Origin of the sequence: Paenibacillus naphthalenovorans (assembly GCF_900099895.1) — a bacterium.
GTDB classification, from domain to species: domain Bacteria; phylum Bacillota; class Bacilli; order Paenibacillales; family NBRC-103111; genus Paenibacillus_G; species Paenibacillus_G naphthalenovorans.
Genome location: NZ_FNDY01000030.1, coordinates 1 through 56,076 on the forward strand (window position 1 = coordinate 1; position 56,076 = coordinate 56,076).

The window sequence follows — 56,076 nt, forward strand, 5'->3', positions numbered from 1 at the left end:
AATACGTTTGGTGATGATGGCGGAAGGGAACCACGCGTACCCATACCGAACACGACCGTTAAGCCTTCCAGCGTCGATGGTACTTGGACCGCAGGGTCCTGGGAGAGTAGAACGTCGCCAAGCGAATATTCCCTGATAGCTCAGTTGGTAGAGCACTCGACTGTTAATCGAGTTGTCACAGGTTCGAGTCCTGTTCGGGGAGCCAAACTTGCTTCCATAGCTCAGTAGGTAGAGTGCATCCATGGTAAGGATGAGGTCACCGGTTCGATCCCGGTTGGAAGCTCCATACATAGGGCCCGTTGGTCAAGGGGTTAAGACACCTCCCTTTCACGGAGGTAACAGGGGTTCGAATCCCCTACGGGTCATCCCGTGGAGGCTTAGCTCAGCTGGGAGAGCATCTGCCTTACAAGCAGAGGGTCGGCGGTTCGATCCCGTCAGCCTCCACCATTTTATGCCGCTGTAGCTCAATTGGTAGAGCAACTGACTTGTAATCAGTAGGTTGGGGGTTCAAGTCCTCTCGGCGGCACCAGAGATGAATGATCTACATATTGGGGATTAGCCAAGCGGTAAGGCAACGGACTTTGACTCCGTCATGCCTAGGTTCGAATCCTAGATCCCCAGCCATTTATGAGCCATTAGCTCAGTTGGTAGAGCACCTGACTTTTAATCAGGGTGTCGTAGGTTCGAGTCCTACATGGCTCACGTTGTAAAACGCGCGTATGGCGGAATTGGCAGACGCACCAGACTTAGGATCTGGCGGGAGACCGTGGGGGTTCAAGTCCCTCTACGCGCATCCGATACATAAAGACCCTTGGAACAAAACTTCCAAGGGTCTTTATGTATTGTTCTCAAGAACGCCGCCGCTGCCCCTTGACAATCTCCTTGCTATATCCGTATCCACAGACTTTCTGCACTATGCCCAGAAGGGAATGAGGACTTGACGTGGCTCATACGGTATAAGGTATCAAAAAGAAATTGACAGATGGCATAAGTATGTTATAATGTGAAATATAGAAACAAACTAATATATTAGATATTAGTTGAAGACAGTAAACCTCTTTGGTAGAAATTTGACGGGGATCTTGGAGTAGTGCTGCCAAATCAAAGCCTCTGATAAGGAATACTAAGGGAAACGAATAATCAAATACAACAGGATGGGAGTGTAAACATGGGCTCAAATCAAGTGGCCATCGTAACTGGCGGTTCGTCAGGACTTGGATTATCCGTTGTTCAGCGATTTGCCGAAAAAGGCTTGACCGTGGCGATCGTCGATATTGCAGTGGAAAGCGGAGAAGCGCAGAAAAACAGATTAAGAGCTGAAGGCTATGATGTTCATTTCTTCCCGGCCGACGTATCTGATCAAGAGGGTGCCAGAGTAGTCGCAGAGAAAGTCGTTAAAGCATTGGGCAGTATTCATATTCTGATCAATGCGGCGGGAATCATCAGACGCTCACCCAATGTAAAGGTAACAGACCAGGAGCTTAAAGGTGTCCTCAATGTTAACTTAAATGGAACCGTTTACATGTGCCAAGCGGTTCAACCTTATATGGCTCAAGGCGGAGGCGGTGCCATTGTTAATTTTGCTTCGATGCTTGCACATTACGGAAGCAAGAATTTGCTGTCGTACGCTGCCTCGAAAGGAGGAATCGTTCAAATTACGAAATGCTTGGCGGTGGATTGGGCTGAATATAATATTCGCGTCAACGCTGTAAGTCCTGGTTATATCGAGACACAATTGTCATCCGGCGCAACGAGGGATCCCGTATTTAAGGACAGAATTCTTTCGAGAACCCCGCAAAGACGTTTTGGGTTACCGCAAGAGGTTGCTGCTGCAATCGATTTTTTGAGCTCCAAGGACGCAAGCTTTATTACGGGTGCCGTTCTTCCTGTAGACGGCGGACTCCTCGCCGGAGATCCATCTTTATTCCCGCCTGCCTAATATTTTTATAAATAATAAACAAATGGAGGAAAGAAAAATGACACAAACACAAACTTTAAACGACTTTACAAAAATGGTTGGATTACCGGATCAGGCCATTGATATTAACGAGATCCCTTGGGTTCCCCAAACCGATCGTGTATGGTTTAAACCGGTTCGTTTTGATTTGTCTACCGGACGTTGGATTAATTTATTGAGAGTATTGCCAGGCGGAATAGTAAACCGTCATCGTCATACCGGCGGGCAGGTCATGGCCTATACCATCCAGGGCCAATGGAGGTATTTGGAAAGAACGTGGGTCGCTAAGCCAGGTACGTTCGTTTATGAGCCGCCGGGCGACATTCATACGCTTGTCGTTGATGGAGAGGAAGAAATGATCACGCTCTTCATATTGGAAGGAACGATTCAATATTTGGATGATGAAGATCAAGTATATTATCAAGACGATGTGTTTACGAAATTGAAGCTTTACAAAGAATACTGTCAAAAACACAATATTCCGGAAATCAACTTGCTGTACTAAATCGACCCGAGCCTCGAATGCTTGAATTGTCGGAAAAGCCGTGATCAGCGGCATGCAAGTTAAAAGCAAAAGTATCTATCGGCTCGTTGCGATGGGTACTTTTGTTTTTCAAGCCATATACACGCTTTAGATCGGGTTCTTGTACAACAATTGTAAAATGAAGGATGGGGAACTCCTAATGAAGAAAATAATTAATCCAAGGCCGCAAATTGATGAAGCAAAAATTAAACCTTTTCGTGATATGGCCGATGTGTTATCGTTATCCTGTGTGGTCGGAGATGCGATGCAGCGCAATCAGGTCATGAGGCATGATATGAAACCGAAAGCGGCAAATAAGAAAATCATTGGACCTGCCATTACGGTCAAATTAACCGCCGGCGATATTGTCGATTGCCTGGAAGTATTTGAGGTTGTAAAACCGGGCGATGTGATCGTCATTGATGCTTTTGGGGAAACTGAAACCTCCATATGGGGAGGATTGATGTCCGGCCTGGCACGAAACGCGGGTGTGGCAGGTGCGGTCATTGACGGCAGCTGCCGAGATACGGATGAATCCAGAATGCTCGATTTTCCCATTACCGCGAAGGTTTCCGGTCCAAGAGCCGCACACACGGCGTATTCCGGTAGAAAAGAGCCGATCGAAATTAATGTTCCCATAAGCTGCGGCGGTGTCATTGTTCACCCTGGCGATTTGATTGTAGCCGACGAGATCGGCGTTGCTGTCGTCCCTTATGACCGGTTGGAAGAGGTATATGCTTTGGCGCGTGAGCAGGCCGACAAGGAAATAGCGACCAGAGAAGAGATACTGAAAGGAGCGACTGTGGAAGAGTTACTTCGAAAATTCGGGAGAATTTAACGTAAAGGTTGGTTGCTGATGTTTAGAATAACGATTGATACGGGAACAACCAATACCCGTGTAGTTTTATGGAAGGCGTATGATGCCGTGGACTCGGCAACGGCTGAAACGGGAGTGAGAAATACCGTACTTAACGGCAGTAACGAAGCATTGAAAACAACGATCGGTGAATTGATTAACAAGCTGTTACAAGCCAACAATCTGGATGTAAGCGATGTAGATATCATTGCCGCGTCGGGGATGATCACATCCAATGTGGGGCTGGTGGAAGTGCCGCATATTCCCGCACCTGCAGGGATGGATCTGCTTTCAAAACATATGGTTTGCAAACGGTTTCCTGAAATCGTGGATAAGGATATCTGGTTTGTCCCCGGAGTTAAAAGCATTTCGAATTCATCTGACACAACAGAGGATCGTGTTACTGATATTATGCGGGGAGAGGAGGTTGAAACCTTTGCATTGGTGGAAAAACTAAATGTAACCGGACCGGCGCTTTTTATTTTACCTGGATCGCATACGAAATTTGTTTTCTTGGATGCTCAAAAACGGATAACGGAAAGTCTTACGACGCTTACGGGTGAACTGCTTATGGCTATATCGAATCATACGATCATAGCCAATGCGGTTAATAAATCTTATGCAGATGCTCTGCTTCCGGATCGGGTGATTGAAGGATATCAGCGGGCTAAACAAGCGGGCCTTGGTCGGGCAGCATTTTCCATACGTGTATTGGACCAATTCTCAGAACTTAGTGTGAACGAGAAAGCCAATATGCTGATGGGGGTAGTTTTTGCCGAAGATCTTCGGGCCATTCTTAATCATCAGGCGATCTTTGCTTCGCAGAAAATACCAGTTTATATAGCTGGAAAAGAGATCGTAAGGGATACTCTCGCGCTGCTTTTCAGCGTGGAGAAATACGAGGGAGAGGTCATTCCTGTAGATTCTCAAACGATGCATCATTTGGCAGGATACGGTGTACTTCGTGTTGCGGAATATGGCGGGTTAATTACTTGATCAGGTCAATGAACATTTTGCACAGGAGCAGAATTTACAATTTACGTTGCTAGATGTAAAATGGCACTTAGAAATCATAAAGACAACGGGTGTATGTTTCGATAAACGGAACATGCACCTTGACTAGAGGGTGATAACTTGATCATATTTGATAACAGCAACCTGCATGAGCGTGTATATGTTTACTTAAGGGATAAGATACTAAATAATGAATTGAAGCCGGGTTCCAAAATCATTTATGAAGATATTATCAAGGAGCTTGGGGTAAGTCGAACACCGCTGCGGGATGCCATCAATAGACTAAAGCAGGACGGGCTTATTGATGTCAAACCGCGTTCGGGATCTTATGTCAATCTGCCTAATGTAAAGGATATTGAAGATTTGTATGATGTAAGAAAAGCTTTGGAACTCAAAGCCCTTACCATTGCGGCACGCACCATGTCAAAAGCTCAAATTCAATTACTGATCGATGAAGCGGACAGAGCTGAGGAATCCATCCGGAAAGGGGATATGAAACCCTTTTTTGAAGCCGACAGGAATCTTCATCGCACGATTATTCAACATTCCAATAACCAATTGCTGGTCTCGATTATGAGCACATTGGAATTAAAGATTAAATGGTATGGGGTCATTATTACCAAAAATTCGGACAGACCTCGGCAGGCGAACGAAATGCACAAGAAGATTTTGCAGGCTTTGTTCGATTCAAACATCGAAGAAGCCATACATCTAATGGATGTGCATATCGACGAGATTAAGCATCATACCATTGAGGATTATTCGTGATGGAGCAAGGAGGACGAATTTCAAGCAGGGATCGTACGATCACGTTTCCTTATCCAGTATGATCATGATTCATCCTCCGGTTCGCGGGGGGCGTGCTTGGAGCATGTTCCGATTTGCCTCATATAAAACCGGTTCTTTTTTCTCAAAATTGAAGTTAAAAATGGAACAAAAAAAGTTTGACAGATTTGTGATATGTGTTATAATTTGAAATATCGACAGAATCTAATATATTAGATATTAGATTCCTGATTGCCCAAAATGGAATCGTTTACAATAAAACGGTTTCGCGGCATGCAAACAACAGGAGGTTGAGACGTATGGAAGCGTCTGCGACGAAGAAAGCTTCTAAGTTCAATCACGGGATTATCGATTGCGATGTGCATCAGTGTGTCAAAAGCTATGACGATTTGAAGCCTTATATGCCGCGGGTATGGTGGGATCGATTGAAGGCCCACAATGCGACATTGCCTTTTCTCTTGTACCGTCCGATCCCATTGGAACGCAGCGATGCAGCACCCGGCAACGGACTTCCTCCGGGCTCCGACCCCGAATTCGCGAAGGCCGATTTACTGGATCGCTACAATATAGAAAGAGCGATTCTGACAGGCAACCTGTTGTCCATCTCGGCGCACAACAATCCGGATTACGCCGCGGCGCTGGCCTCCGCATTCAACGACTACACGATGGATACGTGGCTTCCAAGCGATGAGCGCTGGTTGGGGTCGATTGTCATCGCAACGCAAGACCCGCTGCTCGCCGCCAAAGAAATCGATCGTCTGGGGTCGCATCCGAGAGTAGTTCAAGTGCTTATGACATCCGGATCACGCGAGCCTTACGGACAGCGACGCTACTATCCGATCTACGAAGCGGCGGTACGCAACAACCTGGTGATCGGGATTCACGGCGGCGGGGAAGGAGACGGCATCAACCCGCCGACAACGGCAGCAGGGTACCCGACGACGAACTTTGAGCGCCACAACATCCTGGCGATCCACCACATGTCGCAGTTGAACAGCCTTGTTTGTGAAGGCGTTTTCGAAACGTTCCCGACGTTGAAGGTGGCTTTCATCGAGGGCGGCTTGGGATGGCTGCCGCATCTGATGTGGCGGATGGACAAAAACTTCCGTGCGATGCGCAGCGAAGTGCCGTGGTTGAAGTACAAGCCGAGCGAATATATTTTGAAGCATGTCCGCTTGACGACCCAGCCGATCGAAGAGCCGGACAACAGGGAACTGGTTCAAATGCTCCAATTGATGCGAGCCGAAAAAACGGTAATGTTCTCGACGGACTATCCGCACTGGGACAACGACGCTCCATTATTCGTGCTGAACAAGCTGCCTGAAGAGATGCGCCGGCGGGTAGCGTATGAGAACGCCGCCGAGATGTATCAGCTGCAGGAAAGAGGCTTGCTGGCAGGAGGTGTAGCGAAATGACGAAGTATGATGCCGTCGGAGTAGAAGAGCTTGAAGCCGGAGCATGCAAGATTGTAACGATTGCGGGAAAAAGCATCGGCGTATACTATAACGGCAAAGAATATTATGCGATCCGCAATGTGTGTCCTCACCAGCAGGTCGAGCTGTGTAAAGGGAAGTTCACGGGAACGACGCTGGAATCCAGGCCGCATGAATACATTTACGGAAGAGAAGGCGAGATTCTGACCTGTCCCTGGCATGCATGGGAGTTTGACGTGAAGACGGGGAAGGCACTGGTCGACCCGGACCGGTACAGAGTGAAAGTGTACGAGGTATCGGTTGAAAATAACAGAGTATGGGTGCATGTGGATTAAATGGTGTTTTTAGCTGATCATCATTCTCGTTAATTCTCTCGATAACTATAAATTTATGGGTCATATAGTATGGGATTCTGGGAGCTGAAACATGATAACGCTTAAATTGGATCCGGAAGGGGATTCACTCAGTGAACGCGTTTATCTGTCTTTAAGACAAGCGCTCTTAAAGGGAGAACTTTATCCCGGTTTCCGGTTGGTCGTTTTAGATATCGCCAATTCTCTAGGGATAAGTCAAGCTCCGGTCAGAGAGGCCATGGAACGGCTGAAACAAGAAGGCTTGCTCATCAGCAAGCATAACAAAGGTTCATTCGTATCCGATATTACGCAGAAGAAAATCGAGGACATCTATGAAATGCGGGAGCTGATTGAAGGCTTTGCCGTAAAGAGAGCGCTGCCAACATTGAAATCAAGCGACATCGATTATTTGAACCGATTGTATTCGGAAATGAAAAGGTGTGCCCAAGAGGATGATGTATTCCGATTGATCGAATATGACATGCGCTTTCATGGTTTGTTCTACGAACGCTGCGGCAATGAAGTCCTGTCTCAGCAATGGAATCAGATCCATGTTCAAATCAAGAGATTCATAGCGGTTGCGACGCAAATCTATTTCCCTAACTTGGAAGCGGTTGCAGACAGCCATATTCCGCTTCTCCGTTCTCTGGAAAACGGCGACGTTCATGAAGCGGAAGCCATCTTTAGCGATCATATCAAAGTATGGTGGCGGACGAAAAAATGAGTTGTCCAATAAAATCGGATAAAGGAGTGAGAAGGATTGCCAGAATCCCAGCAGTATTATGATACGCTGCAAGAAAAGCTGTACTCCGCCGTTATTTCTGATATCCTGGATGCTCACGGCTACAGAAATCAGACCATGCATCCGGATATTCGGCCGCTGACTCCGGATATGGTTATCGTGGGACGAGCCAAAACGGTGCAGGTGGCTGATGTGCACCGGATTCCGGAAAAGCCTTATGAGAAACAGATTCAGGTTCTGGATGCGATTCAACCGGGCGAGATTTTTGTAGGAGCGGTCAACGGCTCTAAACGCTCAGCCTTTTTTGGAGAACTGATGTCAACAGCGACACAGGTTGCCGGCGGCAGAGGAGCCATCATCGACGGGATGGTCAGAGACGCCAAAAAAATTCTGGAATTAGGATTCCCCGTATTTTCTATAGGATTTCGGCCTACCGATTCCCTGGGGCGAAATGAAGTGATCGAGTACGACGTTACGATCGAATGCGGCGGAGTTACCGTTCAGCCGGGAGATCTCATTTTTGGCGATATGGATGGCGTTGTCGTGATTCCAAAGGCAATAGAAAAGCTGGTCATAGAGCAGGCGCTGGATAAAGTCAGCGGAGAAAATCTGGTTCGCGACAAAATTCGTGAAGGCATGAAAGTTTCAGAAGTGTTTCAAACCTATGGTATTTTATAAAACAAATGAAAACTAGGGGGATATACGATGAACAAAACAATGAAACTTGGAACGGTTGGATTACTTCTTGGAGCGACAATACTGGCTTCAGCCTGTGGCAATCAAGCATCTACGCCAGCAGGGGGATCCGATGCAGCGGAAACACCTAAAAAAGAAGCTGTGAAGTTCCCTACAAAGCCGATCGAGCTTATCGTACCTTTCGCTGCCGGCGGAGGAACGGATCTGGTGGGCCGTGCTATAGCCGAAGCACTGAAGCCTTTGCTTGGACAAGATGTCGTGGTTGTCAATAAGACCGGCGGATCCGGTTCAGTCGGAATGAATGAAGTCGCTCAAGCCAAGGCCGACGGGTACAAAATGGTCATGGCGACACGGGAGATTGTCTCGAATCCGCTGCTCGGTCTTGCGCCATTTAAAACGACCGATTTCAAGTTTGTAGGGAACATTAACAGAGACCCCGCCATGATTGTCGTCTCCTCCAAATCGAAATACAAAACGTTTGAGGACCTGATTAACGATATCAAAGCCAACCCTGGAAAATTAAATTTCGCTTCATCCTCTACACCTAGCTTATATGGTATTCCATTTGCCGAAGCTGCCAATTTGGATTTTATTACGATTCCTTTCCAAGGTTCGGCCCAGGCGATTGTCGAGGTATTGGGCGGCAGAGCTGAATTCGGAATTTACAACCCGGGCGAAGTCAAATCCCAAATCGAAAGTGGAGATTTACGCCCGCTCGCAGTAATGAACGACAAGCGGCTTGAAGGATTCTTCAAGGATGTGCCGACTGTAAAGGAAAAAGGAATTAATGTCGATTGGGCCGGAACTTACCGCGGGATTGCCGTACCTAAAGATACGCCGGATGAAGTTGTAAAAGTGTTGGAAGAAGCGCTTGGCAAAGCAGTGAAGGATCAAAAGTTTGTTGAATTCATGAATAAACAAAATCTGTTTATTGATTATTTAAATTCAGCAGAATTCCAGGAAATGATTAAGAAGGATACGGTAGCATTGGATGCCATTGTACAGGTAGTGAACAAGCAAAAGAAATAATCATGAGGAATGGGGGCGGAGCATGATCTGGTCAATTCTCCCGCCCCTTTCGAATGCTTTGACCCTGTACTTTTGAGAAAGGGTGTGTAAGATTGAAAAACGCGGGTATGTGGGCGGCTTTACTTCTGCTCGGATTTTCAGGATTTATGTTTTGGCAGTCTTTATCTTATCCTTATTATACTCCTGCGGGCCCTGGGCCTGGTTTTCTTCCAAGATGGATATGCATCGCTTTAATCGTGCTCTCTATTTTGTATCTGTGGGAATCGATTAAGAAAAGCGTGATTTATTTTTCGGAAATTTTACCAAAAGGAAGGCCTTTAGCCAGTGTGCTTGTTGCATTAGGTTCCTTGCTCGTATTTATTGTCATTGTAGATTTTACGGGGTTTGTCATTTCTGCTGTCGTGTTATTGTTTATCTCTTTGGTTCGGGAATATAAGTGGTATTCGGCACTAGGCATTTCGATTGTCACTTCACTATTTGTTTTTTATGTGTTTTATACGCTGTTGGGTGTTCCACTGCCTGTGAACGCACTCGGATGGTAAGGAGGAAATAATTTGGAGTCGTTTGCACAACTAATCATGGGATTTGAGACAGCTCTGAGTTGGTGGAATCTGCTGTACTGTTTAATTGGAGTTACCATCGGAATGCTGGTTGGCGTCCTGCCTGGTTTAGGGCCGACAACCGCTACGGCACTTTTGCTGCCGATCACTTTCTCGATGGAGCCCGTATCGGCCATCATCATGCTGGCGGGGATTTATTACGGTTCCCTGTATGGCGGCACCATCACTTCAGTCCTGATTAATACACCAGGTGAAGCGGCCTCGGTAATCACCTGTCTCGACGGTCATCCGCTTGCCAAACAAGGTAGGGCTGGAACCGCGTTGGGCGTTGCCGGTATCGGTTCCTTTATTGGAGGGATTTTCACGACGCTGGGGCTCGTATTTGTTGCGCCTCCACTCGCCGCAATGGCATTGGAATTCGGTCCTCCGGAATTTTTCGCGCTTATTTTGGTTGGCCTGGTCATGGTCATTGGTTTAATGGGAAAATCATTGGTTCGCGGATTGATATCCGCCCTTCTGGGTTTAATCCTATCCTTGGTTGGTATGGATACGATTTCAGGGGCCGTGCGTTTTGATTTGGGGCAGCCCTTTTTAATGAGCGGTTTGGATTTTGTGACCATCACCATGGGTTTATTCGGAATTTCCGAGGTCCTTTCCGGGATGGAAAACATGTCAAAAGCGGAGAAGCCCGCCAAGGTAAAGGGACTTCTTCCCAAACGGGAAGAATGGCCGGCTACGTTAAAGGCGATTGGCCGTGGTACAGGAATTGGATTTTTAACAGGTCTCATTCCAGGCTCCAACTCCGTTATACCTGCAATCCTGTCTTATTCTTTAGAAAAAAAGCTTGCCAAGGACCCTTCAAGGTTCGGTAAAGGCGCCATTGAAGGCGTTGCAGGGCCGGAGACAGCGAACAATGCTTACTGCGGCTCGGCCATGATTCCATTGTTCACACTGGGAATTCCGAGTTCACCAACGATTGCAATTCTTTTTGGAGCTTTTATCATGCACGGCCTTACGCCAGGGCCTACTTTATTCCAAACCAACCCGGACATCGTTTGGGCGATTATTGCCAGTATGTTCATCGGGAATACGATTCTTCTGATCATGAACCTGCCGATGGCGGGGATGTGGGCGAAGATTGCCATGGTTCCCGGGAAATTGCTTTATCCTATGATTATTGTCGTTTCCGTAATCGGAGCCTATAGCGTAAACAACAGCCTTTGGGACGTAGGGATCATGTTTGTGTTCGGTGTTGTCGGATACTTTATGAAAAAACTGGAAATTCCTTTGGCGCCTCTCGTATTGACTTTTGTTCTGGGTAAAATGCTGGAGACTTCTTTGCTGCAGTCGTTAATCTTCTTCAAGGGTGACTTTATGGGTTTCTTCCAACGCCCTATCGCAGGCACGTTACTGGTAATTTCAGCGGTGATTTTGATCTTTAGCATTTATTCCAGCGTTAGAAACAAAAGAGGCTTCCTTGCGGATGACGTTGAAGCGTAATCCATTCATTCCTTCATATGATGAATATTTTAGTTAATATGATGAAATAGATGAGTATATCGACGAGCCCAGACCTTTATCAGGTACTGGGTTCGTTTCGTTAGGCGGCCGGATTAATTGTCCTTAAGCAGAGAGGTGATCCGGTTTGTCGCTTCTTGGATGGCTGCGATCATCTCCGGTTCCCTTTTCTCCTGAGCCGTGACGAACGGGATACAGATGCTCATACTGGCAATCATTTGGCCGGTGGAATCATAGATAGGAGCGGCAAAACATTTGCAGGCTTCATAGGATTCGGCATCATCAATGCTGTAGCCTCTCTTTCTTATTCGTTCCAGTTCGGCAATGAGCTCATCCACGCTGGTGATCGTATTAGCGGTTAATTTTTCAAATGGGTACCCTTCATACAGCAATCTGATCTGCTCATTGGAGTGGGCGGACAAAAGCATTTTGCCAACGGCTGTAATATAGGCGCTTTGGGCCCGGCCGACCTCCATATGATAGCGCAGGGGATTGGTCGATTCCTCAAAAGCAATGTAGACGATATCCAAGCCGTCCAGAACAGCCAGGTGGACATTTTCGTTAAATTTGCTTTTGATTTGCTTCATAATGGGCTTGGCTATCGGAACTAAAGGAGTAGCAGACATCATATTGGAAAATTGATAAAATTTGGAGCCCAAAAAAAGCTTGCGGGATTCGTCCATTTTTAAGTACCTGCGCTGCAGCATCGTATGTACCAGCGCATGGATGCTGCTGTCGGCGATATTAAGCTTTTTGCCTAACTCCCGAATATGAAGCCCGTCACTGTGCTTTACCAACGCCTCTAGTATATCAAACACCCGATCTGCAGATTTGACCGGTGTGAAAGGCTTGTTTTTCATCGGACAACCCCCAAAAGTACATGATGTTACCCTGATTATAGCATAGCCGGCCCGGTCTAAGTATATGTTCATCTCATGATATGTCGTTTAATAGGGTATATTTTTTATCATATACGAAAAGAGGTTCCCTGTATATGAAATTTAAGGAATTTTTTTGTTTGACAAGAAAACGGATACAAAGTAACATATTACATATATAGAAAAACAAATATCTCATATGTGAAATCTTTCGACTTCAACCATCGATAATGAGGGGAAAGTGATGCCGGCAGACGTGAGTTCCACTGATTTGAAAACGATTCCAAAAGATGCGGGTGGTAAAGCTTACATGGTTAATGATTAATCTATTGAGGGAGTGATCATGAATGGCACAAGTTGAAGTCAAAGCACCGGAAAAAAAGGTTCGAATGAAACGCTCGATGATTGACTGCGATGTCCATCATCTTGCCCCGGTATCTGCGGTAAAAGACCATTTGCCGAGGTTTTACCGTGATCAGATTGATTTGTGGGGATGGAGGCTTCCGGGTCCGATCTATTTAAACGGCGGGGTTCAGGGGTTAACCGTTGACTCGACTCCTCCGGACGGCACCAACCCTCTTGGCGGTCGCGGTGACCTGGAATATTTGAGGTCGCAGCACCTGGATCCGTTCAACGTCGAATACGGCATATTAACCGGAAGCGATTACTCATTCCAAGCTTCACCCGATCCCGATTATGCGGCAGCGATCTGTTCCGCGCTTAATGATTATACGATAGAGCATTGGACTTCAAAGGACAAAAGGCTGAAGGCCTCTTTGTTTATTGCAAAGCAGGATCCGCTGCTGGCAGCCAAAGAGATCGACCGGATCGGTTCGCATCCGGACATGGTTCAGGTTATCGTGGCGAACGGTGCTGAGAAGCCCTATGGAAACCGTTTTTACCATCCGATTTATGAGGCTTGTGTGCGGCATAATTTGCCGTTCAACATCCATGTGCTTACCGAAGGGCTAGGCATCAACACAGGACCGACAGGTGCCGGTTATGTGACCTACTACCCCGAGTATAGGGCTGCAAGACCGCAGGTCATGATGGCGCACCTGGCCAGCTTTATCTTTGAAGGGGTGTTCGAGAAATTCCCGACATTGAAGGTTGTGCTTCAAGAGGCCGGTGCGTTCTGGATTGCACCGTTCTTATGGAAGCTGGATTCCGATTGGAAAAGTCTCCGTTTCCAAACGCCATGGGTGAAAAAAGCGCCCAGCGAATATTTTCGCAGCAACGTCAGAGTGACCTCCCAGCCGATCGAGATGCCGCCGAGCACAGAGCTGTTCCAGCAAATGATGAAGGCAATTTATGCCGATGAATGCTTAATGTTCTGCAGCGATTTTCCGCATTGGGATTTTGATTCTCCGCTGTTGACATTCCCTAAATTGGATGATGCGCTATGGGAAAGAATCTTCTATCAGAATGCAGCGGACTTATATGAACTTCCCGCACGAAGAAGCGATCAAGGAGGAGCAGAGGGATGAAACGGTTTCTGGCAGGAAAGGTATCCGAAATTCCTGAGGGTTCAAAGAAAATAATTCAGGCCGAAGGACGCAGCGTCGGCGTTTATAATATAGCGGGGCAATATTATGCGCTGCGCAACACCTGCCCGCATCAGGGAGCTGAGCTTTGTTCCGGTATTACGGCATCGTATATTACTTCTTCCGGTCCGGGAGATTTTGTTTACGAACGCGAAGGCGAGATCGTCCGCTGCCCTTGGCACCAATGGGAATTCGATATTAAGACGGGCTGTATGATCACGGATCCGAAGATGAGGACGAAAACATATGATGTCACCGTGGAACGGTACGATGTCTCCGTTGAGGAGAATCAGGTGTATGTCCATCTGTAGGAGACTGTACTTGTACATAAAGCCGGGCTTGGAGCCTGGCTTTCTATGTAAGCGAGAAGATTATCCATATGGGATGGAGGTAATATTTTTATGAAGAAGAGAGGAATGACTCTGGGGTTAGCAGCTGTAATGGCATTGAGCACGCTATTGGCCGGATGCGGAACCGGCAGCACCCAAGCCACCGGCACGCAAGGAGCAGGCGGCACGGCCAAAACCGTTGAGCTGAAATTTGGTCATGTACTATCCCAGGATAGCCACTTTCAGGTAATGGCCGACAAGATGGCGGAGCTGGCTGCAGCAAAGTCCAATGGTACCATTAAAATTACGGTGTTCCCTCAATCTCAGTTAGGCGGGGACTCGAAGATGATTCAGTCCATGCGTACAGGAGTTCAAGCATTGTCGATTACGAATCAGGCCTCGCTGGTAAATACGGTTCCGGAATTGACGATTTTCGATCTGCCTTACTTGTTTGACAGCATAGATCAAGCGAATAAAGTGCTTAACGGCCCCGTAGGTCAAAAATATCTGGATTTGCTCCCGCAGCATGGACTTATCGGGTTGGGGTATATGAGTGTAGTGGAACGCAACGTATTTGCCAACAAAGCGATCCATAAGCCCGGGGACATGAAATCATTAAAGCTCAGAACGATGCAGGCCCCGGGGCACATCAAAGCTTATGAGCTGCTGGGGACACAACCGACGCCGATGGCTTATTCCGAAGTGTATTTGTCCCTGCAGCAAGGGGTGGTAGACGGAGGAGATACGCCTCCCGACCAATTTATTATGGATAAATTTATTGAAGTAGCCAAGTTCTATAACATGACCAAGATTCATTACTTGCCTCTGATTTTGACGATGTCCAAAATGCAATGGGATAAGATGAGTCCGGAACAACAAAAGACCGTTCAAGAAGCGGCCAAAGAAGCATTGGCCTTCCAAACCGAATACTACAAAAAAGAATACCATGATTCGCTCGAAAAGATGAAGGCGGCCGGGGTTAAGGTCATCGAAACCGATGTCAACGCTTTGAAGGAACAAACCAGTAAGGCTTACGATGTGATTTTGAAGGATATTCCGAACGGAAAACAGCTTTTGGAAGAAATTGAAGCTGCAAAGAAACAATAATTGGTTATGGGGGCTGAAATGGCCCCCATCTGTACCCTTCAAGCCGACAATAGAAAGGGGTTGATTTTGTGCTGCTCATCAAATTCGTTGATAAGTTAAATAAAGTGATGGAATGCCTTGCCGGATTCGCATTGGCACTGATGACTGCCGTTGTATTTGTGCAGGTATTCGTTCGATTTGTACTTGGCGAATTGGGCATTCAGGCATCGGTGCCATGGACGGAGGAATTGGCAAGATATCTCATGATTTGGGCCATTTTTATCGGTGCAGCCGTTGCTGCGCGTAGAGTCGATTCGCTAGCTGTGGAAATCTTGATTCAGGTCGTTCCGCCGTCAGCGGGAAAAATATTGAAACTCACTGCCTATCTATTCGTTCTTGTTTTTTATGTGTGCATTTTCTTTGTTGGCTTAGAAATGGCACAATTCGGATTCTCAGAAAAGGCTCCCGTCTTGAAAGTGCCGATGGTTTACGTATACTCGGCGATGTCCATAGGCGCAGCTTTGACGATTTTGAATACGGTTACATCTTTAATCGATATTTACGTTAACAAAAAGGATATTCTGGATACATCAGATGAAGAAATAAACGCAGAAGTCGAGGCGGCAATAGAAGATTACAAGAAGAACAGAAAGGAGATCGCCGTATGATTTCGTTATTGTTCATTTCCTTTATTGTTTTTCTGTTCATCAGCCTTCCGATTGCTGTTTGTTTGGGCTTTGCTTCCTTAGTGGCTTTATATTTGAAAGGGATTCCTCTGATTACAGTGGCTCAATCCGTATTTGAAAGCTTGGACTCCTTTGCTCTGATGGCGGTTCCCTTCTTCATATTGGCGGGTAACCTGATGCAGACTGGCGGCATGTCCAGACGATTAATTAACCTGGCGAATGTTCTGGTCGGTTGGTTCAGGGGCGGTCTGGGATCGGTAGCTGTGTTAACCTCCATGTTTTTTGCGACCATTTCAGGCTCCTCGTCTGCAACAACGGCAGCAGTGGGTTCAACACTAATACCGGCGATGGAGAATAAGGGGTATCCGAAGAACTTCGCCACGGCTACATGTGCCGCTTCCGGTGAGCTTGGAGTCATCATTCCTCCGTCCATTCCCATGGTCGTTTATGGTTTAGTAGCGAACGTTTCGGTTGGCAGTTTATTTTTGGGCGGATTTATTCCAGGTATTATGATTGGTCTTTCCCTCATTCTGGTCATTATCATTGTTGCGAGAGTGAAAGGCTTTGACGTTGTCAATCGAACAAACAAACGTCAATGGTTGAAAGATTTGTGGAAAGCATTTCTGGATTCGGCGTTAGCCCTCCTCATGCCCTTCATTATTCTCGGGGGGATCTATAAAGGCTGGTTTACACCCACAGAGGCTTCTGTCATTGCGGTGGTTTACGGTTTTGTCATCGGGATGTTCGTTTATCGCGAGATTAAATGGAAAGATTTAATGCCCATTTTTTCCAGATCGATTCTTGCGACCGCAGTCATCATGATGATTGTAGGCTATGCATCGATTTTCGGTTACATCTTGACCGTTGAAGAGGTCCCGCAAAGGCTGGGTAAAGCGATAGCCGAATTCTCGGATAATCCTATTGTCTTTTTGTTGTTGGTCAATATCTTCTTATTTGTTGCGGGAACGATCATGGAAGCGTTAATCACCATTATTATTGTAGCCCCTATTCTGGCTCCGATTGCTATACAATTTGGAATCGACCCTGTTCACTTCGGGATTATTATGGTGGTTAACGTTGCGATCGGCATGTTAACTCCGCCGGTAGCCGTAAATCTGGTGGTGGCCTGTCAAATTGCCAAATTGAAAATGAGCCAATTGACTCGTCCTGTATTGTTATACCTGGGCATTTTAACTTTAGATGTTCTAATCATCAGCTACGTTCCCATACTATCTACCTGGCTTCCTTCATTTATGTAGTGTCGGGTAAACAGCGTAAGGGGAATGCGGCATCATGATCTGCTTAATCGGGTGAAACAAACAAATAAATAAATACGTGGGGAGAAAATGATGATGAAAGCTGCGTTTTATGAAGGAAACAGAACGATTCGGGTAGGAGAAGGCCTCAGTGTGCCGCCTCGCACAGGGGAAGTGCAAATTGAGGTTTCGCATGCCGGCATTTGCGGAACGGATCTGCATATTTTTCACGGCCATATGGACAAAAGAGTAAGCTTTCCTCATGTTATGGGTCATGAGATGTCGGGGGTGATTCATGCGTTAGGAGAGGGCGTTACCGGTTATGGCGTTGGAGACCGTGTGACGGTGATGCCTCTAAGCCCATGCGGTCAGTGTCCAGCCTGTTCAGCCGGACACAACCACATCTGCCAGAACTTGAAATTTCTCGGCATTGAAACGCCCGGAGCCTTTCAAAGCTTGTGGACGGTACCTGCCTTTACCCTGCACCGTCTTCCGGATAGCTTATCCTTAGAGCATGGGGCCATGATCGAACCGCTGGCTGTGGCATGTCACGATGTAAGAATCGGTGAAGTAACAAGCGGGGAATATATTGTCGTGCTTGGCGGAGGGCCGATCGGCATGCTGATTGCTCTGGTAGCCAGAGAAGCGGGAGCCAAAGTATTAATATCGGAAATCAATCCGTTTCGTCTGGAATTAGCCAAAGCGCTCGGTTTGGATACGATCAATCCAAAAGAAGCAGACATTGTCGAATATGTCAATAAACAAACGGGAATGGCAGGAGCCGACGTCGTGTTCGAAGTCACCTCATCGGCAGCCGGAGCGGAAGTCATGACCCGACTGCCCCGTACGCGTGGCCGCATTGTAGTGGTGGGGATTTTTACACAGCCGCCGAAAGTGGACCTCCACCGGTTTTTCTGGCGGGAGTTAAAAATGTCCGGAGCAAGAGTGTATGAGCATGAGGATTTTGAAAAAGCGATACAGCTGTCCGCATCCGGTCAATTGCCGCTGGATCGTTTGATTACTGAAATTTATCCTCTGGAGCGGTTGGAGGAAGGATTCAGGCAAATGGAAAGCGGAAGCAGCGTAATGAAAATTTTACTGAAGTGCTCCTGATTTTGATCTTATACGACTAGGGGGATAACCGGTATGAAAAAAACATCGGCCATCATTGCAACAGGCTCTCTTCTTCTGATGACTCTGTTCGCTTCAGGCTGCGGAAATCAATACGTGAATTCGAGTTCGGCGGAAACGAAGCCGGAAAAGAAAGAAGAAAAAAAGACCATTAATTATCCTGCGAAGCCGATTGAAATCATAGTTCCTTTTGCTGCAGGAGGCGGGACGGATATCATGTGGCGCGCTCTGGCTGAATCGATGAAGACGGTGCTTGGCCAGGATGTCGTTATTGTGAATAAAACCGGCGGATCCGGTGCGGTAGGCATGAATGAAGGGCTTCAAGCGAAGCCCGACGGATACAAATTAACGGCGGCAAACCGTGAAATTGCAGCCCTTCCTGTGCTCGGTCTGGCCCCGTTTAAAACATTCGATTTTAAGTTTATCGGTAAGGTCAATACGGATCCCGCCATGGTGGTTGTTTCTTCCAAATCAAAATATCAAACATTTGAAGAGTTGGTTGCCGATATCAAAGCCAATCCGGGAAAGCTGAATTTCGCCTCCTCCTCCACACCAAGCTATTACGGCATTCCATTTGCCGAAGCTGCCGATCTGGATTTTGTCACGATTCCTTTCCAAGGCACGGGGCAGGCCATTATAGAGGTTTTGGGCGGAAGAGCCGAATTCGGAATTTATGGGATCGGTGAAGTAAAAAATCACATCGAAAGCGGGGGATTGCGTCCGTTGGCCCTTATGGCGGATAAACGAGACGAAGGTTATTTTAAAGATGTGCCGACCATGAAGGAAAAAGGGATCAACGTGATTGCCCATGCCTATCGCGGTCTTGCCGCACCAGGCGGTACACCCGACGAAATCATAAAGATCCTGGAAGATGCTCTCGCCAAGGCAGTGAAGGATCCCAAATTTATTGCGTTCATGAATAAACAAAACCTGTTCATTGACTATCAGAATGGAGCAGACTTTAAAAAGATGCTTGAACAAGATCTGAAAGATTTGGAAGTGGTCGCAGAGGTCGTAAAAAGGCAGAAATAATATATAGAAAAAGTGAATTGACAGATGGGTTGATTGTGCTATAATGTGAAGTATAAGATTAACTGATATATTAGATATCAGTTAATCTCTGTTTACAACAGGATTTAGAATGTTGAAGAGATGGAAAGCGGGGATCAAAGATCTGTTGAAGGATGTGACCTACAGAAAAAACTATAACAAGTAGAGCTGGATGGCACAAAAATGGAACCGTTTACATCTTGCTGGAGTCTGTATTGTAAGGAATTTACATGCATTCATGTTGGCCTGATGGGGCCATTTCAAGCATGGATGTACGCGGTTTGTGGTCGAAGGCTGGATTCAAAAACAACAGGAGGTTGAGACGTATGGAAGCGTCTGCGACGAAGAAAGCTTCTAAGTTCAATCACGGGATTATCGATTGCGATGTGCATCAGTGTGTCAAAAGCTATGACGATTTGAAGCCTTATATGCCGCGGGTATGGTGGGATCGATTGAAGGCCCACAATGCGACATTGCCTTTTCTCTTGTACCGTCCGATCCCATTGGAACGCAGCGATGCAGCACCCGGCAACGGACTTCCTCCGGGCTCCGACCCCGAATTCGCGAAGGCCGATTTACTGGATCGCTACAATATAGAAAGAGCGATTCTGACAGGCAACCTGTTGTCCATCTCGGCGCACAACAATCCGGATTACGCCGCGGCGCTGGCCTCCGCATTCAACGACTACACGATGGATACGTGGCTTCCAAGCGATGAGCGCTGGTTGGGGTCGATTGTCATCGCAACGCAAGACCCGCTGCTCGCCGCCAAAGAAATCGATCGTCTGGGGTCGCATCCGAGAGTAGTTCAAGTGCTTATGACATCCGGATCACGCGAGCCTTACGGACAGCGACGCTACTATCCGATCTACGAAGCGGCGGTACGCAACAACCTGGTGATCGGGATTCACGGCGGCGGGGAAGGAGACGGCATCAACCCGCCGACAACGGCAGCAGGGTACCCGACGACGAACTTTGAGCGCCACAACATCCTGGCGATCCACCACATGTCGCAGTTGAACAGCCTTGTTTGTGAAGGCGTTTTCGAAACGTTCCCGACGTTGAAGGTGGCTTTCATCGAGGGCGGCTTGGGATGGCTGCCGCATCTGATGTGGCGGATGGACAAAAACTTCCGTGCGATGCGCAGCGAAGTGCCGTGGTTGAAGTACAAGCCGAGCGAATATATTTTGAAGCATGTCCGCTTGACGACCCAGCCGATCGAAGAGCCGGACAACAGGGAACTGGTTCAAATGCTCCAATTGATGCGAGCCGAAAAAACGGTAATGTTCTCGACGGACTATCCGCACTGGGACAACGACGCTCCATTATTCGTGCTGAACAAGCTGCCTGAAGAGATGCGCCGGCGGGTAGCGTACGAGAACGCCGCCGAGATGTATCAGCTGCAGGAAAGAGGCTTGCTGGCAGGAGGTGTAGCGAAATGACGAAGTATGATGCCGTCGGAGTAGAAGAGCTTGAAGCCGGAGCATGCAAGATTGTAACGATTGCGGGAAAAAGCATCGGCGTATACTATAACGGCAAAGAATATTATGCGATCCGCAATGTGTGTCCTCACCAGCAGGTCGAGCTGTGTAAAGGGAAGTTCACGGGAACGACGCTGGAATCCAGGCCGCATGAATACATTTACGGAAGAGAAGGCGAGATTCTGACCTGTCCCTGGCATGCATGGGAGTTTGACGTGAAGACGGGGAAGGCACTGGTCGACCCGGACCGGTACAGAGTGAAAGTGTACGAGGTATCGGTTGAAAATAACAGAGTATGGGTGCATGTGGATTAACCGTTATTATACAGTACGCCCTTAGACAGATCGTCTGTCTAAGGGTATTTTCCGTTTCCTCTCGTCCTGTAAACAGCAATCCATAAACGGCTTTTTCAGGCGTTCTTTTTCACCTGCGGGATTGAATAATCGCCGTTTTTTTCATATTCGGTTCTCTCCTTGTAAAGAATAATGGTATTCTATCCAAGGGCTGTTCGTTTATTGGATTGTCCGTCTCTACAGGTTTGTTCGCAGCGTTTAAAAAAAATCAAAAAAACATTTGCATTTCTCTTCAGAAAATGATATATTAATTCTTGTCGCTGTTGAGGGATGGCCAAGCAATCCCGCCAGTCAGTGCGGAAGTGGCTCAGGGGTAGAGCATCGCCTTGCCAAGGCGAGGGTCGCGGGTTCGAATCCCGTCTTCCGCTCCAATAATGAATATGTGCCCTTAGCTCAGCTGGATAGAGCGTTTGACTACGAATCAAAAGGTCGGGAGTTCGAATCTCTCAGGGCACGTAGTAAAACAAGGGCTGCAAGCAGCCTCATAGCTAACGGGACGTAGCTCAGCTTGGTAGAGCACCTGGTTTGGGACCAGGGGGTCGCATGTTCAAATCGTGTCGTCCCGACCATCAATCGATGCGGGTGTAGTTCAATGGTAGAACTCCAGCCTTCCAAGCTGGTAGCGTGGGTTCGATTCCCATCACCCGCTTACGTAATGCAAAAAGCTTCTGACACTTCAAGTGCCGGAAGCTTTTTGCATTTTTTAATATTTTCATCGACAATTGTGAGAAATATCGCTTTAATTTCAGAAAATTTGCAGGAAATTTCTCGAAAAAATATGTTGATAATTACTAAAATACAGAATATAATATCAGTAAAGATGAGAAGAAATATAAAAATTTTCACTGCTGGGGGAACCTATGAAAGTTACGCTAAAGGACATCGCTGAAAAGGTCAATGTTTCCATATCCACGGTTTCAAGGGTATTAAATGATGGCCCGCATGGGGTTGAGGATGCGATGCATTTGCGTATTCTCCAGGTTGCCGAAGATTTAGGTTACCGGCGGGTGAAAAAAACTGAGCAAATTCGCAAGAAAATTTCAGAAAAGCAAATCGGTCTCATTATTAACAAAATGAAAGATAAATACCATGACCCCTATTTTTCTGAGTTGATTTACGGAGTAGAACGGGAATTGCTGGATCAGGGGTATACCTTGGGCTTTACATACGACGCTCAGGATCTGAACAATATGAATGTGGTGGATGAAATTCAAGCAAACGATTACGGAATCATTTGCATTGCGACCACGACCGAGCTTTTAGAGTTGTTATCCAAAAAAGTGCAATACATCATCAGTGTCGGGGGTACCCCTGAATTGGATATCGATTATGTCACCGTTGATTTTGAGAAGGGAGCAAGACAGAGTGTAGATCATCTGCTCCGTTTGGGGCATAAGAAGATCGCTTATATCGGTTCAAGCTCATTCCAAAACAGCGTCTCGCTGGAAAAAGAACAGCGGTTTCTGGGGTACAAGAATGCCTTGGAGGAACAAGGGATTGCACTTCATAAAGAATGGATCGCAGATGGGCAATTTACGATTGGCGGCGGCTACGAGGCGATGAAACAAATTCTTATGGCCAAGGATCGTCCTACGGCTTTGTTTACGGCCAGTGATCAGATGGCTCTGGGAGCCTATCGGGCCATACAGGAAGCGGGATTAACGATCCCCGGAGATATAGCCGTCACCTCCTTTGATGATATCGAAATGTCTCAGTTTATGCATCCGCCGTTGACCACGGTTAAAGTGGATAAAGAAGAACTGGGCCGAATTGCCGTCAAGTTGTTCATTCAGCGGATCGAAGGCTCTTTGCCGCTGCCGATGGCGAGCTATCTTCCAACGAAGTTGATCGTTCGTGAAAGCTGCGGATTTTCATCTAAATAGCTGCATTTAGCTTGAAAGGGGTGATGAAACCGTTATTATCCGTTTGGCTGGACATAAGGGTTTGCTTTGCTCGCATTACGCTTTGGTGTAAAGTCTTAAGGGTTGACTAATGAAGTGAAAGGTGAGGGGACAGATGAAAACAACTTTTCGCAAATTGGTTTATGGCGGGTTAACTGCGGCCCTGTCTGCGGCTATGCTGGCTGGTTGTGCGGCCGAGAAAACACCCGCTTCACAGAGTGACGGGAATTCGAAAACCAACGGGCAGGCTTCAGGCAGTAAAGAAACGATTGAATTTGTTTATTGGGCAAGTGCAGGTGGTGAAGAGGAAGGCTTTAGAAGTTTAATTGCCGATTTCGAAGCCAAGCACCCTGATATCAAAGTCAATGCGCAGCAGGTTCCGTCTCCGAGTCAGGGGGATTATTACACGAAAATCCAAACGAGAATCGCCGGGAACAGCTCACCGGATGTGTTCCGGGTCCAATACCAGAAGATAGGGGAGTTTGCCGGCCAAGATGCCTTATTAGATGTAACGGATACGTTCGCCAAGGATAAGGAGAATTTTAATCAAAGTCTTTTGACAGCGGTTACATTCGGGGATAAGATCTACGGTCTTCCTCATCAAACGGATACATTAGCCGTTTTTTATAATAAAACCTATCTGGATAAGCTGGGCATCAAAGCCCCGGACAAAATAGAGGAAGCCTGGACCTGGGAACAGCTTTTGGATGTGGCCAAGAAGCTGCAGGATCAAAAGCTGGCTACCTATGGTATCGCTGTCAACTGGTCTGCCTCATCGGCTTATCGTACATTGCCGTATTTCTTCCAGAATGGAGCATCCCTTGTAACGGAAGATTTGAAGAAAGGAAATATAGACACGCCCGAAGCCATCGAGACGTTCAAGTTCCTGCAGACCATGTTCAAAAACTATATGTCTCAAGGCAACAGCATGAAGGGAACCGATGATTATAACCTTCTGTTTACAACGGGAAAAGCCGGTTTACTGATCAACGGGAACTGGATGATTCCGAGGTGGGAGAAGGAAATGAAAGATTACGAATGGGGAGTTACCTTTATGCCTCGCAAGAAGTCTATGGCTTCCGACTTGGGCGGCAATGCGTTAGCGATCCCGGTGAACAGCAAGCATCCTGAAGCGGCCAAGAAGTTCCTGGCCTTTATGGGTGAGAAAGAAAACATGAAGAAGTTCGTTGAGAAGGGCTTGTTCCTGCCCGGCCGAACGGATATCGAGGGTCCGTTTAACTACAGTGTTAAAGACCCGTCGATGATGAACAAGTTTATTGAACAATCCAAAACGGTACCTAAAGCGATGGCCAACACGGTGACTCTCAACAGCTTCGCGAAGCTCAATCAAGCGCTGGCAGACTCGTTGGAAGGTTTATTCGCACAGGGAGTATCTCCTGAGCAAACGGCTCAAACGTTGAATAAGAAGGTCAATGATATTTTAAGCGGTAAATAGTTTATGAAGTAAATATTCAATAGGGGGGCTAACGGTGCCTGGTCTGATGAGTTGGTATCAAAAACGTTCGATAAAAATAGCACCTTACCTATTTATTGCGCCGAACATACTCTTGTTCCTTGTGTTTATGATTTTTCCGATCTTATTCACCTTTTACATCAGTTTTCACAAGTGGACGATTTTGGGGAAGCCGGATTTTGTGGGCTTGGGCAACTACTATCAGTTATTGACGGACAACGTTTTTTGGATCTCGCTTTGGAATACGCTCTATTATACGCTAGGCACCGTTCCCTTTAGCATGGCTTTAGGTTTGGCCGGGGCGATTTTGCTCAACCGCAAGATTCCTCTGCGTGCTTTCTTTCGCGGCGTGTTTTTCGCTCCTGTCGTTGTTTCCTTGGTGGCTACCGGCTTGATCTGGTCATGGATGTATAATCCGAATTACGGCCTGTTTAATCATCTGCTGCAATTTGTTGGAATTGAGGGTGTCAACTGGCTTTCTTCTACTACCTGGGCTATGCCCGCTGTGATCATTACGACGCTTTGGGTACGAACAGGCTATTGTCTGGTGATTTACTTGGCAGGCTTGCAGGCCATTCCCGAATCCTTATATGAAGCAGCGGAAATCGACGGCGCGAACGCATGGCAGAAGTTTTGGTATGTAACCTTACCTTTGTTAAAACATACTACGACGTTCGTACTGGTCATTTCCGTGATTTACGGGTTTATGGTATTTGATCTGATCTATACGATGACCAATGGCGGCCCCGGTCATTCGACCACGGTGATTGTGCAATATATTTACCAGAAAGCATTCGTTGAAGGAGACATGGGATACGGGTCAGCGCTCGGTGCGGTTCTGTTCCTTATTATGATGGTTCTGGTTGCGATTCAATTAAGATTAGGGAGGGAGAAAGGATGAAAGCGCATGAAGTGACCGGCCTCAAGAAAAGGTCCATCCTGACTCAGTCGATTCCTAAGCTGAACCGGAATGCTGTGAAAACCAGTGCGATCTTTTTGATTCTTTGCGCGGCCTCCGTCTTATTTTTGCTTCCTTTTATCTGGATGCTTTCCACAGCATTAAAAACGCCGGCAGAAGCGGCTGGAAGCAGGATTCATATCATTCCCGAGAAGCTGATGTGGAGCAATTTCGGGGATGCGCTGAATGCCGCTCCGTTCATGGGCTACGTAGGGAACAGCTTGATTGTGGCGGTCTTCGCCGTCATCATGACGGTTTTCATTAACTGTCTTGCGGGGTATGCCTTTGCCAAATATCAATTTGTCGGCAAAACGATTCTTTTTATGATGGTCATAAGCACCTTGATGATTCCCACGCAAATTATTATGGTGCCCAATTTCTATATCTTGAAGCAATTGGATTGGATCAATACTTACGCAGGACTCATCGTTCCGCGGGGCGCGGAGGCGTTCGGCCTTTTCCTGGCCAGGCAGTACATCATGAACATCCCCGACTCCCTCGTCGAAGCGGCGCGAATTGACGGCGCGGGTGAGTTCAAAATTTTTAACCGGATCATCTTGCCCAACGTGAAGCCCTTGATCGCCGTACTGGTCATTTTCACCTTCATGTGGAGATGGAACGATCTGATTTGGCCGCTGATCGCAGTCTCCGAGAAGAGCATGTACACCGTCCAGCTGGGCCTGGCTATGGTCAAAGGGGAGCATTACATCGATTGGACGATGACCATGTGTCTGACACTGCTTTCCATTATCCCGATCATGATCGTATTCCTGCTGTTCCAGCGCTATTTTGTCCAGGGAATGGTCAGTTCGGGAACAAAAGAATAATTAAACATAGGAGAGAGAATATCATTTCATGGGAGGAACCAACATGCCTAAGATAACAATTATTGGAGCGGGAAGCGTAGTTTTTGCAAAACGGTTGATTTCTGATATTTTATCGTATCCAGAGCTTTCGAACAGTACCTTCAGTTTAACCGATATCCACCCGGTTCGCCTGCAGACTGCGGAGAAAATGGCCAAAAAATTGGGGGAACAGTTTGGCAATCAGGCGCGGGTGGAAGCTACGCTCGATCGCAGGGCAGCCTTAACGGGTGCGGATTATGTACTGAACCTTATCCAGGTGGGCATGCATGAGGCGACGTTAAAGGATTTTGAAATTCCTAAAAAATATGGTGTAAAACAGACCATTGCCGATACGCTGGGGATTGGCGGCGTGTTCAGAGCATTGCGTACAGCTCCGGTCATGCTTGATTTCTGCCGTGAAATGGAAGAGGTTTGTCCTGATGCCCTTTTGCTGAACTATACGAACCCCATGGCCATGCTTATGCTGGCTGTGGCGAAGGCGAGATCCGTCAAGGCGGTCGGGCTTTGCCACAGCGTCCAGAATACGGCGGATGATTTGGCTTCCTATCTTAACATTCCGGTAGAAGAGCTGGATTACAAGGTGGCCGGCATTAACCATATGGCCTGGTTCCTGGAGCTCAAGTGGAAGGGAGAGGATTTGTATCCGAAGCTCTTTCAAGCGATGGAAAACGAGGAGATATTCGCAAAAGACAAGGTTCGCTTTGAAATGATGCGGCGGCTGAACTATTTTGTGACCGAATCCAGTGAGCATATGTCCGAATATACGCCTTATTTCAATAAGCGGGATGATTTGATCCAGCGTTTTGATATTCCGATTGACGAGTATATCCGCCGTAGTGAGCGAAACCTGCAGCGGTTTGAGGAAACCAGGCGGAAGATTGAAAACGGCGAATCGTTCGAGACGGAAAAAAGCCATGAATACGGCGCTCCGATCATTCACTCGATTGAAACGGGAACCGACCGTGTCATTTGGGGGAATGTCCTGAACACCAACCTCATCACTAACCTGCCGCAAAATGCATGCGTGGAAGTGCCCTGCCTTGTGAATAAGGGAGGAGTTCAGCCTTGCCATGTGGGGGACCTTCCGCCGCAGCTGGCAGCCATCAACATGACCAATATTAACGTTCAGCAGCTGACGGTTGAGGCTGTGCTTACAGGCAATGTGGATTATGTGTATCAGGCGGCTATGCTGGATCCGCATACCTCGTCCGTATTGTCTTTAGATGAAATCTGGGATATGACCAAAGAATTGTTGGACGCCCACGCGGATTTGCTGCCTCAGTTTACAAAGGGGCGGAATGTTGTGTTGAATCCGTCCGTGTCCTAGGTAGGAAGCGTCTGATCATCAAAGCTGCAAAGGGCTGCTCCTTTAAAAGGAGCGGCTCTTTATTTTATCTCCGAAGCATCGGTTCTGCGCCGTCGATGTAAAGTTTGGCGGCTGAAACAAGGAAAGATTCCTGCCGGCCGGAAACAGCATCGGATCCGCAATCTGCTCCGGGAAGCCCGGGGTTATACAGCAGATGAATTTTTCCTTGTTTCCCATCTATTGCAAGGCATCCCGGCCATGAGGCGATGATTTGAGCTTGCCGCATTCGAATTACCGAATATTCGTACTACATGGTTGAGCCCGGATGTGATAAAATAGTGGCTATGACTTGCATTGGTAGGATGGAGGGTACTCATGTCGGAATCAGCTAGTTTAATCAACAAAAACACGTCCAACAATCTGCTGCGCAGAGACGTACGGTTTCTCGGGCATATTTTGGGCGAAATGCTTGTGCATCAGGGCGGCAATGAGCTGTTTACTATTGTAGAGAAAATCAGAGAGATGAGTAAATCGCTTCGCGCCCAATATTCACCGGAAATGTATGCCGAACTTAAAAACACGATGAACGGCCTGGCGCCGGAAATCCGGTATCAGGTGATCCGCGCATTTGCTATTTATTTCCAGTTGGTTAATATTGCCGAACAAAACCACCGTATTCGCCGTAAGCGTGACTATGAGCGTACGGCGGGAGAAAGCGTGCAGCCCGGATCGATAGAGGATTCGATTCGTGAGCTGAAAAATCTTGGCATCAGCTTTGCCGAAGTGCAGGAGATGATTCAGGGCATCTCGCTGGAGCTTGTCATGACCGCGCATCCGACGGAAGCGACCCGCCGCGCGGTACTCGATATTCATAAGCGCATTGCCAACGACGTTATGGAGCTGGACAACCCGAACCTGACGTTCCGCGAACGGGAGCAGCTGCGGGAGAAGCTTCTCGGTGAGGTCATCACCCTCTGGCAGACGGATGAGCTGCGGGACCGTAAACCTACGGTTATTGACGAAGTCAAGTACGGCCTTTATTATTTTGACGAAACCTTGTTCGACGTGCTTCCTCAAGTGTATCAGGAGCTGGAGCGCTGTCTGCACAAATATTATCCGGAAGAGTCGTGGTACGTGCCGACGTTCCTGAAATTCGGCTCCTGGATCGGCGGCGATCGCGACGGCAATCCGTCGGTTACCTCCAAGATTACGTGGCAGACGCTCACGATGCACCGGAATCTGGTCTTGAAGAAATATGAAGAGCAGCTGACCGGACTCATGCGGCACATGAGCTTCAGCAAGAATATCGTCGAGGTGACGAAAGAGCTGCTGGATTCCATTGAAAAGGACCGCAGCAACGTCATTCTTCCTCCAGATGTGGTATGGCGCAACGAGAAAGAGCCTTATCGCATTAAAGTAAAGTATATGATTCAGAAAATCCGAAATACGGCCGATCCGAACGTCGGAGAAGGGCAAAAATACAACAATCCGTCTGAGTTCATGGAAGATCTGCTGGTGATAGAACGCAGCCTGCGCAATCACTATGCCGATTTTATCGCCGATACGTATGTACGGACGATCATTCGTCAAGTCGAATTGTTCGGCTTCCACCTTGTTACGTTAGATATAAGGCAGCACAGCAAGGAGCATGAATCGGCCATGACGGAGATATTGGCCAAAATGAGCATTTGTCCGGATTACGGAGCTTTGACGGAAGAGCAAAAAATCGAGCTGCTGACAGGCATCCTGAACGATCCCAGACCGATTACATCACCGTACCTTCACTATACCGAATCGACACAGGAGTGCCTGGACGTGTATCGCGTGATCCGCAAAGCCCAGCAGGAATTCGGCCGGAGCTGCATCTCCAGTTACTTGATCAGTATGACCCAGGGGGCCAGCGATCTTCTGGAAGTGCTCGTCTTCGGTAAAGAAGCGGGGTTGTATCAGCATGAAGAGGACGGTTCGATTACCTGCACGCTGCAGTCCGTTCCCCTGTTCGAAACGATCGACGACCTGCATGCGGCCCCGGAAATTATGACGACGCTGTTCCAAATTCCTGCGTACCGCAACAGCTTGAACAGCACGAACCACCTGCAGGAAATCATGCTCGGTTATTCCGACAGCAACAAGGACGGCGGTGTGATTACCGCCAACTGGGAACTGCGCGTGGCGCTGCGCAGCATTACGGCCGCGGCCAAGCCGTTCGGCGTGAAGCTGAAGTTTTTCCATGGCCGCGGAGGTGCGCTCGGCCGCGGGGGAATGCCGCTTAACCGCAGTATCCTGGCGCAGCCTGCAGATACGGTCGGCGGCGGCATCAAGATTACGGAGCAGGGCGAGGTGCTTTCTTCGCGTTATTCGATGAAAGGCATCGCGTACCGCAGTCTGGAGCAAGCGACATCCGCGCTGATTACGAGCGCTTTGTGGGCAAAGAACCCGCAAATCAACGATGCCGAGCAAGGCTGGGAAGAAATTATGTCCAGGATTTCCGAGAAGGCGCAGCAGAAGTATCAGGATTTGATCTTCCGCGATCCGGATTTCCTGACGTTCTTCAAGGAAACGACGCCCCTTCCGGAGATTGGCGAGCTGAACATCGGTTCCCGTCCGTCCAAACGCAAGAACAGCGACCGTTTTGAGGATCTGAGGGCCATCCCGTGGGTTTTCGCGTGGACGCAGAGCCGGTATTTGCTTCCGGCCTGGTACGCTTCCGGTTACGGTTTGAACAGCTTCTATCAAGAAAATCCGGACAATCTGAAAATCATGCAGGATATGTATCAGCATTGGTCATTCTTCCGCTCGCTGATCGACAACCTTCAGATGGCGCTGGCCAAGGCGGACCTTGTGATTGCCAAAGAATACAGCAGCTTGATTCACGATCAGGGCATCGCTGAACGTATTTTCAATCTGATTCAAGACGAGTACCGTCAAACCTCGGAGCTCATTTTGAAAATTACCGGTCAACAGGAAATTCTCGACAACGTACCGGTGATTCAGGAGTCGATCCGCTTGCGCAACCCATACGTCGATCCGCTCAGCTATATGCAGGTAGGCCTCTTGTCGGAGCTTCGTTCGCTGCGGGAGCAGGGGGATGCCGATTCGCTGCTGCGTGAGGTGCTGTTGACGATCAACGGCATTGCCGCAGGCCTTCGCAATACGGGCTGATGACGTCGGCGCATACAAAATCCGGGACTTGGCATGGCCAAGCCTCCCGGATTTTTTAATCCCGCCGGAATGGATCGGATGATCCGGCACATCCGGCTACTTTTTGATACCCGAGCCTTTTTTGGATAGGATAAAAACGATTTTCATCATTATGGAACAAAGCCCGCCTGATTCTGCGGCCGTGTTCCATGGCTCATTTCCGTTTGACCGCCGCTCGATTCCGACCAAATCCTCCCGAATCTGCAGCATTCTTTCACTTTCTTTTGCAGGAGACTGTACAGCGGGGCGAAGGATTTGGTATGCTTTTTACAATAGCAAGGATCGTGATTTGGAGAGAATAGCATGGTCTTTGAAGAATCCGAATTTTGACGCAGGTGGAACAGGGTCCGATTCGGAGTTGGAGGTAGGTTGGTGAATCAATTGGACACCCGGCTCGCCAAGCTGGCCCGTCAGGGAGACCGGGCGGCTTTTGCCGAATTGGTGGAGCTATATAAAGAAAAAATTTATCATCTCGCTTACCGCATGCTGCAAAATCGGCATGAGGCGGAGGAGATTGTACAAGAGACGTTCCTGAGGGTATACACGAATCTGGACCGGTTTGACGAGGAGCAGAAATTTTCCACATGGATTTACCGGATTGGTACGAATCTTTGCATTGACCGGCTTCGCAAACGAAAGGTCAATTATTCTCTGGATGCGGAGATGGGCGAAGGGGAAGGAAACGATTGGTATTCTACCCTGCCCAGCCGCGAAGAGACGCCGGACCAGCAGGTGCTGTTGTCGGAGACTCGCTCCCAGATTCGCGACAGTATAGAGACGCTGCCTGAGAAATATAAGGCGGTCGTCATATTACGGTATTTGCAGGATCTGTCCCTGCAGGAGATCAGCGAAGTCCTTTCGATGCCGGTGACGACCATCAAAACACGCTTGCACCGGGGCAGGGAATTTTTAAGAAAAAAATTGGAGCAGGTATTATAAATTTTGAAACATATGCGTTGCTCGTGCGTAATGTATTGCACAAGCTGCGTAGGAAAGATGAAAGGAGTGGCTTATAATGGATTGCAAGGAAGCCCTCCCTTTGCTGCACGAGTATTTGGACGGGGGATTAGACCGGAGGGAGTCGGCCAAGCTGAAGGAGCATTTGCTGGTTTGCGAAGCATGCCGGCGGCGTCTTCAACAGTACGAGAAGGTAGAAGCGCTTGTCCACGCCTGGCCTCCACAGCCGGTGCCGGAAGGGCTTACGGAACGGGTGATGCAAGTCCTGCCTCCCGTTCGCGAACAACATCCTTGGTATCAATGGATACGCAGGCATCCGGCGGTATCGGTGGCGGCTGTGTTTTTTCTCGTAATGATGTCGGTCTTTGTTTCCACATGGAACGATGATAAAGAACTGCTTGTCAAAGGATCAGACCTGCAATCGGTCGTCATCCAAGGGAGCACGGTCTATGTCCCCTTAGGGAAGAAAGTGGCGGGGGATCTAACGGTCGAGAACGGAGAACTCAAGGTTGACGGCGATATTGAAGGCAATATCGTTGTCATCGACGGGTCAGTTAACCTGGCCTCAACGGCGCACATCTCCGGACAAATTAAAGAAATTGACGAAGCGTTTAGCTGGATACTTTATAAAATGAATCAATGGTTCACTCTCGTATCGGGATCGAAATAGTTCATCGGTCCCAATTGTTATAAATCCTTCCTTACCGATGGTCAAAAGGGAGGGTTTTTTGCTGTAAATATGGTATGATTTAAGGAAGGGGACAATAATAGAAAGAAATCACCGCGGCAGGTTGGGGGCACACGCGATGGAGTGGATTACAGACATAGGTATTACAGATATTATAGATATATTGATTGTCAGCTATGTGATTTACCAGTTAATTCTGTTGGTCAGAGGAACACGGGCGATTCAACTGCTCAAAGGGATTCTCGTCGTCGTGGTGACTTGGGCGCTCAGTTCCTGGTTCAAGCTGAATACGCTTCAGTGGATGATGAATCAGATATTCACATTCGGGCTCGTCGGCGTCATTATCATCTTCCAGCCGGAGCTTCGCCGGGCGCTTGAACAGCTCGGACGAGGCAAACTTTTCAGCCGTACGAACGTTGAGGAGCAGGATATCAACCGGCAGATCAACGAGGTGCTGAGAGCGGTACAATATATGGCGCAGCGGAAAATCGGGGCGCTGATTGTGTTCGAACGGGAAACCGGACTGAACGATTATGTGGAATCGGGCATTCAACTCGAATCGCAGATCAGCTCGGAGCTGCTTATTAATATTTTCATACCTAACACGCCGCTGCATGACGGGGCTGTCATTATCAGCAAATCCAGGCTGATGGCTGCCGGCTGCTATTTGCCGTTGTCGGAGAATCCATTTATCAGCAAAGAGCTCGGCACTCGTCACCGGGCGGCGATTGGCATGAGTGAAGTATCTGATGCGATGTGCGTGATAGTATCCGAAGAAACGGGTCAAGTATCGCTGGCCTTGAATGGCCATGTCCTGCGGGACATTAAAGAGGATGCGCTGCTGGCCAAGCTGTTCGAGGAATTAAAGCCGAAGATGAAAATCAAGGAAAAGAGCTCCATTTGGAAATGGAGGCGACGGTAAGATGGACCAATGGTTACGCAACACGAACGTCGTAAAGGTAGTGGCCCTCGTCATCGGTATTTTGCTGTGGGCGGTCGTACGAATGGACGGCAGCTCCATTCCCGGATCGACAGGGACGGGAACGGTGGAAGAAACGATTGGGAATGTAGCGGTCACGCCCAAGTATAATGAAGATCAATTTTTTATTGAGGATATCTCCCCGGCGCAAGTTACGGTGACGATAGCAGGGAGAAGCTCTACGTTGAAGCGTGTCTTGAATTCGGCCAATTATTCGGTGGAGCTGGATTTAACGAACACCGGCAAAGGGGAGCATATGGTTCCGCTAACTCCGGTAGGGTTCCCATCCAGTGTATCGGTCAAAATCACACCGGCATATGCTAAAGTGGTTGTCGATGAGAAGAAAAACAAATCGATGCCGGTGACGGTCCAGGTTACGGGGACGCCGGCGGTCGGTTTGAAGGCGGGACAGCCGGTGGTTAAACCGAAGCAGGTCACCGTAGGTGTGCCAAGCCGTATCTATGAGGCCGTGGAGTCGGTCCGGGCCGATGTGGATGTAGATAAGGCGGATTCACCGGTCACGGCCCAGGCGAAGCTGGTTGCTTATGACAAGGACGGTAAAGCGATCGAGGAGGCCATCATCAATCCTGCGGTAGTGGAAGTGGAAGTGCCTATTACAAGTCCGTTCAAGCTGGTGCCGCTGCAAGTGAAGCTGGTAGGTGAACCGCCGCCGGGCTTTGCGGTATCGGGTATTCGCCAAAGCATCGACAAGGTTACGGTGTACGGAGCTCAGGACATGCTGGATCGGCTGGAGTTCTACGAAGGGCCGCAGGTGGATCTTTCCGGGCTGAAAGAGGATAAAGAATTCACACTGCCGATTCCGCTTCGGGGCGATGTAAAGCAGATTGATCCCGGTGAGGTGACGGTGAGCGTCAGCATTGTGCCGTCCCAAACCAAAATATTGGAGTCGATTCCGCTGTCGATCATCGGTCAAAACGACGGCTTTCATACGAGTGTGCTGATTCCTCAATCAGGGCGATTGAATCTTACGGTCGAGGGAGCGCCGGACTGGATTGAAAAGCTGAAGCCCCAGGATGTGCAGGGCATTGTGGATGTGAGCAATTTGCCTCCGGGCCGGCATGAGGTACCGGTGACATGGAACTTGCCGACCTTTGTAAAGAAAGGGTCTCAGGAATATCTCAGAGCGACGGTGGAAATCAGTGCCAGGGAGGGCGATGCCTCCGCTCCTTCCGGCACCGCGAATCCTTCATCTTCACCGTAACGGTCAGAGGATTTGACCCGCATACAAGGATTAGTGGATAATAAAAGGATCATTGGTTTTTTTAGTGACAGAGTAAACTTGCGGAGCTGAACCGTTTTTATTGCAAGAAAACCTGCCTCTGATCGCGGTTGCTTATCCAGTGAATGGCTTCGTTTAAGGTTTTCTTATGAAAAGGTTATTGTACTTGAGGAGAGATAAACTATGGGGAAATATTTTGGGACGGACGGCGTACGAGGGGTCGCCAATCAGGGATTGACGCCGGAGCTTGCATATAAAATCGGCCGCTGCGGCGGCTTTGTTCTTGCCGGGAGAGTGGAAAAACCGAATGTCGTGATCGGCCGAGATACGCGGATTTCCGGCCCGATGCTGGAGGCCGCGCTAGTGGCAGGGCTGCTGTCGATCGGCGCAAACGTCATCCGTCTTGGTGTCGTGACGACGCCGGCGGTTGCTTATTTGACCCGGACGCTGAAAGCGGACGCGGGAGTTATGATTTCGGCCAGCCATAATCCGGTTGAGGATAATGGCATCAAGTTCTTCGGGGCCGATGGCTTTAAGCTGTCCGATGAGACGGAGCTTGAGATCGAACGGTTGATGGATGCGGAGCTTGACGAGCTTCCGCGGCCGGTAGGCGGCGAGATTGGAACGGTTCTGGACAACGATCAGGCTAAATACATGTACCTGGATTACGTAAAATCGACGGTCGATTCTTCCTTCAAAGGCTGCCGCATCGTACTCGATTGCGCTCACGGGGCGGCCTATGAGCTTGCTCCCAAGGTATTTGAGGAACTGGGAGCCGAGGTGATCTCCATCGGCGCGGAGCCGGACGGACGCAATATTAACGAAGGCTTCGGTTCGACGCATCCTGAAAAGCTCCAGAAGCTTGTGGTGGAGCGGGGCGCTCAAATCGGGCTTGCCTTCGACGGCGATGCGGACCGCCTGATCGCTATTGATGAGAATGGCGAGGAAGTAGACGGCGACTATATTCTGAGCATTTGCGGACAAGCGATGAATCAGGCGGGCAAGCTGCGTCAGCAAACGATTGTGACTACGGTGATGAGCAATATCGGCTTTTTCAAGGGCATCGAGTCGCTTGGCATGAAGGCGGCCAAGACGGCTGTCGGAGACCGCTACGTCATGGAGGAAATGCGCAAAGGCGGCTATAATCTCGGCGGAGAACAGTCCGGGCACGTTATTTTCCTCGACTACAATACGACGGGAGACGGTATTTTGACTGCCCTTCAGTTGATGGATACGGTCGTGAAGTCAGGCAAAAAGTTGAGCGAGCTGAAGCAAATTATGCGCAAGTACCCGCAAACGCTGGTGAATGTACGTGTAGCCGACAAAAGCAAGCTGAAGGACAATGCCGCTGTGGAATTGGCGATACGCAAAGTCGAGGAAGAACTCGGCGACAACGGGCGCGTACTGGTCCGCCCATCTGGCACCGAATCCCTGATCCGCGTCATGGCGGAAGGACCGGACAAGGAGCAGGTGGAAGCTTACGTCCAGCAAATTGCCGAAGTGATTCAGCGGGAGTTGGCTTAATTCGCCTTTTTGCAGGAAATTTGAGTGCGTTAGACCCCCAGCCTTACGGTTTCGGGATCAGCTCCCGAATTGTGAGGCTGGGATTCTATATAAGGGCATAGTGCCGAAATAATTAATGAAAACACCATGAAAAATAGAGGTTGCACATCGATGGCAAAATGAATAAGATGGGATTATATTTATTCTGAAGAGAAAGGTGGGTAGTATATTTTGTCATACGAAGCGCCAGAACTGAGCGGCTGTTTCTGATGGTTTAAGTTTCTGCGAATCCGGTCCTTCCAGTCTCGGGTACTGCCGGGATCCGTACATTTTTTTCTTGGACAGCGCGGAAAGCAAAAGCATATCAGGGGGCGGCTCAGTTGACGAGGTGAAGGTGTTCGAAGGATTCGGCGGGGGCCTTCCGGTGATGATCCATACCGTAAGTCGAAATGCAAAACGTCCGGGCGACCGGGCGGACAAGAGTTCGACGGGATCAAGTGGAATGATTATGTGTTGTATACTGTAGGAGGTACTTATTCTATGTGTGGTATTGTTGGTTATGTAGGGAATCGTAATTCTCAAAATATATTGATTGAAGGATTAAAGAAATTGGAGTATCGCGGGTATGACTCAGCCGGTGTAGCCGTCTATACATCCGAAGGGCTTCAGGTCAAAAAATCGAAGGGCCGTCTGGCCAATCTGGAATCCAAGCTCGGAGAAACGCCGCTGAACGGAACGATCGGGATCGGACATACCCGTTGGGCGACGCACGGCAAACCGTCGGATGTCAACTCGCATCCCCATACGGACAATTCTCTTAAGTTTTCCGTAGTGCATAACGGGATTATCGAGAACTACATGGTGCTCAAAGAGGAGCTGGCGGCGCAAGGTCACGTATTCGTATCCGAAACGGATACAGAAGTGATTTCTCACCTGATTGCAAGCCTGTATGAAGGCGACATTGTCAAAGCCGTGCAAAAAGCGGTCAGCCGGATGAAAGGCGCTTATGCACTTGGGGTATTGACAGAGCATGAACCGGATAAGCTGGTTGCGGTTCGTTTATCCAGCCCGCTCATCATTGGTGTGGGTGAAGGTGAGAACTTTATCGGCTCCGATATTCCGGCGATCCTCGAATATACGCGAAATGTGTATATTTTGAATGATGGAGAAATGGCTGTTCTGACAAGAGACGGTGTCGAATTAATGACGATTGAGGGGAATTTTATTTCCCGGGAATTATTTCATGTCGATTGGGATATCGTCACCGCGGAAAAAGCCGGATACGACCACTTTATGTTGAAAGAGATCCACGAGCAGCCTAAAGCTTACCGTGACACCATGGGCTCCAGATTGGATCCGTCCGGCAAAAAAGTTGTACTGAATGAAGTCGGAATGACGCCGCAGCAGATCAAGGCAATTCGTCACGTTCATATTGTGGCCTGCGGAACGGCTTACCATGCAGGACTTGTCGGCAAATCGGTAATTGAGAAGCTGGCGCGTATTCCGGTGGAAACGGACGTAGCTTCCGAGTACCGTTACCGTGCTCCGATCATTACTCCGGAAACGTTGGTTATCGTTGTGAGCCAATCCGGGGAAACGGCAGACACGCTTGCTGCGCTCCGTGAAGCCAAACGCTGCGGTGCGCGTGTGCTGGCCATCACTAACGTAGTGGGCAGCTCGGTTGCCCGTGAAGCGGATGATGTCATTACCACTTGGGCCGGCCCGGAAATCGCCGTAGCCTCGACCAAGGCCTATACGTCGCAGTTGATCGCTTTCTATTTGCTCGGATTGTACCTTGCTCAAACACTGGGTTCGCAAGATGATGCCTACATCGCGGAAGTCATCGCCGAGTTGAAAGAGCTGCCTGAGAAGGTGGAGCGTATTCTCGCTCAATCGGAGGCCATCAAGAATGTGGCGGAGCAAATCGCCACGCACGACAACCTGTTCTTCATCGGCCGCGGCCTCGATTATGCTGTAGCTCTGGAAGGCTCCCTGAAGCTGAAGGAGATTTCTTATATTCACTCCGAGGCTTATGCAGCCGGAGAGTTGAAGCACGGAACGCTGGCCCTGATCGAAGAAGGCATCCCGGTCATCGCGTTGGCGACACAGGAGGACCTGTTCGAAAAGACGGTAAGCAACATAAAAGAAGTTACGGCCCGCGGCGCGCATGTATTCGGCATCCATTCGGAAGGGCATTACGAGCTTGCCAAGGCAGTCGATGAAGTGTTCGCCATTCCCGCAACGTTGCCTCTGTTAACCCCGGCATTGTCCGTTGTGCCGCTGCAGCTGCTGAGCTACTACGCCTCACTGGCCCGCGGCAACGATGTCGACAAGCCACGGAATTTGGCAAAGAGCGTGACGGTGGAGTAGTTAGCGATATTGGGTAGTTTTTGTAGTGTTGTCTGATAATAAAGTCGTTTAATTTATAATAAAGTTGTTTAATTCATAATAAAGTTGTTTAAAAATCAGCGGATCTGAAACAACACAGAGAATTACAATAACAACTTAGATGTAGAACCCCGCAATTTCAGATAATTGCGGGGTTCTTTTTTGTAACTAAGGGTGGTGTAAGTAATGTCCATTGGAGGACGCATCAAACAGATTCGTCTAGAGAATAACCTGAATCAAAAAACATTTTCTGAAGAGTTTTTCAATCTGATCTAAATTGGTTGATAAGTGATATGAAGATTTCACAAGAAAAGAATTGGACTGATGCCAATGATTCTGAAGTTGAAATGCTTCATAACTATAGAAAGCTTGATGAAATTGATAAGCAAGAAATTGTGTAGTACATAAACATAAAGCTTAGATTACGAGGTCAGAAAAATAATAATAATTTGCGGTGATTTGAATGGGATACGATGAAACAAACGAAGAGTATATTATCGAATTTCCAAAGAAGGGAAAACAGGTATTCACTGAAACTGCTGAATATTATGAGTTTGCTCACTTTGGGTGGGGAATAAAGTCTCAATTCTATGGTTATATCAGCGGATACAAAGGTGTTGCTGATATAGCTGTAGACTTTGCTGTTCGCTCAAGAGATATTAGAACAATTAGACACGTTTGTCTTTCCAATAATGTTTAACTATAGGCAGTTTTTGGAGCTGTCACTTAAGGCACTGTATTTAGGTTATTCCAATGATTCATCGAAACACAAAATATCTATAATCAAGGATGCTGGCCATAATCTAATGAAAATGTGGAACTACCTTGAACCAATTTTGATCGAAGCAAGCGGCAGTACTGCAGACAAGAATATGGTTTCAGTTGTAAAAAGCTATGTAGAGCAATTTCATCAAATGGATAAAACCTCATTTAGCTTTCGGTATCCAATAACAAAAGAGATGGTTCCTGTTTTTCAAGATGAACAACGTATTGATTTGATAAATCTAAAAAATTGTGTGCAGGAACTAAGCAACTTCTTTGATGGAATGGATGGATTACTAGATGACCAGAAACGGTCAAAAGAAGAAGCTGAAGCAATCATAAGAGAAATAAATGCAGAGATAGAAGCAGAATTTAGAGCCGAGATGATGAAAGAAATGAGATCAAATTATGATTGGGACTATTAAAGTTTGAAAAATCCGACTACCGATTTAATGTGTTTAAAATTCGGAATTCCGATAATACTAAATCCTGATAGGAAAACAATATCAGGAGGTAGCTTCAAATGAACGTCACTACAATGAATGGTATCGCTGTAGTAACCGCTGGTGGTATCCGGTTTTTGGACAAGTCCTACACCTGTCCCTTGGCCATTCAAGAGCGTTGGTTCGAGAAGGCTCATCTGAAGGGATTTAGGTTTGTGCCGATCTATTACCTATCAAACGAGCTCTCCCAGATTTACTTTCTTCACGATGATGAGATTGTAACTTGCTACGAGATTCATAGAGGACAGCCGTCATTTCAAAAGCTAGAGAAGTACTTCAGTAGCATTCAACGGTTAAAGAGGCAGAGGGCCCGAATCATTAAGCCAAACGTGGCTAATAAGGAGAACTAGATGGCTAAACGGTCTACAGGATGGACGGAAAACAAAATAGCCCGTTATGAAAAAGAAGGCCGTGGGAAAGGTGAATTCGGGTCGTACAAGCCTTGGCTAACGATTCAGGACGTTCCATCAGAAGGACGGTCACATCGACCTAAAGGATGGAAAACAAAGCGGATTCATCATTTGTTGTCTGACCTTGAACTGAAGTACTTTCATTGCCTGGAGTGGGCTGACGATGTTATCGACATACGCGAACAGTTTCCAATAGATCGTGAGGCAACCCTTAAGATTGCAGAAGAAAAAGGCATCAATCATCCAACGGATAACGAATCTGGTACACCGATTGTCTCCACCACTGACTTTCTAATTACGGTTAGAAGAAATGGTAAGATTGCATACCTTGCCAGATCAACCAAGCCTGCTAGTAAGGTTCATGACAAGCGCGCTATAGAAAAGCTTGAGATTGAAAGAGAGTATTGGACTAGACAAAACGTAAGTTGGGGTATTGTGACGGAACGGAATATTGAGAAAGTGTTTTCAGATAACATGAAAGTCTTCCATCCCGCTTATTTCGAATTAGAAGAGGATTTATATTCCCGTAAGGATGATCTGCTATATTATCTCAGTCAATTAAATGCACCTTTATCAAAAGAACTTTTAGAGTTCGATCGGTACTTTGGAATTAGTGAAGGATCTGGATTGGCATTATTCAAGCACTTGGTGGCAACTAAGGTAATTGGATTCGACATAAAAACTAAGAAATTTCATTCAAGAATTAATTCCTCTGAGTTCAGTTACCCGCACATTAAGGAACTAGGCAGGCGAGAAGTAAAATGATCCTTAGCGTTAACGAAATTCTTCAGGAAGTTGAAACAAACATTAAGTACAGGATTTTATGGGTTGATGAAGGGAATGCCATCTCCTATTTGATCGATATTAGTGATGAAAACGAAAAAGCACTCCCACTGAAGAGAAATTTATCAGAACTTCGGGAGGAGCTCATTATCGGTAAACTCATTAAGGTCAAAGAGGATCCGTATTTTTCAGTTGTTCAACAGCAACCGAATGAGAAGAATGCATCGTTGCGCGACGCAGCTTGGAATATGATAAAGGATTATACCAAAGATGAGCCCCGGATCTTCGAAAAATCCTATCGAACAAGAGTTTTTTCGGAAATTATGAAAGTCCATAATATTTCATATCCCGGCTTACGAAAGTACTTCCGTAAGTTCTGGCAACGGGGGAAAACTCCAAACTCCTTGCTTCCCGATTATCACAAGTCTGGAGCTAGAGGACAGGAACGGGAGATCAAGGATAAGAAGCGCGGTAGGCCAAGAAAGTATAGCGGAGAAGGAATAAATGTTGATGAGGCAACCAAAAAAATATTCTTACTTGCCATTGATAAGTACCTCTTAAATCAACAAGAGCTTAGTGTTACAAAGGCCTACGAGTTCATGCTTAAAGACCATTATGCTTCGGACTTTTACTACGATAACGGCATTCTTGTCATGGAGTTTGAGGATCCTAACAAGATCCCTTCAGAGAATCAGTTCCGATACTGGTTACAGAAAGAGTACAAACCGAAAGATACATTACTCGCTAGGAAGGGGAAACGAAAGTACGGTAAGGACCACAGAGAGTTACTGAGTTCCTCAACGGCTGAAGTTTATGGACCCGGAGCGAGGTTTCAAATAGATGCTACAACAGTGAATGCATATATTATTAGTCGTGACAATCCCAATTGGATAATTGGGAGACCTGTACTTTATTTGGTTGTCGATGTTTTTAGTCGTCTTGTTGTTGGTATGTATGTAGGATTGGAAGGGCCATCTTGGACAGGAGCTATGATGGCAATTGCCAATACTGCAATGGATAAAGTGAAATATTGCGCAGAGTATGGAATTCATATTACTAAGAGCGCGTGGCCTTGCGAGCATCTACCCGAGATTTTATTAGGTGACAGAGGCGAGCTTGAGGGATATCAACCGGAACGTTTGGTTGAAGCCTTCAACCTTCATTTGGAGAACGCTGCACCTTATCGTGCGGATTGGAAGGGGATCGTCGAGAAACGATTTGATGTAACGGACCAGAAAGTGAAGCCCTTCTTACCGGGTTACGTTCAGAAGGATGCTGCCGAAAGAGGGGCTCCTGATTATAGATTACAAGCCAGATTAACAATGGAGCAGTTCACCCAGATTATTATAAAGCAAGTCCTAGCCTACAATAGGAGTCATTATATAGAGGATTATCCACTCGACCGAGATATGATTGTGGATGATGTTGATCCTGTCCCACTATCCCTTTGGAGTTGGGGGTTAGAACATCGCACTGGTAGATTAAGATACTATACAGAAGCTCAGGTCAGATTCCATCTTCTCCCCCGTGAATCCGTTTCTGTCACCCAAAGTGGAATTCGATTCAATTCCAAACTATTATACAGCTGTGAACGAGCGATTACGGAAAATTGGTTCTCCACAGCCCGTAATAAAGGTGCTTGGGATATTCAGATATCTTACGATCCCAGAAATATGTCGAACCTCTATTTCCTTAACGAGCTGACCGGGGAAATAGAAGCGTGTTACTTACTCCCGGATAGTCAGATTTACGAAGGCTTATCATTGGATGAGATCAAGTATCTTATTGAACAGGAAAAAATGAAGCGCGCCCAACTGAAGCATGAGGAACTAAAGGTTCAACTTGGCTTCATGGAGGATGCCGAACAAGATGTAAAAAGGGCTGTAAAAGAAGCTGAGAGCGGTCGTACGTATGGATTAAGTAAAGCAGCGCCAATCGGGTCTATTCGGGAAAATCGGAAGAGTGAAAAAGAATCCCGTAGAAAAGAGGATTCGTTCAGTTTTGTCAATCATTCCGAGACGCAAGCTGAAGTGATCCCTTTCAACAAGGATCAAAACGAAGATGAATACAAAAGACCGTCCATCAAGGAGTTATTGAGGCGTCGGAAGGAGCAGAGAGAATGACATATAACCCGCTTATTCAGACAAATGAAGTGTCTGCCAAATGGATTACAGCGGAATATCATCCTCAAGAACTTCCAGATTATCAGGGGAACGTGTTAATTGAGGCCCTCCCTCCTATCCTTAGTCAGGACGAAGCCTATGACAAACTCATGTTTATGCCTCTATACGATGAGAAGGAAAGGTCTTTATCACCTGAACTGCGTTTTAATGCATTGTACCGGCTGCAACAGTTTTTCCAGCCAATCTCCCAGCACCTTGATTTAGAACGGCGGTTTTCACGGTTGCTTAGATCCGGGTACTTATCCAGGAATCCGGTAGACCCCACACATGTGATGCAACTTACCAATATGCCGACTGCTAAGGTTCGATCTACAGCTTCCAGTTTCACACTCATGGGTTTTTCAGGAATGGGCAAAACAACGGCAATAGAGCGGATCTTAGACCACTATCCACAATGCATCGTACATAAGGCACCTATCAACAAGCTGCAGATTGTCTGGTTGAAACTAAATTGTCCACATGATGGTTCATTGAAGTCTTTATGTATGGATTTCTTTGCGAAAGTGGACGATTTGGCGGGTACGAATTATTACGATAAATTCGGTGGTTCACGAAATTCAATAAGCTCCATGGTTACTCAAATGGGGCGTGTTGCTCGGCTGCATTGTATAGGGGCTTTAATCATTGATGAGATTCAACACTTGTTAACGGCCAAAGATAAAGGGTCCGAAAAGATGATGAATTTCTTCGTGACGCTTATCAATGAGATCGGTATCCCCATCATGCTAATTGGTACCATGAGAGCCAAGGCTGTTCTTCAGCAGGATTTCCGTCAAGCGCGCCGCGGCAGTGGTCAAGGGGATATGGTGTGGGAACAGATGCCACCAGATGATGACTGGGACATGATCATCGAGGAAATGTGGAGATATCAATGGATTCGGAACAAAGTTCCCCTTACGGATGATATCCGGGGGAGTTTGTACGATGAGAGCCAAGGGATAGTTGATGTAGCTGTAAAACTGTATTCATTGGCCCAAGGCAGAGCAATTGAAACCGGTAGAGAGACCATTACAGCACAGCTCATCACACAAGTAGCCAAGGAAGACCTAAAGATTATACAACCGATGATTCAAGCGTTAAGATCCGGTATCGCCAGTGAAATCGAAAAGTATGCCGACATTATGCCTATGGACTTGGCTGGATTCCTTGATAAACGAAAGTCCAACATTGATTTAAGGGCTGTAATTCAGAAGAAAAAAGAACAACAAGAGGAAAGTCGCAAGCAGTTTCAGGTGTCTGTCGTTGAAAAGGCCATTCTGGCATTAGTATCATTAGAGTTCGACCCATCAGAAGCGGAGAAGCAAGTACTTCAATTAATTAGGGCAGAGCCCAGTTTGACGCATTTAGAACTGGTTCAACGTATAATTGCTACCCCTCCTGAAAAGAAGGTTTCTAAAACCACTAAGACATTAGAAACCAGTAAGAATGTGCTACTCCATGTCATACAGATGGGAAAAGAAAAGCACAAAGATGCTTACGATTCGTTACACGAGGCCGGGTGGATCAAGTCACCATTTGACGAATTTGCGATTTGAGAGGGATATAGATGCTGGGATTCATGCCCCGATTATATGATGATGAATTGTTATACAGTTGGTTGGCTCGATACCATCTCTATTCAGGTAATGATGGTCCCAGCCAAACTATGAAAGAGCTTTTTGGAAGTGAGAGGGCTATCGCAGTAGCCGACCTTCCAACCAACCTCGTTCACCTAAACGAGAAAGTGAAACATTTCACTGATAGTCGGGCTGAGGATCTGCTATTGAAGCATACTTTTTTCCTTTACTACACAAACTTCCTGACTGAATCTCTTAAGGAACGAATTCAAGAGAATATGCTTAAAGGTCAAGTTAAGGGTTCCTCCCATATGCTCACGGGTATGATGGCAAGTTCAATCAAAGAAAACCGATACTTTCGGTTTTGCCCCATTTGCAAGAATGAAGATCTCAAGACTTACGGTGAAACATACTGGAGATTAACTCATCAACTCCCGGGCGTACATGTATGTACGAAGCACAATGTACTTTTACAAGATAGCCTTCAAGTGTTTAGGCCGGATAACAAACATGCATTTCACGCTGCTACAAGGGTTAACTGCATTCCCAAGCTGGAACAAGTTCATTTCACGGGTAATACATTCAAACATTTATTGGCCATTTCCGAAGACCTGGTATATCTTAGCCAGAATGCATTTGAGATATCTGTCTCGGGTCTGGAGGATCTGTATAAATCCAAATTATTGGAGCAAGGGTATGCTTCATTTAAGGGAATTGTTGATCAGCAAGGGCTTGCAACACAAATGGAGTGTTACTATGGTCGGGAGACTCTACTCTATCTTCAATCGGGGGTTAAACCTTCTGATGATTCATTTTGGTTAAAGGCAATTACAAGAAAGCATCGTAAAGCCTTCCATCCGATCCGCCATGCTCTTCTAATGCGTTTCTTGGGTGTATGTATACAAAACATTCATTTAGGCTCTAAAGTGCCTTTAAAGCCTTTTGGTGATGGTCCATTTCCATGCCTAAATCCGGCTGCAGAACACTTTCACGAAAAGGTTATAAATACCGTTCTCATTACCAAAGGGGCCAACAACTGCCCCGTTGGTCACTTCAAGTGTTCATGTGGGTTCCATTATATGTGGAAGGGGCCGGACCGTACTTCTGAAGACCTGTTTAAGATTGACCGAAAAATTCAGCTTGGCCAAGTATGGCAGACAAAGTTGCAGCAGCTAATTCAAATTGAAAAGGTTAGTTTCAGAGCAGCTGCCCGAATATTACATGTCGATGTAAACACCGTGATTAAATATTCAGAATCTCGTTTTACCGAGCCTGCTGCAGAAAGTACGCCTCGAAATTATGAGTATCTTAAAGAAAGTAAAAAGCGGGAGTGGTTGGAGCTTCGGAATATGAACCCCGAACTAACAGTAACGGAATTACGGGGTCATGCCCACGCGCTCTACGCATGGTTGTATCGAAACGATAAAGATTGGTTATTTGCAAACGTACCAACGACAAAGGTAAAGCGGACAAACACGGTGGCGAAAGTCGATTGGCATAGAAGAGATATAGATATCTATAACTCGATTGTTGCTTTGCTTGAAAATTGGGATAAGACCTTAAATAAACACCCAACTCGAAGGACGATCTCAAGTATCGGAAAGTCCATTAACAACAGGGCAATCTTAGAAAAACAACTCAACAAATTGCCGAGATGCAAACGGCTTTTATCCGATGTGTGTGAATCCATTGAAGAATATAGGTTAAGACGAATTAATTGGGCGATAGAGCAATTATTGGAGCAAGGGATGCAACCTGCAGCCTGGCAGGTCAACCGCTTAGCTGCCGCACCTAAAGTAGATGATCAATTAGTAATGAGTATCTTGAATCAAGTTAAAGCTCAGAGGGGTTATATTAATGACCAGGATTTCTCCGTGGCGGTTTAATGAGAAAAAGGTAAGGCTTATCTGGTACGGTGATGTGTTTCAGGAAAAGCAGACCTGGAAAATTGGTGTATGGTTTGATGTAGATGGCGTGCCCGTGATGGAAAAGTACCCAGTCGGATTATTACCCCAACTAAGGATTGCTCAATGGTTTCATGATGGTAAACCCTTATCAACACAGAAGGATGGTACTATCAATTCTGTTCAAATAGCCGACCTGTCCCAAGGGCATACAGTCGACTCATTAGCCCCTTGTAGACGTGTTGGTTATTACCTTTATGCGAAACAGATGATGATGAATAACAAAATGTGGGCTATTCCCGAGGGCAATATAACCTATTTTATTCCGTATGTTGAGTTACTAAGGGTTCTCTTTGCAACAGCAAAAGAGATATCCAATGCCATTTTTCGCCCAAATGGATTGGCTTATCTCGTCGATCAAACATCCAAAGTAGGAAATGAACTTAGAATTATGTTCAGCGCGAATGTGGCCAAGAATTCACTTGAAGATGACTTTATTCGTCAGATTGCCTGGATCGTAAGCGACCAAAGTGTTCAGACTTCATTTGAATCGGTTTTCTCATATATCTACGCACAGAATAGTCGGAATTTTGGAACCGCTCTAGAGTTCCAAATTCCTCCACTGTGCAATTTAACTATTCATTATCGTGGGATAAGTAAGGCTAATGAGGTGATAGTCTTTGAGATTCTTGGGATTGACGGTCTAGACGATGGCCTAATACGAATCGATATTAAGCACCCATTACTCAAGGAAAAGAGATATGTGAACGGGATCAAGAAAGGTGTCTATTCGAAGAAGGAGCCGGATGAATACCAAATCCAAACCGATACTCCTGAGGTGCCTAAGGTCGATACAAATCAACCAGTAGTAAAGGCTGATCCAACACGGCTAGGATTTATTAATAATGTGGTGATTAGAAAACATAAAATACCCTCTCAAGTTATTAAGAGAGGAACAGATATAGCAGTAATAGGTGGCCGCGGCGGAGCGCTCGTAGAAGCTGGGGTCAATGAGTCTTACCCTGGAGGCACTCTTCAGCCTGTCGATATTCAATCTCTTGAGGTCGACAGTACAAAACAAAATGGTCTCGAGGAATTCTTGGCCATGATCAGATACCTTGAGGCTCACTTCAAGGACTTGAAAATCGATGTCTCAATAGTTGATCTCCCCAGCAACCGGCGTTTTGCATATCTTGATAATGGCCAGAGACGTAAATGTGCTGTGGTTAGGATTACAAAAAACAATCGGATTACCTACGTAATTGAACCAGCGAGACCGGACGATCATTCGGTGACAACCCTGCTGCTTTATCCCGAGAACAGAGATATAAAAGAACATGATGAGAAAATACAACAAGTACTAAGAAAGTTGGTTAATAACCAAGGGCATTGGCCTCAGACCATTGGATTTGTGAGAAGTAAAAAACTTCGACATACTGTGAAGCTTCATTTTGAATGGGCGCAAAAAATATATAATCATATTGGGTAATAGCCTGTTCCCTGGGCCTTTAGTTTGTCAAATGAGTTTCCAGTTGGCAGGAATGTTGCAACGAATGTCGAACCATTAAGTTTATTGGATTTTTATGTTAGGGGTGCAGTTGAGTATGCCTACATCAGAAAAAATTATGCCATCTATTCTTGATAAGGAAATAGACTCAACAGAAGCTGATGCCTTTGGTCATAGACACTTTGCAAAAGCGTTGCAGGATATAATTGAGTCACCAAAAAACCGCCCACCTTTTACTTTGGGCTTACTTGGAAAATGGGGTGTCGGGAAAAGTTCAATAAAGACACTTTACCTATCTTCTTTCAATGAATTGGGTGGGAGTGTAAGAAAGCAAAAAGTGTTTCCTATTACGTTTAACGCGTGGAGATATGGCGGTGAAAATATAAAGCGGGCGTTGCTTCGCCATGTTTTTCTATCGCTTGGTGGCGATGATACCTTATTATCGGATGCTCTCTTTAGACAAATCCAACGTGTTCAAGCGGAGAAAAAAACATGGAGAAACACATTGCACGAGATTTTTGATATATGGGGTTGGGGGATTGTTCAAATATTATTAGTAATAATAATTTTTTTTGCCACACCGCTATTTATAATCTCGCGATATTTTGATTTTTCAAATGAGTGGGCAGTACTGGCCTTAATTGGTATTCTTGCTTCTGGAAATGTAGGCATTATTAAATATCTGTTTGACCCAAAGAATTTTATTGTTCGTAGATACTCAAATGTCACAAAGATAGAAGCACCTAGCTCAACTGCTGAACAATATGAAGATCTATTATTAGCGCAACTTAACAATTTTAAGTCTGGGAAAACAAGCATTAAGTTTGGAAAAACATGCGAACGTATAGTGGTATTCGTCGATGATTTAGATAGACTATCATCAGACGAAATGATCAATGGACTTGACGCAATACGTTCTTTTATGGATATTCCAATTCCACAAGATATAGGTATAATATTTGTTATTTCTTGCGACGAGGAACGAGTAGCTGAAGCACTAGCAGGACGCAAACGTGATAAAAGTTCCGACCTTCCTGGGACAATTTTCAACAGAATGGATGCCCGACGCTTTCTTGATAGAATATTTCAATTCCGATTAGAAATACCCCAGTTTCCGAAACGTGATATGCGAAACTACGCTATGAAAAAAATGACTGAGGAATTACCGGAATTAATAGCTGACTTGGAACAAAAAAATGTGCATTTTGAGAGTTTGATAAATAGGATGATTCATGTAGGTGTACAAAGTCCGAGAAATTGTTTGCAAATAATAAATGCTTTCGCTCATTCTTGGTGGATTGCTAAGCAGCGGGAAAAAGAGGGAGCTGGAACAGACCGACCTGGAGGGCTTCAAGAAGGAGCGGTTACTGATCATCCTATTTCTTTAGGAGTTTTATCAGCCCTGAAAGTAGATTTTCCTGATTTTTATAGTGATCTACAAAATGATTCTGAACTTATTGGTAGGTTTATGAACGTTGTGATACGACAACTGCCAATTGATGATCAGCCAGAAGCTGCACAAATCGTTTTGAAAAAGTATTATAATGTTGAACAAAAAACAATAAAGAACGAGTATAGAATGCTTCGTCAATTTTTGGCCAGCCTTCAGGGATTACATTGGCCTTCATCTTTACAACCACTTCTTCTACTTACTCAGGATCCAAGGACTAGAAAACTTGGGGATAAGGCTCAAGCGATTTTTGATGGTTTTGTTTCTGGTGATTATCAGGGAGTAGTTGCTGATCTGGGTAGAGATAAAGATACTGCCCTCTTATCCACTGATGATGCGGTAATGCTACAAGAATTGTTAGATGAAGTAAACAGTGATGTTGAAGACCGTAAAGATAACGGAGCCTTAGTTATAGCCAAATTACTGCCTCGGTTTCCCAACTTAAATAGAAAAGCTGTATCAATTTCATTAGCTAGACGATTAGTTGAGTCCCCGGGATTACGTTGGAGAATTGGCGTTTCGAAAATAGGAGAGGTTTTAAGTGAAGCACTCCCTCCTGAACGCAAAGCTCTAGCAGGAAAATTAATACAGGACCTGCTAAGAATTGAATCAGATATCTCCTGGCGACTTGAAAGTGGTGAAAGACCCTCAATAAATGAAGCAGTGGAGATTGTAAAAGATGCATGTCTATTGATTTTAGGTGTAAGAAAAATAGATGGACTATATTCATCCGATGATAAGTTGTTTTTGGAATGGTTAGAAGTTAGGAGCATTACAATTGGGAAAGAAAATTATGAGTTTCCCATCAATATACTAGAAACCTGGATGGATGAACACGAAGAACACTTATTATTCGACCTAGGTGTCCGATACATAGAATTACTATTGGCAAGAATAAAAGTAAATAAACTCGATGATATTGATATCGAAAAAGTCTTGGTAAGATTTAATAAGTTGTTTCAAAGACTACGTGATTCAGGTGAAGAAAGTCGGTCTGAGTTGTGGAGACTGCTAGCTGATTTTGTCTCAGTTAAGGTTGAAGCATTTGTAAAAATAAGTTGGGAAATCATCGTTAACAGTTTCTCAATAATAGACAAACAATCCCTTGGACTTTTTTTGGAAAAATTTTCAGAACGACTTAACAAAGATATGGATGATAAGGATTGGCAATTAGAGGGCTGGGAAGAGGCAGGAATTGCTTTACTTAAGGTGTTAGAAGAAATGAAAAAGCAAATTAGTGAACTGAATTTCCAAAACCTTATTTCGTTATGCAACAAGTGGTCTGTCGAAGAGGTAACTGGAAAATATGCAGTTTTATTATTGGATATCTTGTTTAAAGTAAATCAAACTAAAGCACAAGAAATATTGAAAGTTTGGTCAGATTCTATTCTTACAGAACTAACAAATGAATGTGTTAAATGGCTTGGACAAAATTACAGTAAATTATCAAGTGATGTAAAGAATACTTTAAATACGCATATTGCTCAAGTTCATAGTCGTGGTACAAATGAAGTTACGAAAGAAGAAGCTAATCAGTATAAATTATTTATGGACTCACTAAATAAAGAAGATGTCAATTCAGATCTAATAAATCAACATTTACAACAAGTTTATTCAAGAATGACACAAAATTATAACAATCCAAATAATTATCTGTATAGAATACTTCCCGCAGTCATAACAAAAATACAGCAGGTACCAAAGAATATTGTTGGTCAAATGATATACACTTTGTTTGCAAATACAAAAGGGCAGACAAGTTTGTACGGATGGCTTCACTTAAAGTTTGCACAATACTGGCCAAAACAGGAACCTGAGTATACAAATTACAACCCGCAGCAAATATTTAATGAAGCTAAAGCTTTTTTGGATAATTATTCAAGTACCGATAAAAGCTATGGATGCTTACGGTCTATGAGAAACATGATTAAGCGGGGCATAGTTGGGGAAGATTCAACCAATTTACTCATGGATGCGGCGAGCAAAGTATGGAACAGTCATCGTGAAGATGCAGTGGAAACGTTTCTTGATTTTACCCAACTTCCTACTCCTACGGTTTTATGTAACTTAGCGGATAGTGTAGTGGAGGATGATAAAGAGGCGTTATTAAGAGTATGGAAACATGCCGCATCCCACGCAAAAAATGATTACATTTATGAAATGTCAAATAGAATCCTAGCTAAGCAACCAGTTAATTGGAAATCAGAAGCGGATGTAACATTAACTCTTTGGATTTCGGTATTGTCCGATCCCGCACAATTTTTATACAAATTAGTAACCGATAATAGCTTAAATACTGACCAGAGGAAACGTGCGTGGGCTCAAATCAAAAAATCTTATAGATTGCTTGGGGCCGATTTTTTCTTGAAGCACTTAAAAGACATTGTTGCTAGTTATCAAGATATTGAGGGAATACGTGATATTCTAAAGTCCGACTCGATAATTAATGAATTATTCCCATCAGTTAAAGAAAAAAATCTGCTAAGTATTGTATTGCTTGAGTGTTTCATTATGGTCGATTCAATTGAGTTGAAGAATAGTTTTGCCCTTTGGATACAAAAAAATGGTGGATCTTCGATTCTCGGTAAGCTGAAGGAGTTGGCTGATCCAAGCGATGATGATCTTGAGGTACTGAAGCAGCATTTCCCTGATTCAAAAAAGTTAGCAAAATTTATATCGTAATTCATAGACCCCGATATTGAATATGCGGGGTCTTCTTACATACCAATATTCCTAAATTTGTTAAAAGTTTATTTTTAGTAACCAAGTGGTTAAGGGGGATATTATGAATAACGACCTGTATAGATTAATTCCATATAATTTCGAGGGGATTTCGTACGCTCTTCCATCAAACTCCTCAGAGAGATTTAAGCGGCACATTAAAGCTTCTTTAATTTCTTATATAAGGTGTGAATATAATTATGAAAATATTAATGAAATTCTAGACAACTTACCAATAGAAAATAGTGATGAGGATGAAATCAATTACTATATCGCTCAAGATATGATCATTGGAATAATTGAGAACCTACAAAAAATAATAAAAGTGTTATTGAAGAAAATTAATAATGAAACTGGAATTTTACATTATTGCATTGCGATGATGAGATTACAATCTACTTTCGAAAGCTGTTTAATATTACTAAGGAATGGTTATTATATTGAATTTTCGCCATTAATTAGACTAATATTTGAACAATTAGCTTGGGCATATTCTATATTCGATAAAGACCAAGAATATATAAAAAATAGCAGTGTAACTCTGTCTATAAAGTGTTTAAATGATTTTAAAAAGGGGTTAAGTAAGAATTATAAGAGGTATTCAGATGAAGCTCATATGAATGTTTCAGAGATTAGTGAGTATTTGATCACAGATGAAGAAAAATGTTTAATAGGGGTAAAAAGAAGGTCCGGTTTGAAAAGCAGGGAAAGATTTGTGGATATTGTACATCTTTGTGAGCTATATATACTTTCACTAGAAAAAGTAATTATATATAAAGAATTGTTAGACGCAGAATTAGAAGATGAACTGGTTCCATCGGATGGTAAACCAATAACTATCCAAGAATTTATTGAAACCTCAAAACTGTCATTAAATATGATCATTAATTTATATTTGTCTGAAGAAAATGCCACATCAAGTGTTAATCAAGGTTGGAAATTAAATTATTCTGATAGTATTTAGGGGTATTTCAAGCATAAATAAAATCATGATATAGATAAAGTCTGATATTTCGAAGCCTACATGACTCGGAAGAGGGGATTAATATGGACTTTGAGATTATGAAACGTTCCTTTTTTGAAGGTTTCCGGAAGTTAAGGAATATGTCTTATTGGGAAGGTTGTTTCCATGCTGATGAAAATTGTAGCGAAAGAATTATTAAGGCTCACTCAATACAAAATAACAAGATACTAAATAAAATTTCCGAAAACGGGGAAGTTTTAATGTTTGGAAACGACATCGATGAATCTCTTGGCTTAAAATCTATAATGAAGAAAGAAGGGAGGAAGCGAGCCACAACATTCACTGGCTTCTGTGGTCATCATGATACGACCATATTTAATCCGATAGAAAATCTTGACTACCAAATTGGCAACAAGCAACAAGAATTTTTATTTGCCTATCGAGCATTAGCACATGAATATCATGCCAAGAAGAGTACTGTTGAAATGTACAAGAAGATGCTTGAGTTGATTAGTAGAGAAGAGTACTCAGAATTAAATAAAATATTTGAACATCAAGGTCCTCCTAGCCCAGAACACCTGGCATTTATGAGGATGATGTTTTCTGCTGCTTTGGAAGGTTCGGAAGATGCGGAAAATCGATTAGAGATTGCTAGAAGCAGAATGAATGGGTTCCTTGATACTGGGAATTTTGAGGAGGTTATAACTGAAGTAATTGAGTTCCCTGAAGAGTATCATATTGCGACATCGGCTACTGTAATTATCGAGAAAGATCTTGAGGGTGCAACAGTAAATGATTTAAGTGACTTTGAGACAGCCCTTGCTCCTTTATTTGTAACTGTATTTCCACAAAACAACAAAACCTATGTTTTATTAAGTTATTTGAAAAGAAATCGAAGACGATTTCAATTTATTGGAAATCAAATTTTGAATAAAAGTGTTCCCGAGAAAAAGGTGATTATCTCCAATTTGTTGATATCATATATCGAAAATATTGCTATTTCCCCGATTAAATGGAGGTTATTAAGTCATGAGATCCAAAATAAGATAACAGTCGCATTCTTAAATACTGCGACGCAAGTTGAAAAACCTTTACTTCATGACAAACAAATTGATGTTTTCGTTTTGTGATGGTAATCGGGTTTAATTAGATACTGAAAGTAAAGAAATAAGCCCCGCGGCTTTTTACACTTAATGAATTCGCAAATTATTAAACATCTTTATTATAAATAAAATTATAGTTAAGGTTTAATTAGAATCCAAATTAAACAACTTTATTTTGCTGTATTCAGCTTGCTGGGGTCGAAATATCTTGATATAAGCTGCGTTTTTTAAACAACTTTATTATGAAGCAACATGTAGACAGCTAATAAATCCCGTCCTGGGGCAATAAAAACTGTCCAGAGACAATAAAAAATGTCCAAGAAGCCGAGCATGGTTAGGGTTTTGCCTGGGTCCATGCTGGGCTTTTTCTTTTCTTAAATCGTATAAAACGAAGAGTTAAATTGTTTTTTGAATCTTATGGTAAGGAACTACAAGAAGATTATTTAGAAATGGTATTGCTACGATTAGAAGGTTTATGTAAAACAATTAAAAGAAAAGCGAATGAAGGTGATCTTGCTTTTCAAAAGATGATAGATGAAGGACATATTGAACATTATCAAAATGATATTAAATTCATTACTGAACATGGGAATGAATGGATTTAGGTCTTATTCCATTTAAGGGCGCAATTCTGGAACTAGGGATTAGCGCCATTTTCTTAAGAAAAGGGCCAGATTCTTGAATTGATTGTACTAATAATGAGTTTCACCTTCTGTAATTGTAGACTACAATAATAATTTTAAAAGAGCAACGCTGAATCTGCGTTGCTCTGCATTAATCCTCAATAGAATGCTTACTATTGTTTATTTCTTTCGCACGGGAAGCCAAACTTCACTATAAGCGTAATCTTTTTTATGCTTATCCATTTTAGTAAAAGAAAAAGTAGGAGCATTGATTACTTCGTAATCAGAAGAAGGAAGCCTGTAACCGTCAAGTCCATTTGAACATTTTTCGATAAATAAGATTGAACACTTTTAGCTGAAAATCGTTTGCCGATGTTTAAGACGATAACTGTCACCTTGCAGTTGAATAATTTCACTCTTGTGTAGGATGCGGTCTAGGATTGCCGTTGTAATTGCTGGATCACCAAGCAGCTCTGCCCATTCCTCGGGCCCCTTGTTCGACGTAAGGATGATGGAGGTTTGGCCGTAGAGCTTGTTGACGAATTGAAAGAATAAGTTTGCTTCGATCCGATCCATTGCCATAAACATAAGATCATCCATGATCACAAGGTCAGATCGGTAAATCCGCTTCATTTTGTATTGGGAGGCCCTTGAAATGGCCTCCGTTTTTAGCAGTTGAACCAGTGCGTCCATGGTCACAAAGCTAACCTTATAACCCTTCTTTAGGGCCTCCACGGCAAGGCCAATCGCAAGATGTGTCTTCCCTTTATGGAAAAATTGCCATAACGGAAATTATCGAAAGAATTTGGTTATGGAAAGATTTTCAGTAGCGCCTTAGAATCATCGTTAGGCATTTCCGGAAATCTTTCCATAACAATTATGAAT

The 56,076-nt window shown here is 45.4% G+C and carries 46 protein-coding genes, 12 tRNA genes, 1 rRNA gene and 2 pseudogenes; 59 read left to right on the top strand and 2 right to left on the bottom strand.

Annotated elements, in window-relative coordinates; genetic code table 11:
- Positions 1-6: 6 nt before the first annotated feature.
- The 21 genes from rrf to BLT35_RS20900 all read left to right on the top strand — a co-directional run bounded on the left by rrf (position 7) and on the right by BLT35_RS20900 (position 11,449).
- A 5S ribosomal RNA gene (gene rrf, locus BLT35_RS20800) occupies positions 7-123 on the top strand.
- A gap of 6 nt (positions 124-129) precedes the next feature.
- Positions 130-205, top strand: a tRNA-Asn gene (locus tag BLT35_RS20805).
- Between the two features lie 5 nt (positions 206-210).
- Positions 211-286: transfer RNA gene (locus BLT35_RS20810), tRNA-Thr, on the top strand.
- Between the two features lie 7 nt (positions 287-293).
- Positions 294-365, top strand: a tRNA-Glu gene (locus BLT35_RS20815).
- Between the two features lie 6 nt (positions 366-371).
- Positions 372-447, top strand: a tRNA-Val gene (locus BLT35_RS20820).
- A 6-nt stretch (positions 448-453) separates the two neighbouring features.
- Positions 454-529: transfer RNA gene (locus tag BLT35_RS20825), tRNA-Thr, on the top strand.
- 20 nt (positions 530-549) lie between these two features.
- Positions 550-624, top strand: a tRNA-Gln gene (locus tag BLT35_RS20830).
- Positions 625-629: 5 nt separating this feature from the next.
- A tRNA-Lys gene (locus BLT35_RS20835) sits at positions 630-702 on the top strand.
- A gap of 11 nt (positions 703-713) precedes the next feature.
- Positions 714-793 (top strand) — tRNA-Leu (locus BLT35_RS20840).
- 375 nt (positions 794-1,168) lie between these two features.
- Positions 1,169-1,939, top strand: coding sequence for an SDR family NAD(P)-dependent oxidoreductase (locus BLT35_RS20845; protein WP_074729648.1), 771 nt, complete (start codon positions 1,169-1,171; stop codon positions 1,937-1,939).
- Between the two features lie 37 nt (positions 1,940-1,976).
- Positions 1,977-2,462 carry a 2,4'-dihydroxyacetophenone dioxygenase family protein gene (locus tag BLT35_RS20850; RefSeq protein ID WP_054820296.1) on the top strand — a complete coding sequence of 162 codons (486 nt, stop codon included), beginning with the start codon at positions 1,977-1,979 and terminating at the stop codon, positions 2,460-2,462.
- A 178-nt stretch (positions 2,463-2,640) separates the two neighbouring features.
- Positions 2,641-3,318, top strand: a complete 678-nt coding sequence (locus BLT35_RS20855) for an RraA family protein (protein WP_074729649.1) — start codon at positions 2,641-2,643, stop codon at positions 3,316-3,318.
- Between the two features lie 18 nt (positions 3,319-3,336).
- Entirely contained in the window at positions 3,337-4,332 is a 996-nt protein-coding gene (locus BLT35_RS20860) for a 2-dehydro-3-deoxygalactonokinase (protein ID WP_074729650.1), read from the top strand.
- A 138-nt stretch (positions 4,333-4,470) separates the two neighbouring features.
- A complete protein-coding gene (locus tag BLT35_RS20865; protein WP_062410396.1) occupies positions 4,471-5,118 on the top strand; it encodes a GntR family transcriptional regulator in 648 nt (215 codons plus the stop codon).
- Positions 5,119-5,435: 317 nt separating this feature from the next.
- Complete coding sequence (locus tag BLT35_RS20870) at positions 5,436-6,551, top strand: amidohydrolase family protein (RefSeq protein WP_062410397.1); 1,116 nt, start codon at positions 5,436-5,438, stop codon at positions 6,549-6,551.
- Positions 6,548-6,904, top strand: a complete 357-nt coding sequence (locus BLT35_RS20875) for a Rieske (2Fe-2S) protein (RefSeq protein ID WP_062410398.1) — start codon at positions 6,548-6,550, stop codon at positions 6,902-6,904. The genes BLT35_RS20870 and BLT35_RS20875 overlap by 4 nt, the downstream gene beginning before the upstream one ends.
- A gap of 91 nt (positions 6,905-6,995) precedes the next feature.
- Complete coding sequence (locus tag BLT35_RS20880) at positions 6,996-7,646, top strand: GntR family transcriptional regulator (RefSeq protein WP_054820101.1); 651 nt, start codon at positions 6,996-6,998, stop codon at positions 7,644-7,646.
- Positions 7,647-7,682: 36 nt separating this feature from the next.
- The gene (locus BLT35_RS20885; RefSeq protein ID WP_062410399.1) at positions 7,683-8,342 is read left to right on the top strand and encodes an RraA family protein; all 660 of its coding nucleotides are present in this window, start codon (positions 7,683-7,685) and stop codon (positions 8,340-8,342) included.
- Positions 8,343-8,369: 27 nt separating this feature from the next.
- Positions 8,370-9,389: a tripartite tricarboxylate transporter substrate binding protein gene (locus tag BLT35_RS20890; RefSeq protein ID WP_054820104.1), complete on the top strand. Its 1,020-nt coding sequence runs from the start codon at positions 8,370-8,372 to the stop codon at positions 9,387-9,389.
- A gap of 107 nt (positions 9,390-9,496) precedes the next feature.
- Positions 9,497-9,931: a tripartite tricarboxylate transporter TctB family protein gene (locus BLT35_RS20895; protein WP_217634733.1), complete on the top strand. Its 435-nt coding sequence runs from the start codon at positions 9,497-9,499 to the stop codon at positions 9,929-9,931.
- Between the two features lie 12 nt (positions 9,932-9,943).
- Entirely contained in the window at positions 9,944-11,449 is a 1,506-nt protein-coding gene (locus BLT35_RS20900; protein WP_235594198.1) for a tripartite tricarboxylate transporter permease, read from the top strand.
- A gap of 113 nt (positions 11,450-11,562) precedes the next feature.
- Here the strand turns inward: BLT35_RS20900 and BLT35_RS20905 are convergent, their stop codons facing one another.
- Positions 11,563-12,327, bottom strand: coding sequence for an IclR family transcriptional regulator (locus tag BLT35_RS20905; RefSeq protein ID WP_062410402.1), 765 nt, complete (start codon positions 12,325-12,327; stop codon positions 11,563-11,565).
- Positions 12,328-12,692: 365 nt separating this feature from the next.
- Here BLT35_RS20905 and BLT35_RS20910 point away from each other — a divergent pair, with 365 nt between their 5' ends.
- The 38 genes and pseudogenes from BLT35_RS20910 to BLT35_RS21090 all read left to right on the top strand — a co-directional run.
- Positions 12,693-13,832: an amidohydrolase family protein gene (locus BLT35_RS20910; protein WP_062410403.1), complete on the top strand. Its 1,140-nt coding sequence runs from the start codon at positions 12,693-12,695 to the stop codon at positions 13,830-13,832.
- The gene (locus tag BLT35_RS20915) at positions 13,829-14,200 is read left to right on the top strand and encodes a Rieske (2Fe-2S) protein (protein ID WP_062410404.1); all 372 of its coding nucleotides are present in this window, start codon (positions 13,829-13,831) and stop codon (positions 14,198-14,200) included. The genes BLT35_RS20910 and BLT35_RS20915 overlap by 4 nt, the downstream gene beginning before the upstream one ends.
- Positions 14,201-14,290: 90 nt before the next feature.
- Positions 14,291-15,325: a TRAP transporter substrate-binding protein gene (locus tag BLT35_RS20920; protein ID WP_074729651.1), complete on the top strand. Its 1,035-nt coding sequence runs from the start codon at positions 14,291-14,293 to the stop codon at positions 15,323-15,325.
- 68 nt (positions 15,326-15,393) lie between these two features.
- Positions 15,394-15,972 (top strand): TRAP transporter small permease, encoded by a 579-nt coding sequence (locus BLT35_RS20925; protein ID WP_062410406.1) that lies wholly within the window; start codon positions 15,394-15,396, stop codon positions 15,970-15,972.
- On the top strand, positions 15,969-17,249 hold the full coding sequence (locus BLT35_RS20930; protein ID WP_062410407.1) for a TRAP transporter large permease: 1,281 nt from the start codon (positions 15,969-15,971) through the stop codon (positions 17,247-17,249). The genes BLT35_RS20925 and BLT35_RS20930 overlap by 4 nt, the downstream gene beginning before the upstream one ends.
- 87 nt (positions 17,250-17,336) lie before the next feature.
- Positions 17,337-18,359, top strand: coding sequence for a zinc-dependent alcohol dehydrogenase (locus BLT35_RS20935; protein WP_235594199.1), 1,023 nt, complete (start codon positions 17,337-17,339; stop codon positions 18,357-18,359).
- 33 nt (positions 18,360-18,392) lie between these two features.
- A complete protein-coding gene (locus BLT35_RS20940) occupies positions 18,393-19,409 on the top strand; it encodes a tripartite tricarboxylate transporter substrate binding protein (RefSeq protein ID WP_074729652.1) in 1,017 nt (338 codons plus the stop codon).
- Positions 19,410-19,753: 344 nt separating this feature from the next.
- A complete protein-coding gene (locus tag BLT35_RS20945) occupies positions 19,754-20,869 on the top strand; it encodes an amidohydrolase family protein (protein WP_062410397.1) in 1,116 nt (371 codons plus the stop codon).
- A complete protein-coding gene (locus BLT35_RS20950; RefSeq protein ID WP_062410398.1) occupies positions 20,866-21,222 on the top strand; it encodes a Rieske (2Fe-2S) protein in 357 nt (118 codons plus the stop codon). The genes BLT35_RS20945 and BLT35_RS20950 overlap by 4 nt, the downstream gene beginning before the upstream one ends.
- A gap of 335 nt (positions 21,223-21,557) precedes the next feature.
- Positions 21,558-21,632 (top strand) — tRNA-Gly (locus BLT35_RS20955).
- Between the two features lie 11 nt (positions 21,633-21,643).
- Positions 21,644-21,717 (top strand) — tRNA-Arg (locus BLT35_RS20960).
- A gap of 36 nt (positions 21,718-21,753) precedes the next feature.
- Positions 21,754-21,830 (top strand) — tRNA-Pro (locus BLT35_RS20965).
- 9 nt (positions 21,831-21,839) lie between these two features.
- Positions 21,840-21,910 (top strand) — tRNA-Gly (locus tag BLT35_RS20970).
- Positions 21,911-21,916: 6 nt separating this feature from the next.
- On the top strand, positions 21,917-22,150 hold the full coding sequence (locus BLT35_RS27150) for a hypothetical protein (RefSeq protein ID WP_175472026.1): 234 nt from the start codon (positions 21,917-21,919) through the stop codon (positions 22,148-22,150).
- Positions 22,122-23,144 carry a LacI family DNA-binding transcriptional regulator gene (locus BLT35_RS20980; protein WP_074729654.1) on the top strand — a complete coding sequence of 341 codons (1,023 nt, stop codon included), beginning with the start codon at positions 22,122-22,124 and terminating at the stop codon, positions 23,142-23,144. Before BLT35_RS27150 ends, BLT35_RS20980 begins: the two co-directional genes overlap by 29 nt.
- A 133-nt stretch (positions 23,145-23,277) precedes the next feature.
- Positions 23,278-24,618: an ABC transporter substrate-binding protein gene (locus BLT35_RS20985; protein WP_062410412.1), complete on the top strand. Its 1,341-nt coding sequence runs from the start codon at positions 23,278-23,280 to the stop codon at positions 24,616-24,618.
- A 127-nt stretch (positions 24,619-24,745) separates the two neighbouring features.
- Positions 24,746-25,537: a carbohydrate ABC transporter permease gene (locus BLT35_RS20990; protein ID WP_217634734.1), complete on the top strand. Its 792-nt coding sequence runs from the start codon at positions 24,746-24,748 to the stop codon at positions 25,535-25,537.
- Positions 25,534-26,421, top strand: coding sequence for a carbohydrate ABC transporter permease (locus BLT35_RS20995; protein ID WP_082660916.1), 888 nt, complete (start codon positions 25,534-25,536; stop codon positions 26,419-26,421). The genes BLT35_RS20990 and BLT35_RS20995 overlap by 4 nt, the downstream gene beginning before the upstream one ends.
- A gap of 43 nt (positions 26,422-26,464) precedes the next feature.
- Positions 26,465-27,787, top strand: a complete 1,323-nt coding sequence (locus BLT35_RS21000; protein WP_074729655.1) for an alpha-glucosidase/alpha-galactosidase — start codon at positions 26,465-26,467, stop codon at positions 27,785-27,787.
- A 354-nt stretch (positions 27,788-28,141) separates the two neighbouring features.
- Positions 28,142-30,928: a phosphoenolpyruvate carboxylase gene (gene ppc, locus BLT35_RS21005; RefSeq protein WP_062410414.1), complete on the top strand. Its 2,787-nt coding sequence runs from the start codon at positions 28,142-28,144 to the stop codon at positions 30,926-30,928.
- 411 nt (positions 30,929-31,339) lie between these two features.
- Positions 31,340-31,906: an RNA polymerase sigma factor SigW gene (sigW, locus tag BLT35_RS21010; protein ID WP_062410416.1), complete on the top strand. Its 567-nt coding sequence runs from the start codon at positions 31,340-31,342 to the stop codon at positions 31,904-31,906.
- 76 nt (positions 31,907-31,982) lie between these two features.
- The gene (locus BLT35_RS21015) at positions 31,983-32,594 is read left to right on the top strand and encodes a zf-HC2 domain-containing protein (protein ID WP_054819463.1); all 612 of its coding nucleotides are present in this window, start codon (positions 31,983-31,985) and stop codon (positions 32,592-32,594) included.
- A 136-nt stretch (positions 32,595-32,730) separates the two neighbouring features.
- Positions 32,731-33,534, top strand: coding sequence for a diadenylate cyclase CdaA (gene cdaA, locus BLT35_RS21020; RefSeq protein WP_054819462.1), 804 nt, complete (start codon positions 32,731-32,733; stop codon positions 33,532-33,534).
- Between the two features lies 1 nt (position 33,535).
- Positions 33,536-34,813 carry a CdaR family protein gene (locus tag BLT35_RS21025; protein WP_062410417.1) on the top strand — a complete coding sequence of 426 codons (1,278 nt, stop codon included), beginning with the start codon at positions 33,536-33,538 and terminating at the stop codon, positions 34,811-34,813.
- A gap of 201 nt (positions 34,814-35,014) precedes the next feature.
- Positions 35,015-36,355, top strand: a complete 1,341-nt coding sequence (gene glmM, locus BLT35_RS21030; protein WP_074729656.1) for a phosphoglucosamine mutase — start codon at positions 35,015-35,017, stop codon at positions 36,353-36,355.
- 519 nt (positions 36,356-36,874) lie between these two features.
- Entirely contained in the window at positions 36,875-38,704 is a 1,830-nt protein-coding gene (gene glmS / locus BLT35_RS21035; protein ID WP_062410419.1) for a glutamine--fructose-6-phosphate transaminase (isomerizing), read from the top strand.
- Positions 38,705-39,185: 481 nt separating this feature from the next.
- Positions 39,186-39,422: a hypothetical protein gene (locus BLT35_RS26560; RefSeq protein WP_139170838.1), complete on the top strand. Its 237-nt coding sequence runs from the start codon at positions 39,186-39,188 to the stop codon at positions 39,420-39,422.
- Positions 39,415-39,909, top strand: a complete 495-nt coding sequence (locus tag BLT35_RS21040; protein WP_175472027.1) for a hypothetical protein — start codon at positions 39,415-39,417, stop codon at positions 39,907-39,909. Before BLT35_RS26560 ends, BLT35_RS21040 begins: the two co-directional genes overlap by 8 nt.
- 98 nt (positions 39,910-40,007) lie before the next feature.
- Positions 40,008-40,337 (top strand): hypothetical protein, encoded by a 330-nt coding sequence (locus BLT35_RS21045; protein ID WP_074729658.1) that lies wholly within the window; start codon positions 40,008-40,010, stop codon positions 40,335-40,337.
- Positions 40,338-41,162: a heteromeric transposase endonuclease subunit TnsA gene (locus BLT35_RS21050; protein ID WP_074729659.1), complete on the top strand. Its 825-nt coding sequence runs from the start codon at positions 40,338-40,340 to the stop codon at positions 41,160-41,162. It abuts the gene before it with no gap.
- Positions 41,159-43,303, top strand: coding sequence for a TnsB C-terminal domain-containing protein (locus BLT35_RS21055; RefSeq protein WP_074729660.1), 2,145 nt, complete (start codon positions 41,159-41,161; stop codon positions 43,301-43,303). The genes BLT35_RS21050 and BLT35_RS21055 overlap by 4 nt, the downstream gene beginning before the upstream one ends.
- The gene (locus BLT35_RS21060; RefSeq protein WP_074729661.1) at positions 43,300-44,898 is read left to right on the top strand and encodes an ATP-binding protein; all 1,599 of its coding nucleotides are present in this window, start codon (positions 43,300-43,302) and stop codon (positions 44,896-44,898) included. The genes BLT35_RS21055 and BLT35_RS21060 overlap by 4 nt, the downstream gene beginning before the upstream one ends.
- Positions 44,899-44,909: 11 nt before the next feature.
- Entirely contained in the window at positions 44,910-46,805 is a 1,896-nt protein-coding gene (locus BLT35_RS21065; protein WP_074729662.1) for a TnsD family Tn7-like transposition protein, read from the top strand.
- On the top strand, positions 46,777-48,312 hold the full coding sequence (locus tag BLT35_RS21070; protein WP_074729663.1) for a Tn7-like element transposition protein TnsE: 1,536 nt from the start codon (positions 46,777-46,779) through the stop codon (positions 48,310-48,312). Before BLT35_RS21065 ends, BLT35_RS21070 begins: the two co-directional genes overlap by 29 nt.
- Positions 48,313-48,427: 115 nt before the next feature.
- A complete protein-coding gene (locus tag BLT35_RS21075; protein ID WP_074729664.1) occupies positions 48,428-52,462 on the top strand; it encodes a KAP family P-loop NTPase fold protein in 4,035 nt (1,344 codons plus the stop codon).
- A gap of 103 nt (positions 52,463-52,565) precedes the next feature.
- Positions 52,566-53,465, top strand: a complete 900-nt coding sequence (locus BLT35_RS21080; protein ID WP_074729665.1) for a hypothetical protein — start codon at positions 52,566-52,568, stop codon at positions 53,463-53,465.
- Positions 53,466-53,548: 83 nt separating this feature from the next.
- Positions 53,549-54,595 (top strand): hypothetical protein, encoded by a 1,047-nt coding sequence (locus tag BLT35_RS21085; RefSeq protein WP_074729666.1) that lies wholly within the window; start codon positions 53,549-53,551, stop codon positions 54,593-54,595.
- A 350-nt stretch (positions 54,596-54,945) separates the two neighbouring features.
- A pseudogene (locus BLT35_RS21090) lies at positions 54,946-55,173 on the top strand (aminoglycoside phosphotransferase); the annotation flags it as partial.
- A gap of 369 nt (positions 55,174-55,542) precedes the next feature.
- Here BLT35_RS21090 and BLT35_RS21100 read toward each other — a convergent pair.
- Positions 55,543-55,956: pseudogene (locus tag BLT35_RS21100) on the bottom strand (ATP-binding protein); the annotation flags it as partial.
- Positions 55,957-56,076: the final 120 nt, after the last annotated feature.

What these genes read in the sequence shown, in the direction of transcription:
- BLT35_RS20910 (WP_062410403.1), top strand. Translation starts at nt 12,693, where the DNA reads ATGGCACAAGTTGAAGTCAAAGCACCGGAAAAAAAGGTTCGAATGAAA.
- BLT35_RS20940 (WP_074729652.1), top strand. Translation starts at nt 18,393, where the DNA reads ATGAAAAAAACATCGGCCATCATTGCAACAGGCTCTCTTCTTCTGATG.
- BLT35_RS20890 (WP_054820104.1), top strand. Translation starts at nt 8,370, where the DNA reads ATGAACAAAACAATGAAACTTGGAACGGTTGGATTACTTCTTGGAGCG.
- BLT35_RS20875 (WP_062410398.1), top strand. Translation starts at nt 6,548, where the DNA reads ATGACGAAGTATGATGCCGTCGGAGTAGAAGAGCTTGAAGCCGGAGCA.
- BLT35_RS20920 (WP_074729651.1), top strand. Translation starts at nt 14,291, where the DNA reads ATGAAGAAGAGAGGAATGACTCTGGGGTTAGCAGCTGTAATGGCATTG.
- BLT35_RS21060 (WP_074729661.1), top strand. Translation starts at nt 43,300, where the DNA reads ATGACATATAACCCGCTTATTCAGACAAATGAAGTGTCTGCCAAATGG.
- BLT35_RS20905 (WP_062410402.1), bottom strand. Translation starts at nt 12,327, where the DNA reads ATGAAAAACAAGCCTTTCACACCGGTCAAATCTGCAGATCGGGTGTTT.
- BLT35_RS21070 (WP_074729663.1), top strand. Translation starts at nt 46,777, where the DNA reads ATGACCAGGATTTCTCCGTGGCGGTTTAATGAGAAAAAGGTAAGGCTT.
- BLT35_RS21065 (WP_074729662.1), top strand. Translation starts at nt 44,910, where the DNA reads ATGCTGGGATTCATGCCCCGATTATATGATGATGAATTGTTATACAGT.
- BLT35_RS20860 (WP_074729650.1), top strand. Translation starts at nt 3,337, where the DNA reads ATGTTTAGAATAACGATTGATACGGGAACAACCAATACCCGTGTAGTT.
- BLT35_RS20915 (WP_062410404.1), top strand. Translation starts at nt 13,829, where the DNA reads ATGAAACGGTTTCTGGCAGGAAAGGTATCCGAAATTCCTGAGGGTTCA.
- BLT35_RS21050 (WP_074729659.1), top strand. Translation starts at nt 40,338, where the DNA reads ATGGCTAAACGGTCTACAGGATGGACGGAAAACAAAATAGCCCGTTAT.
- BLT35_RS20985 (WP_062410412.1), top strand. Translation starts at nt 23,278, where the DNA reads ATGAAAACAACTTTTCGCAAATTGGTTTATGGCGGGTTAACTGCGGCC.
- BLT35_RS20870 (WP_062410397.1), top strand. Translation starts at nt 5,436, where the DNA reads ATGGAAGCGTCTGCGACGAAGAAAGCTTCTAAGTTCAATCACGGGATT.
- BLT35_RS20995 (WP_082660916.1), top strand. Translation starts at nt 25,534, where the DNA reads ATGAAAGCGCATGAAGTGACCGGCCTCAAGAAAAGGTCCATCCTGACT.
- BLT35_RS21075 (WP_074729664.1), top strand. Translation starts at nt 48,428, where the DNA reads ATGCCTACATCAGAAAAAATTATGCCATCTATTCTTGATAAGGAAATA.
- BLT35_RS20945 (WP_062410397.1), top strand. Translation starts at nt 19,754, where the DNA reads ATGGAAGCGTCTGCGACGAAGAAAGCTTCTAAGTTCAATCACGGGATT.
- BLT35_RS21025 (WP_062410417.1), top strand. Translation starts at nt 33,536, where the DNA reads ATGGACCAATGGTTACGCAACACGAACGTCGTAAAGGTAGTGGCCCTC.
- BLT35_RS20980 (WP_074729654.1), top strand. Translation starts at nt 22,122, where the DNA reads ATGAAAGTTACGCTAAAGGACATCGCTGAAAAGGTCAATGTTTCCATA.
- BLT35_RS21045 (WP_074729658.1), top strand. Translation starts at nt 40,008, where the DNA reads ATGAACGTCACTACAATGAATGGTATCGCTGTAGTAACCGCTGGTGGT.
- BLT35_RS21080 (WP_074729665.1), top strand. Translation starts at nt 52,566, where the DNA reads ATGAATAACGACCTGTATAGATTAATTCCATATAATTTCGAGGGGATT.
- BLT35_RS21015 (WP_054819463.1), top strand. Translation starts at nt 31,983, where the DNA reads ATGGATTGCAAGGAAGCCCTCCCTTTGCTGCACGAGTATTTGGACGGG.
- BLT35_RS20850 (WP_054820296.1), top strand. Translation starts at nt 1,977, where the DNA reads ATGACACAAACACAAACTTTAAACGACTTTACAAAAATGGTTGGATTA.
- BLT35_RS20935 (WP_235594199.1), top strand. Translation starts at nt 17,337, where the DNA reads ATGATGATGAAAGCTGCGTTTTATGAAGGAAACAGAACGATTCGGGTA.
- BLT35_RS20895 (WP_217634733.1), top strand. Translation starts at nt 9,497, where the DNA reads ATGTGGGCGGCTTTACTTCTGCTCGGATTTTCAGGATTTATGTTTTGG.
- glmS (WP_062410419.1), top strand. Translation starts at nt 36,875, where the DNA reads ATGTGTGGTATTGTTGGTTATGTAGGGAATCGTAATTCTCAAAATATA.
- BLT35_RS20930 (WP_062410407.1), top strand. Translation starts at nt 15,969, where the DNA reads ATGATTTCGTTATTGTTCATTTCCTTTATTGTTTTTCTGTTCATCAGC.
- BLT35_RS21040 (WP_175472027.1), top strand. Translation starts at nt 39,415, where the DNA reads ATGTTTAACTATAGGCAGTTTTTGGAGCTGTCACTTAAGGCACTGTAT.
- BLT35_RS21085 (WP_074729666.1), top strand. Translation starts at nt 53,549, where the DNA reads ATGGACTTTGAGATTATGAAACGTTCCTTTTTTGAAGGTTTCCGGAAG.
- ppc (WP_062410414.1), top strand. Translation starts at nt 28,142, where the DNA reads ATGTCGGAATCAGCTAGTTTAATCAACAAAAACACGTCCAACAATCTG.
- BLT35_RS27150 (WP_175472026.1), top strand. Translation starts at nt 21,917, where the DNA reads ATGCAAAAAGCTTCTGACACTTCAAGTGCCGGAAGCTTTTTGCATTTT.
- BLT35_RS20845 (WP_074729648.1), top strand. Translation starts at nt 1,169, where the DNA reads ATGGGCTCAAATCAAGTGGCCATCGTAACTGGCGGTTCGTCAGGACTT.
- BLT35_RS20990 (WP_217634734.1), top strand. Translation starts at nt 24,746, where the DNA reads ATGATTTTTCCGATCTTATTCACCTTTTACATCAGTTTTCACAAGTGG.
- BLT35_RS26560 (WP_139170838.1), top strand. Translation starts at nt 39,186, where the DNA reads ATGGGATACGATGAAACAAACGAAGAGTATATTATCGAATTTCCAAAG.
- BLT35_RS21000 (WP_074729655.1), top strand. Translation starts at nt 26,465, where the DNA reads ATGCCTAAGATAACAATTATTGGAGCGGGAAGCGTAGTTTTTGCAAAA.
- glmM (WP_074729656.1), top strand. Translation starts at nt 35,015, where the DNA reads ATGGGGAAATATTTTGGGACGGACGGCGTACGAGGGGTCGCCAATCAG.
- BLT35_RS20855 (WP_074729649.1), top strand. Translation starts at nt 2,641, where the DNA reads ATGAAGAAAATAATTAATCCAAGGCCGCAAATTGATGAAGCAAAAATT.
- BLT35_RS20950 (WP_062410398.1), top strand. Translation starts at nt 20,866, where the DNA reads ATGACGAAGTATGATGCCGTCGGAGTAGAAGAGCTTGAAGCCGGAGCA.
- BLT35_RS20880 (WP_054820101.1), top strand. Translation starts at nt 6,996, where the DNA reads ATGATAACGCTTAAATTGGATCCGGAAGGGGATTCACTCAGTGAACGC.
- BLT35_RS21055 (WP_074729660.1), top strand. Translation starts at nt 41,159, where the DNA reads ATGATCCTTAGCGTTAACGAAATTCTTCAGGAAGTTGAAACAAACATT.
- cdaA (WP_054819462.1), top strand. Translation starts at nt 32,731, where the DNA reads ATGGAGTGGATTACAGACATAGGTATTACAGATATTATAGATATATTG.